We start from the raw sequence: 56363 nt of genomic DNA on the forward strand, positions 1-56363 counted from the left end.
TATCCATTTTCGGGATGATCGTGGTGAACTACAAGATCGCGATGATGGCGGACGGAAGCGGGCCCTCGTGGCTGGCCGTGTTCGCCGGTTTGTTCGAGGGGAGAGCCTCGGCGGTATTTGTCGTCCTGGCGGGGATCGGCATTTCCCTCATGACCCGCAGAGCCCGGCAGGGTGACGAGCCCGAGCTGGCGAAGCAGAAACTCGTCCTCCGCAAAAGGTCGGCGTACCTGCTTGCGCTCGGACTGTTTCTGCTGGCAGTGGGATGGACGGCGGATATTTTGCACTACTATGCCTTGTTTTTGTTTGCGGCTTCATTCCTCATCCGTTCATCTGACCGCTTCCTTGCGGCTGCGGCCGTTACCGCCGTATCGGCAGGTCAAATTGCACAGCTCGCGCTGGATTATGGGGCGGGCTGGGATGCTTCTTTTCATGCCTACACGGATTTTTGGACGCTCGGCGGCTTTATCCGGAATCTGTTTTTTAACGGGTTCCATCCCGCGCTTCCGTGGTTTGCTTTTTTTGTGACGGGGATGCTGATCGGCCGTCTGGATCTTACCGATCCGTCTGTGCGCATCAAGCGGGTGACCGTCTCTCTGATCGTGTTCGCTGTAAGCGAACTGATCTCACGGCTTGCGATAAAGCTGAGTTTTTCCGCGATTGGAGAAGAGGGGGCGCGCTATCTTTTTGAGACGAAGCCTATGCCGCCCAATTTACTCTATATGGTTTCCGCGACGAGCACGGCCGTGCTTGTTATCTTTGCGTGCATCCACGTGACGGAGAAAGTGCCCGGACAGCGTGGGCTCACCGCTCTTGTCCGAACAGGGCAAATGGCGCTGAGCCACTATGTTTTGCATGTCATTGCGGGCCTTGGTCTTCTGGAGGTGCTGGGGGTGCTGGAAAACGGCTCCCTGCCTTTCTCCGTCGCGTATTCTATCGGTTATTTTGCCGCTGCGGTCGGGGCGAGTCTTCTTTGGAGACGCAAATTTACCAGAGGGCCGCTGGAAGCCTTGATGAGAAAGCTGTAAGCGTAGAGCTGACCTTTTGTTAGACGAAGGGCGGAACCGAATGTATAATTGTGGAAAAAGGGTTCGGGGAGATGAGCAGGAATGAGTACGTATATCCAGCCTAATTTAGCGACTTGCGCGTTATTGACGATCGACACGCAGAACGATTTCAGCCTACCCGGCGCCCCCGCCGAGATTCCGGGTACGAGCGAGGTGCTGCCCGTTATGGGGCGCCTCCTCGAACAATGCCGGGCCCATGGCATCCCGGTTATCCACGTGATCCGGATTTACGAGCGGGACGGCTCCAATGCGGATCTGTGCCGCAAAGAAAGGATCGAGGCGGGAGCGGCTATCGCAGCGCCCGGGACAAGGGGCGCGGATCTCGCGGATGCGATAAAACCGCCCCATGCGGAGGAGCTGCGGTTCGAGGCGCTGCTCGGCGGAGAGATCCAGGCGATCGGTGAGCGGGAGTGGGTCCTATACAAACCCCGCTGGGGAGCTTTTTACAACACGAAATTGGAAAATTTCCTGAAAGAGCGGGGCATCGACACCCTTATTTTTACGGGCTGCAATTTCCCGAACTGTCCTAGGACGAGCATGTACGAGGCGAGCGAGCGCGACTTTAAAGCGATCATGGTGGAAGATGCCATATCCGGCGTGTACGAGAAGGGGAAGGAGGAAATCGGAAATATCGGAATTTCGATTTATGATTCGGCTTCTTTAATCAGGGAGATCGGCCAAACTTTGGCGCAAATTGCGAACCGTCCGTCGTCTGATCGGGCATCCTCTTCCGCTTCCTGAACAGGCTCGGCTTTCCATGAATTCCCGGTGCGTCCTTCCAGATCCGACGGGTCAGCTTTCTTGAGTACATAACGGTAAAAGGTGGCGAGCTTCAGGGCCATCTGCACGAATTTTGGAAGAAATAATTCTATTTATCATGGATGAATATGGATTTTTTTCATATTAAATCGGCATCACACAAGTATACGAACTCTTACTTACAAACGATGCTTCGCTTTCCAGATCAGGATGAAATGACAATTAAGCATCCGGCGAGTCGGCTAAATGTTCTTACATAGCTTTCAAGCCGCAAGGAGGTTTAGCAATGAAAATCGCGTTTATCGTGTTTGACGGAATCACGTTTCTGGACTTTATCGGATTCTACGATGTCGTCAACCGGCTCCGTCTGTTCGACAAGACGAAAGAAACGACATGGGATATTTGCGCGCTGGCGCCCGAGGTAAAAGACGAGCAGGGCTTAACGATCCGTGCCGGCAAAATAAAACCCGACCTGTCGGACTATGATCTGCTGTTTGTTCCGGGCGGTCTCGGGACGAGAAAGCTCAGGTTCCGAGCGGAGTTCGTGGATTGGCTGAGGCAGGGACTGGAAGCCAAACACGTGGTTTCGGTATGCACGGGTTCGCTTTTGCTCGGGGCGGCCGGGTTTCTGCAGAACCGGAAAGCAACCACGCATCCTAAAGCTTACGAGCTGCTGGAACCGTACTGTAAGGAAGTGGTCCGGGCCAGAATCGTCAAGGACGGCCATGTCGTCACGGGCGGAGGGGTATCGGCTTCCATTGATGTAGGTCTCTATGTGGTCGAAATGCTCGCCGGGCGGGAAGCTGCGGACCAAGTGAAGGAACAGATCGACTATCCGTACGAGCGAAGCGGGATGGTAGAGGTTTAAACGAGCGCTGTTTAAGGACCGATTTTGGACAGTAAAACTAACAAATTTGTTAAAAATAAACAGTTTTATTGTGCTACACTTAGTTCTGTACTGTTTTTAAGGAAGCGGTCACTCATTTCGGAAAACCAAGGGAGAAGGAGAGAAGATCATGAAAAAGAAGTACATGACACTATTGGGCGCATGCGGATTAGCTGCCGTGCTGGGGGCGACGAGTTACGCCGCCGGCGGAATAGAGAAAATCGAAGCTTATCTGAACCCGGATATTAAGATTACGCTTGACAATGAAGCCTGGACCGCGAAAGACGGGGAAGGGAAAGCGCTGGCCCCGGTCATTATCGACGGCACTTCCTACGTTCCGGCCAAAGCGGTCGTGGAGGCAATGGGTGGACAAGTCCAGTGGAACAACGATACGAAAACGATCGCGATCACATCCGTTCCCGCCAAAGAAACTCCTGTTACTCCACCGCAATCCGGCGAGACGGACAGAGACAAGCAGATCGCGCAAAAAATTGCCGAGATTAAAGAGAAACTGAAGCCGGGTCTGACCCGGGAAGAAGTAGCGGCCAAGCTCCAAGTAAAACTTGAAGATGCCACTGACAACGGAGATGTTGAAAATGGCAGCGATTCTTTTTCAAAAGTGGCTTATTTCAAAGAGGCCGGATACGAGCGTCCCGAAGGGACTCCGGACCACGTAATCGATTACGAAGGCTTGAACAACAAAAAAGTCGGAGCGAATTTGTTTATCGGCTGGAAAAACGATAAGCTGCACTTTTATTCCATCTCCTACGTGAACCCGGCCGACAAGAAGGTACATTTGTTTGTGGTGGGTCTGGATGGAACATCGGATGACAGTCCTGCCACCAACTGAACAAGGCAGGCTCCACAGCTGTGATAGACTATCGTTACGCCTTATAACACTGGATACTGGGAGCTAATGCAGTGTGAATAAGACGATAAAGGAAGTTCTCCGGCGAGAGGACTTCCTGTTGTATGTGTTACGGCAAGAAAAACTGACCGCCTGAGGCGGTAAAAATTCTAAAGAATTGATAAATTGTAGGGCCAAATCGTATCCTGATTTTTGAAACTGGTTTAGAATGGGATAGAATTCCATTAAGCCCTGCAAATAGGGTATACATAAGGTGAGAACATTGAAAAAAACCGTTATTTTTATCGTCGCGATTGTCGTCCTCTTGGCTACCTCCGCATCTGCATATGCGCATCCCGGAAGATTGGACAAAAACGGCGGCCACAATTGCTCGGCGAAGTCTAAACAAAAAGGTTTATGCAGCGGGTACCATTACCACAAAAAGAAATAGCAGACCCATTGCGGAAACAAGACCAAACTTCCTTTGATGAAGAGCAATTCCCCGTGAAGTAACCGACAAAAAGAAATTCTGCAAAACAAGCTGGCACCGCATGGGGTCGGCTTGTTTAGTTTCCGCTGTAAGGATGGAACTGAATACAAAGCATTCCTTCTTATTGCAGGTTGGGAAGCATTAATCGAGTCAGAGGCTGAAAAGTCCGGAAAGGAGATACGAATGGGTAACGGACAGGGTCTTGAGTATCAACGTAGCGATGCATTTTCTTCGCTGAATCAATATGTGCTCGGCGTGCAGGAAAAGATCTCAGCTTCTGCGGCCGCCGTCTATGTTCTGCATCGCGGAACCGTTGTTAACGAATGGTACTCGGGTACACACGGCTTCTCTCCCGGCAGCCGTCTCGTCGGGGCTGACTCCCAATTTAACGTCGCTTCGGTAAGAAAGACCTACCTGGGCTTCGCCGTCTCTCTGGCCATTTACGAGGGGCGGATCGGCAGTCTGGATGATCCGGTTTCAGCCTATATGGCCGATCCGGATGACGCCTTGCTGGCCGGCACGACGATCCGGCATCTGCTCACCCACACGCACGGTCTTGCTAGTCCGCAAAAGCGGATATTTCCTCCCGGAGCGGACTGGGCCTACAATAATGTGGGCGTCAATCTGCTGATCCGCATGATCGGAGAAGTGTTCGGAAAGCCTCTTGCACAGCTATTGAACGAAAAGGTGTTCCGTCCCGGCGGATTCACGGAGACGGGCTGGCGCAAACACAAAACGGACGGGCTCGTTTGGCTGAATGAAGCTTATTCCGGCGAAGAAGGCACAGACGTAAACATGTTTGTCAGCGCCAGAGAGCTTGCTTCCTGGGGGCAGCTTCATCTGTCCAAAGGCATATGGAACGGGATGCAGCTGGTCCCTCGTCAGGTATGGGAGCAGACCGCCGAAATCATCAGTCCGGAAGGGCTCGGGGAGTCTCTGCCGCGAAACGGATTTTTCTGGTTCGTGCAGGACCGGCCGCGATCCTTGACGGAATTGGGGCACGAGCTTCCTGCCGGTTCTTATCAATCTCTCGGAAGGACGGGCTGCGCCTGTCTTGTTATACCGGAGAAGGAAGCCGTCGCAGTCAGGATGTATAACCAGACTGGGCCGAATCCCGGCGGTTATAGCTATCTGGATGACATTCGAACGTTCGGCAACACCGTATATGCCTGCCTGAATGTTATCGACCTGCAGGCAGACCGGTCTCCGTAAATTTTAATCCGCTTCCGCCCAGTCCCCGGCATCCGTCCCGGCATACAGTATAGGAGCCTACTTAAGGAAGAGGAGTGAAAGCAGCATGGGATTTTTCTTCCCTCAAGGATCGTATACACAGCCGCAAGGAAGTCAGGCGACTCAAGACGGCGAGAGATCGTTCGGCACGACCGGGCCGTTCTTTCCGTCACCGGGAGTCGGACCGGGCCAAGGGCCGTTCTTCCCGTTTCCGGGCCAGCCGGGACCGGGCATGCCTCCGCCTCCGGGGCCTCCGGGATTCCCGGGAGGGGGCCCCGGCCAGCAGGGGCCGACGGCGCCCCCTCCACAGTTCGAGCCCCAGGTGACTCCCTTTGCGGTTGACCCGGGCGGCATCGTCGGCTGTCTGTTCCGCAATACGTTCATCTGGCTGAATGACGGCTCGCGGTTCTGGTACTTCCCGACTTTTGTCGGCCGTACTTCGGTGGCCGGCTTCCGGTGGACGGGGTTCAGATGGGTCTATTTCGGAATCGATCTGCGGCGGATCAGCTCGTACACTTGTTTCTAAAACTTAGCGGGCCCTCAGACGGTAGTACAATTAGGAAGGATATGCGAATTTTACCGATTCGGATATCCTCTTTTTTTATGACCCGGAAAGAGGAAGGCGAATGTGCACATCGAAGGTATATATGGAAGGGACATACAGAAGAACCGATGGAAAAGGAGAACATTCATGAATAAAAAGGCCCCGCTGTCCGCTATTCTGGCCGCTTACCCGGTCCGTGAACCGTCCGTACAGTTTATCCGGCACAACGAAAACATGACCTACCGGGTAACGGACGGCACCACGGGACGCTCTTACCTGCTCCGCATACATAAACCGGTTACGGACAAGCTGCACGGGCTGCAGCATTCCAAGGAAGGGCTGAATGCGGAAATGCAGTGGCTGGCGGATCTTGGCACCGCTGCGGGAATGCGGGTCCAGAAACCGGTCGCAAGCCATGCGGGCGAGTGGGTAACGTCTGTGAACCTTGATGCGGAATCCGGCGCCCAATCCGGCATCTTTTGTACCCTCCTCGAATGGATCGAAGGCCGGGATGTCGGGAATAGCGAGTCATTTTCGCGGGAGATGGTAAAAGGGCTCGGCCGGCAGCTTGGTATCATGCACCTATTTTCGCAAACATACGCCGGGGCTGCCGAATTGAGGAGACCCCGTTACGCGGGTGTGGAACAGAATGAGGAGATGCTTGCACGTATCCGGTCGGGGCTGTCCATGGACCTTTTCAGGGAAGAGGACCTCGAGATCGTCGGTCGGACGTTTACGCGCATAGCGGACAAGCTTGAACGGCACAGCCGGTCCGGAAATACTTGGGGACTGATTCACGCCGATATCAATAAAGGCAATCTGATCGTGACGGAGCAGGGCTTTTCGCTCATTGATTTCTGTCTGTTCGGGCACGGGTATTACGGATATGATCTGGCGGGCTGCGCGCTCACCATGAAAATGGAGTTGAGGGATTCCGTGCTGGAGGGCTACTCGCTTGTCCGGCCCGGCGCCGTTACGGAGCGGCTCGATCTGTTGGAGGGGTTTATGCTTCTGTCGATTTTCGGTTTTTATTCGTTTCACTTACATAATCCCGACAAGCATCCGTGGATGAAAGAGAGGATGCCTGCTTTTTGCAAAAATTACTGCGTTCCTTTTCTCGAGGACCGTAGCCTTTTTTATACTTTGTAGATGGAACGGAAATACGCATGCATCACGCCAAAATACACGGCCGAAGGCCGCAAGGAGGTTCACGACTATGACACATGGAGTGACGATTCATGAGCTGGAATCGATGGAGGCGGGCGTTCTGAACGATTTGACCGAGCTTCTGATCCGGGTAGTGGAGGATGGAGCTTCGATCGGATTTTTGCCGCCGTTAAGCTGGGAGGACGCGAACACTTACTGGAAAAAAGTAATAGAACCCGGCGTATTGGCCTGGAACGCCGTATGCGACGGCAAAATTGTCGGGACCGTCCAGCTTCACCTGGCGATGAAAAGAAACGCCGCGCACCGGGCGGAAGTCGTCAAGCTGATGGTTCATCCCGAATACCGCAGAAAGGGCGTCGCTCATATGCTGATGCAGGCTTTGGAGAAAACGGCGGCGGAGGAGGGCAGGTCGCTTCTGGTGCTGGATACCCGTGAAGGAGACGCGTCCAACAAGCTGTACAAGTCATTCGGGTATGTGGAGGCGGGCCGCATCCCGCATTTCGCCAAATCGTCCGACGGGAGCCTGCACACGACGATCTTTTATTACAAGCTGATCTAGGAGAGACCTTCATGACCCAACTTGAGGCTTCAATAACCAACAGCGGGGACGTTATCTACAGAAAAGCGGTTGTCCCGGATGCTCCCGGAATGGCCCGGCTGTCCGCTCAGCTTGGCTATCCCGCCGATGAAAACGGGCTTGCGGAGCGGCTCCAATACATCCTGACTCTGCCCGATCACGTCATACTCACGGCGGAATACGAAGGAGAGGTCATCGGCTGGATCCACGCCCATGCCCGCTGTTCGCTGGAGTCCGAGCCTTTCGCCGAAATCGCGGGACTAATCGTGGACCGGAAATTCAGGGGACAGGGAATCGGACGGACACTCGTAAAACGATGCGGGGAATGGACAAGCTCCGCCGCAATCGGCCGGCTGCGCGTCAGGATGAACGTAAACCGGCAGGACGCGGTTTCGTTCTATGAGCAGATGGGATTCGAGCCGGTCAAAACCCAGCGCGTTTTCGATAAAAGCATCCGCCCCCGGCTTAAATAGCCGGCGGTTGGAACCACAACCGGGGGGAAGAGGACCATGACTAAGCTGGAAGAAGCCATCCGGCTGAGAGAAGCGGGACGGCATGCGGAAGCACAGACTTTGCTGCTGGATCTTGTCCGGGAAGAGCCGCTCGTTCCATCCAATTGGTACCAGTGCGCCTGGATTCATGACGCCATGGGACTGGAAAAGGAAGCCGCGCCTTTTTATGCGAAGGCGCTGGAGCTTGGCCTCGCGGACGAAGAGAGACGGGGCGCCTGGCTCGGACTCGGCAGCACTTACCGGACGCTGGGCGAGTACGAATCGGCCCGAACGTGCTTTCGTCAGGCAATTCGGGAATACCCGGAAGCCCGGGAATTTCAGGTTTTTTACGCGATGACGCTGTATAACCTGGGAGAACACGCGCAGGCCATGGAGCTTATGCTCCGGCAGTTGGGCGAAACGAGCGGGGACGAAGGAATCGCTTCATATAAAAAAGCCATTCTTTTTTATGCCGACAAATTAGATCGGGTTTGGAAGTGAACCGCAGATTGAAATAGAAGAAGCATACAACGAAAAGGAGCTGGCAGCTTGACAAACAACGTCATCCATACCGTTCTTGTCGTCGTGCTGGCCGTCGTCTCTTTTTTTACCGGGGAAGTCGTAACGTTCATTATGCTCGGGTTCATTCTGATGAGCCTGATCACGATTACGGCCTATCTGCGCAAAATATACGAGACGCTGAACCGCATGGCTTCGGAGAAGGACCGGCCTCCCGGTCCTCCGGGGGAATAAAAGGCGCGCCTCTCCATCGGGCCGTTTTGCGGAATTATAGACGGCAGCGAAACAAATGCCGGAGATTTGCGTACGATCCTAGTACAGGTGCACGGCAGAAAGCAAACAACCCCTGCATCCCTGCGCGGACCTCAGCCCGTATGCGTCCGGATTTGATGTTGTGAAAAGGAGCGAAGGGGCCGGATGTTGACAGCTTTGACAATCGTTTTTGTACTCGTGCTTGTTACCGGACTGGTTCTCGCTATGGTGTTCCGTAAACTTGGTACCGGGGAGTCAACACTATGAATGACATCCATGACAAGTCTCCCGCAGGGAACGGAAGAGGATTCGGAGAGAAATGGATTTTTGAAGAAAACGGGGAGTAGAGGGAGGACGGCATGGCTTACATCATCCGGGAAGCGGAAGAGCGGGACTGCCTTGTGCTGAGCGGGCTTATGTCGCAGCTGAGCGGCCGGGAAGTCACCGTAGCGGATATGGCAAACCGTCTGGAATTCGTGGCGCGCAGCCCCTTCGATTCTTTGCACGTTTATGAGCAAAACGGGCGGGTGCGGGCAGCGCTCGGATTCAGAATCCGCGAGAATCTGGAAGAGGTGTCCCGTTATGGGGAAATTTCCGCGATTGTCGTCGACGAAGAGGAAAGAGGAAGAGGGATCGGCCGGATTCTCATAAATTACGCCGAACAGCTGGCCATTCGCCATGATTGCAAGGGAAGCTGGCTTGTTTCGGGCGTTAAACGGGCTGGAGCCCACTCCTTTTACAAGGAATCGGGTTATGAGGTAAACGGCTACCGATTTGTCAAACATTTGACCGGGCCGGAGTTCAAAAAGGAGTGAGTCCAATGCTTACAAAACCGCCGCTTGGAGAATATCCGGCGTACTACGAAACTTACGTTAAGCTGGTTCAGGAGGGCAATCTTGCCGAGATTCTGGTCGAACAGCTTCAATCCACGACCGAACTGGTGCAGTCCCTTACGGAAGAAACGGGAGATCACAGATACGCTCCGGGCAAGTGGAGCATCAAAGAAGTACTGGGCCATGTGGCCGATACGGAACGGATCATGGCCTATCGCATGCTCTGTATCGCGAGAGGGGACCGGACGCCGCTCCCGGGTTATGACGAGAATGAGTATGTGGCGGGGGCGTCTTTTGCGGCAAGCAGCCTGTCCGACATTCTCAAGGATTACTCCGCCGTCCGCTGCTCCACGCTGACCTTGCTGCGGGGCATAACGGAAGAGGCTTGGCTCCGGACCGGAACGGCCAATAACGGCCCCATATCCGCCAGAGCGCTCGCCGCGATCATAGCCGGGCACGAGCGGCATCATATCCGGATAGTTCAGGAGAGATACCTGCGGGCCAAGTAAGCTGATTTACGGCAAAGTTTTCTTGATCGCACGACCGAAAATACTTTCAGGCAAAGACCGGACGACTAAACCTAAGAGACAGCAGGTTTTCTCGTCTTTTTTATTCCGCAGGCCGAAGAGCAGAGGAGCTTAACGGGGGGCGAGATCCACTGCTTAAAGTACGGAAGCTTCTTCCAAGATGAAGCGGGACAGTTAAGGCTGATGCTGGAGGAAGAACAATTTATCGGGCAGAGTAGCCAGGAATTGAGAATTTGGGTCGATTTCTACGAAACGCGGCTGAGCGATGACATTATCGCGGCTTTTGTCGACCATATCGGTCGTCTTAACGGGCATATTTACAAGCTGACCCTCGTGGGCTGTTCCTTCGGCAGCAAGCTCAAATTAAAGAAAAGGCTGAACAGGCTCGATCCGCCTTTAAAACGCCCTGTCTCTTTTTTCAGCGATCCCGAGGTTGCGAAGACATGGCTGGTCCGGGAAGGATAATTTGTTAAACCGGGAAAGGAAGCGGTATACATGACGACAATCGGATTTATTAGGCACGGCAGCACACATTGGAACAAAGAAGGAAGAGCGCAGGGAAGCTCCGATATCCCGCTCGACGAAGATGGGCTGGCCGACGCGGAAAAGCTGGCGGAACGGATCAGGCCGGAGAAGTGGGACTATATATATTCGAGCCAATTGATCCGGGCAAAACAGACGGCGGACAAAATCGGCGGCCGGGCCGGAATTCCGGTGTGGAGCGACGAAAGAATCCGTGAAGCGGGAGGGGGAGAAATCGAAGGAACAACCGAACAGGAACGTATCGCGAAGTGGGGTGCGGGCTGGAGAGAGCTTGACTTGGGCATAGAAAAGCCGGAAAGCGTCATAGCCCGGGGCCGCTCTTTTCTGGACGAGGTTTTGGGCAGACACAAGGGCAAAAGGATTTTGATCGTCAGCCACGGCTCCTTTATCCGCACGATGCTCAAACATTTGCTACCCGATTCCGAGTACGACGGGCATTTAACGAATACGTCGGTTACGACTTTGGTTCTGGATGACCGGGACTGGACTTGCGGATTATACAACTGTACGAAGCATCTGGAATAAAAGAGGACGGCAGCAATGGATACGGAAAGGGTGGGGGCATGAATATTTTAGTCAAGCCGCTCGACAGCGAGGAGCTTAAGGTGATGTGGATGCAGGCTTTCCGCAAGCACGGGCTGCACCGGGAGGCCGCCTACTACGATCAGTGCCTTCATGAAAATGTGCTGGGCGCCCGTGTCACCCTGCTCGCTTTCGTGGAAGAGACGCTGGTCGGCTGCGGCCATTTGAAGGTGGAATCGGAGTATGCGTATTTCCGGGACCGGCGGATTCCCGAAATCAATGATTTGAATGTTTTTCCCGACTACCGCCGCAGCGGAATCGGAACCAAACTGCTGGAGCAGTTCGAGGCGCTGGCAAGCGAAGATTTTCACCGGATCGGGCTGGGGGTCGGACTTTACAAAGACTACGGGGCGGCGCAGAGGATTTACTGCAGGAGAGGGTACGTCCCGGACGGCAACGGCCTCATGTCGGGCAACCGGGAGGCGGCCGCCGGAGAGATGGTCCGCGTGGACGATGACCTCCTCCTGTATCTGGTCAAGGACCTGCGGCTGGATTCGTTCTATAATCTGCACGCCGGCAAGGCGGAGATCCAGCCTTTTATGAATCACTGACATTATTTCAGGAAAACGGGAAAGGTGGAATCTGGGATGGAACAGAGAAAACTTGGAAGCGGCGGACTGACAGTGTCCGCAATCGGTTTGGGATGTATGGGCATGTCGGATTTTTACAGCGGACGGGACGAAGCCGAATCCGTTCGAACGATTCACCGCGCTCTCGAACTTGGAGTGACGTTTCTGGATACGGCCGACATGTACGGGGTAGGCCGAAACGAGGAACTGCTCGGACAAGCCCTGAAGGGCCGCCGCAGCGAGGCGGTCATCGCCACCAAATTCGGCAATATGCGCAGTCCGGACGGGGCTTTCCTCGGCGTGAGCGGCCGCCCGGAATATGTCCGGGAAGCCTGCGACGCGAGCCTGCGCCGGCTCGGCACCGACTACATCGACCTCTACTATCAGCACCGGGTAGACCCCGATACCCCGATAGAAGAGACGGTCGGCGCCATGGCCGAGCTGGTCCGCGCCGGCAAGGTCCGCTACATCGGCCTGTCCGAGGCCGCTCCCGCAACGATCCGCCGCGCTCACGCGGTTCATCCCGTCACGGCGCTGCAGACGGAATACTCGCTGTGGAGCCGGGACGTGGAGGACGAGATCCTGCCGGTCGTCCGCGAGCTCGGCATCGGATTCGTCCCGTACAGTCCTCTCGGAAGAGGGTTTCTCACGGGACAAATCCGGACGTTTGAAGATTTGGCGGAGGACGATTACCGCCGCAACTCGCCCCGTTTTCAGGGCGATAACTTCCAGAGAAATCTCGATCTCGTGAAGCGGATCGAGGAAATCGCCCGCGAGAAGGGCTGCCGGCCTTCCCAGTTGGCGCTGGCCTGGCTGCTGGCGCAGGGCGAAGACATTGTCCCGATTCCCGGCACGAAGCGCGCCGTGTATCTGGAGGAGAACGTTCAGGCCCTCGCCGTCGGCCTGAACGCGGAAGAAGCCGCCCGCATCGACGAGGCGGCGCCTAAGGGAGCGGCTTCCGGCGCCAGATACCCGGAAGCGAGCATGAAGAGCGTCAATCTCTAGGTGATTGACGCGAAGCCTTGGCGCTGCGGGCCACTGCCCCCGCCGCCAGCGGCCCGCCCCGGCGCCAAACGGGGCCGCCTTCCAATCCGCCGGAATCCGGCGGATTATTTGCCGTGCCCGCCCGGCTCCCTGCCGCTCACGGCTGCCTGCGGCGGTAACGGACGGGCGAGCAGCCTGTCATCTGCTTGAAGGTTCTGCCGAAATGAGTCAAGCTGTCAAAACCGACGCGTTCGCAGATTTCGAGCACCTTCCAGCTTGTTTCCTTGAGCAGTGTGCACGCTTTTTTGATCCGGACGGTGTTGATATATTCGATTGCGGTATAGCCGGTCACTTCTTTAAAGGTACGACTGAGATGGGAAGGGCTGATTTCGAACGTTTGCGACAGATCTTCCAGCGTAAGCCGCTCGTAAAAGCGGCTGTTTATGTACTCCACGAGGGCGTAAATCTTTTTGTGGGTGGGCGCTGCGCCGCTCCCTGCCTGCTCCCGCTCCGCGTCGCGCACCTTGCGGTTCATAAACAGCAGCAGCTCCATCAGCAGCACTTTCTGATACTGCTCGAACCCGATCTGCTTGCGGACGCCTTCGTGGAGCATTTTATGAAAAAGCTCCTCCGTAAAGGTCTGCTCATATCCGGAAAGGTTAACGGCATGGAAGTCCGCGGAGAAAAAGGACAGAAGTTCCCCGCCGTCATTCAGACGGAAAAAATCATGCAAAAACTCCTCTTTGAACAGCAGCGTAACGCGCTCGAAAATAGCCTCGCCCGCGTTGACTAACTGATGCGGCACATTGGCGTTGATGAACAGGAGTACGCCGCCTACGACCTGGTACGTTTTGTCCCCGATAAAATAATACAATTGACCGGATACGAGATACATAATTTCGAAAGCATCGTGGGTGTGGCGCGACGGCATACTCGTGTAAGCGAGCTCCTTGCGGCTGATATGCAGAGAATCGCAGTCGTAACAGACGTTTTTCAAGATGAACTCCTCCTCGCTCCGTGGGTGTCCTATTCAGTTTAGCGCGTGCCCCGGCTTCTTTTTAACCCTTTCGGCCCAAATCACATAAAAAACAAAAAAATGAACAAAAAAAGAACAGCAAAATAAGGCGGGTTTTTCTCCTTACTAGAGGATATGTACAGAAAACAAACCGATATTCCCTTAAAATGAAAGAGTAAACTTTCTACATAACTGTTCAGGAGGTAAAAAATGGCTAAAAAGATGCTCGGGATGCTTCTGACTTCGGCTCTGCTGTGCGGCAGTCTGGGGGGCGGTACGGGACATGCGCAGTCAGGCCGTGCTTTGCCGGCGGAGAAGAAAGAAGTCAAAAACGTGATTTTGTTTATTACGGACGGCATGAGCTTGTCGGACGTGAATTTGACGAGATGGGTCCAGGGCGGCAAGCCTTTGGAAATGGACGCTTATTTCAAGGGGCTCGTCCGGACGTACGCGTCGGATTCGCTGACGACGGACTCGGCTGCGGGCGCGTCGGCTTATGCCACCGGTCATAAAGTGAAGAGCGAGACGGTATCGATCTCGCCGGATAAGGTCACGATGCCGTTCATCGACAAGCCCCGCGAACAGGAAGCGGCCAAGCCTCTGCCGACACTCCTGGAAGCGGCCCGCCTGAAGGGCAAGGGCACGGGACTTGTGTTCACGTGCGAGCTTACGGACGCTACGCCGGCGGTTTTCGCCAGCCATGCGGAAAGCCGCGACAACGCTCATTCCATCGCGGAGCAGATGGTATACAGCGGCGTCGATCTCGTGCTGGGAGGCGGATCGGGTTATCTCGTGCCGGGCGATAAAGAAATCAACCGCAAGGACGGGGAAGATCTCACCAAAGTGCTGAAAGCAAACGGGTACGAATATGCGACGAGCCGTATTGATCTGCTCAGTTCGCAGACGAACAAGATCTGGGGCCTTTTTAACGAGGGGGCGCTCGACGCCGATCTTGACCTGGACCCGCAGAAGCAGCCTACCCTGGCGGAAATGACGACGATCGCGGCCAATAAGCTTTCTTCGAACGAAAACGGCTTTTTCCTGATGGTAGAAGCGAGCCAAATCGACTGGTTCGGACACGACAACGACCCGGTCGGCATCGTTACCGAAACACAGGCTTTTGACCGTGCCCTGAAAGCGGCGATTGATTTTGCCAAAAAAGACGGAAACACCGCCGTTATTTCGGTATCCGATCATGCCACGGGCGGAGTCAATATGACCAACTATGACACGATGAAGGATCTTCAGCCTGTCTTTACGAAGGCCAAACATACGAGCTACGGGCTGGAAGGCAGAATTAACGAGTCCAACTACAAGAAGATGCTCGAGGAGGAATACGGGCTTTCCGATCTGACGAAGGAAGAAGAGGAAGCCGTCAAGAAAGGGTTGAAAGACAATCTCTCCCCGGTTATCGGGGGCATACTGGGCCAGCGGGCGGGCGTTTCGTTCTCCACGGGAGATCATACCTCGGAAGAGGTCGGACTGTTCGCCTATCACCCGAACGATTTTTTCCCTACGGATTATGCCGGAAGCGGCGTGGTCGAGAACACGGACGTCGGAAAATACCTTCAACTGATCTTGGGACTGGACCTGCCCGCGCTGGAAAACAAGCTGTTCCTTCCGGCAAGTGACCTGGAGGCCAAGGGAGCCAAAGTGACCGTAGACAGATCCGATAAGGAAAACCCGGTCGTCGCGGTGACGAAAGGAACGAAGACGATTAAGCTCCCGGTGGACAAAAACATTGCCTTGACCGGCGGCAAGACGATAAAGCTGAGTACGCCTACCCTGCTGATAAAAAATAAAGTGTGGGTGTCGCGCAACGCGGCGGCTTTGATTGAATAACTGCTTGGATCAAAAATTCTTTTCCGGCCGATCTTTTATGGAAATCCGCACCCGCTGCGGATTTTTCTTTTGCCGTTATTTGCGGGGCGGACAGGCTAGGAAGGAAAATATACCCTGATGGGACCGTTAAATGGTAAAGTAGAAAGACAGGGAGCAAAGCAGCGGGGGATCGTCACGGAACGGGAGGGGCAGACGCGGGATGAACTTGGGGCGCATCAGACGGGATATGAAAAGTTATTTGGAGGAGCACCGGAATCCGGTAAACCGGACGCTGCATTATTTCGCGTTCCTGGCTGCATTTCTGGCCTGGGTCTTTCTGTGGGTCGACATCCGGCTCACCTTGGCGCTTGCCGTCTTTCATTATGCGTTAGCTTGGACCGGGCACTTTTATTTCGAAGGCAACAAGCCGGCGTCTTTCCGCTATCCGCTGGTCGGTTTTTACACGGGGTTTCTCTGGTTTTTTCTGAGGACGGCGGAGATGGCGACCCGGACCGATCTTGTCGGCAAGTGGGTGAGCAAGCCCGAATGAGAACGGACGCAGCTTCCTTCGACTGTCCGCACGGCAGCTCCACGATACGAGATCTTGCGGCTGGTATGCGGCGAACGCTTATGACGGGAGCCGCCTGACCGGCTCGGGCAGAGTTGTTTCGGACGGCGTAATGAACGCGTTTATACGCGGCCTCGTCGTTTATGAAAGGAGGGGAATCCCCGTGGTGAATAAAACGAAAGAAGTCCGGATAGTTCCTTATGATCCGGCGTGGAAAACCGCTTTCGAGAGCATACGAGCCGAACTCGACCGGCATATCGGCGACCTCGTTCTCGCCATTGAACATGTCGGGAGTACATCGGTGGAAGGCTTGGGAGCCAAACCGGTCATTGACATTGATGTCGTCATGGACAGCTATGAAGTGTTTCCCGCCATTGCGGAGCGTCTCGGGAAAGCGGGCTTCCGGCATGAGGGCAATCTGGGCGTAGAGGGCCGGGAAGCGTTCAAACGGACGTACGAGGACGGCTTTATGGCTTATCATCTCTACGTTTGTCCCAAGGACGGGCGCGGCTATCTGGAGCATATCGCTTTTCGCGATTATTTGCGTGCTCATCCTGCGGCACGGGAGCGGTATCAGCGGCTTAAGGAAGATTTGGCGGCCGAATTCCGCTATGATAGAGATACATACTGTGAGAAGAAAACCGGTTTTGTCCGGGATATTTTAAACAAGACTCTCTACAAGGAATAGAGCAGCAGGGGCAACAGCAGCATCCGAGGAACCGGCAGAGGGAGACCAGGGAGGCTGGGCGGTACGATGGAGACATTCGGCAGAGGTTGCCTGTATATTATTTTGGGTATAGTGGTTCTTATGGTTTTCGCTTTGCTTGTCGGAGGGACGGTTACGATTCCGTGGATCATCGCGATTCCGCTGGTCGTGCTGGCTTTCTGGGCCGCGTCGAAAAAAAATAAATAACCGGGGTGACCGAAATGAGTGCGAATCAGACTTATCTGGAAAGTGTGCGCAAACAATTTCTCTACTACAAAACACTCGGGGAGAAAGCGATGGACCAGCTGGAGCCGGAGCAGTTGTTTACGGCTTACAACGAAGACACGAACAGCATTGCGACGATAGTGGCTCATCTGGGCGGGAATATGCTTTCCCGCTGGACCGATTTTCTTACGACGGACGGGGAAAAAGACTGGCGCGACCGCGACGCCGAATTCGGGCACAGCCTTTCGGACAAAGAGCAGCTTCTGGACAAGTGGAACGAAGGCTGGAACTGTTTATTCCACGCGCTGGATTCCTTGAGTCCGGGTCAATTGGAGCAGATTATTTATATCCGCAACGAAGGCCATACCGTGATCGAAGCCATTAACCGGCAGCTGGCCCACTATCCTTACCACGTCGGGCAGATCGTCTATGCGGCCAAGCTGCTCAAAAAAGAAGAATGGAACAGCTTGTCCATTCCGAGAAACAAATCCGCGCAATACAACAGCGAAAAATTCGCCAAACAGAAATCGGTCCAAAATTTTACCGATGAAGAAATGAAAAGATTGTCCGCCAACACGGACAGCATGCAATAAAACGGCTCCGGCAACCGGAGCGGCATCACGACGGACACAGACTGGAGACAAATCAAGGCCATGTACACGATGACAAAAGTAAACGCCGCCATAAGGCCGCATCTGACAAAACTGTTTGAAGAGGTCCCCCGGGTGGACGTCTGTATAGACAGCGTGCTGGAAGGCCAGGCCGGCGGAGAGATCCGGATCTGCGTCGATTCCTTGACGAATCCTTCGAGCGCGCAGATCAATCAGGGGAGCTTCGCCTATTTCGCCGGTGATTCCGCGGGCCCTTCCGCCGAGCGATGGCTGGAGGAGCTTCCCGCGCACTGCTATATCATGCCTTCATCCCCAGGCTGGGTGGAGCGGGCACGGAGCATCCACGGCGGCAAGCTGACCCGCGGCGAGCGGTACATGTTTTCCCCGGAGTCGCTGAGGCCCGGCCCTTTGAAGGAGCTGGCGGAGCATCCCGATTACATAGTGGAAAAGATCACGCCGGAGCTGGCGCGGGACATGTTCGGCGACCCTCTCCAGCACTATCACTTCGTGAATTACGACACGGCGGAACAATTTATAGAGACCGGGTTCGGCTACTGCATCCGCGCGGAAGGCGAAGTCGCGGCCGCCTGCACGACCGCGATGGTATGCCGTACGGGCGTGGAAATCGGCATTATGACACACCCGGACTACCGAAAGTTCGGCCTGGCGACCCGGGTTGCGGCCGCGTTTCTGCTGCACTGCCTGGAGCACAATCTGTATCCGAGCTGGGATGCGGCAAATTTGAAATCCAAGGGGCTTGCGGAGAAATTGGGGCTGATCTATGCCGGATCTTATGAGGTTTTCTCCCTGCAGGATTAGGCGGATGATACTGCCGCCGTTGTCCCCGCGGAAGAAGGAGCAATAATGGTACACCTGTCTGCGTGGAAATCGGCCGCGTTTCTGACGGCTCTGTCGGCACTTACGCTGCTGGTCTATTCCGTTTTCCGGAACAAGACGTATTACGATTTTTTGACTTGGAATTTGTTTCTGGCCTGGGTTCCGTTCGTGTTCTCGTTTATCGCTTATGAGACCGGACGCCGGGTACAAACCGGGATGAGAGCCGCTATCATCGTCGTTCTGGGGGGAGGCTGGCTGCTGTTCTATCCGAACGCCCCCTATATCGTGACGGACCTGGTTCACTTAACCGCGATGAAGGGGCTCTACGCCTCCGCTCAAGGCACGGTTGCGTTCAGGTACTGGTACGATCTGCTCGTACTCGTACTTTTTGCGTGGAACGGTCTGCTGCTCTGCGTATATTCCCTCTATCAGGTTCATTCGCTTATCCGGCTTGCCGCAGGTCCCCTGCTTGCCTGGGGCTTTGTGGCGGCGGCGGCGCTGCTCGGCGGATACGGCGTACTGCTGGGCAGAGTATACCGGCTGAACAGTTGGGACGTGCTGACGGATGTAAGCCTCATTAAACAAATCGCCATAGAGAGCCTTCATGCGCCGGCGATCGTTTTCTCCCTGCTGTTCGGTCTTATGATCGGGATTGTTTACGTGTCGTTTTATTTTGTTGTCCATCAGGCGGGCCGGGCGGCTGAGCGTGCATAAGAAGCTCCCATAGGCAGCTTGTTCAGGCGGATAGGAGAATGTCATGCTATTTTCGAAAAAAGATCCGGCCGATCCGAGGACGGACTTTGAACGGGACCTGCTGCGTCAGACCAGGCGTCTGACTCCGGGAGAACCGCCGCCGCCCTGGCGTCTGCAGACGGTTATTGCGGCTGCGGGAGTAACGGCCGGCGGCTGGGACGGGGACGGCCGGATAGTCCTGATCGGCAGCGGCTACAGCGTCACGGACGCCTTTACCGGGCAGCGGCTTGTCAGGGAACGCGACGAGGCGAAGACCGAACGGCATCTCGCCGGCGGCGGGTTAACATTCACCGTGCCCGAGACGGGGGAAGAGATCGGCGTCTTCGGGCTGGACGGCGGAGACGGCATTCAGATGAACGCCGATGGCTGGAGGCTGGAGGTCATTTACCCGTGGTGGCCGAGAGCTTCCGTGATCCTGGAGAATGTTTTCTCCGGAGGGTACCGGTATTTGGCCGGAGCTGTTATGCTGGAGATTCCACGGCTCGACGGCTGGCTGAAGGGCGGGTTTTCACCGTCCGGGGAAGCGTTTATGGTGCTCGGAGCGGGGGGAGCGGCCGTTTTTGCCAAGCGTTAATCGCAGGTTTGCGAAAGAATAAAGAACGGACGGCAATCAGATTTATCGGAGAGGAAGAGAGAAATCATGACCAAAAGAAAGAATATCTCATCCGGTTCGCCGTGGGAGCCTGTTGTCGGGTACAGCAGAGCGGTAAGGGTCGGCAACATCGTTGAAGTAGCGGGAACGACCGCCATGAAAGACGGAGCCGTTGTAGGCGTAGGAGACGCGTACGCCCAGACGAAATGCGCACTGGGCATTATCGAAGAGGCGCTTAACCGGGCGGGAGCCAAACTGGCCGATGTCGTAAGGACGCGCATGTTCGTAACGGATATCGGCCGGTGGGAAGAGATCGGCAAAGCCCACGGGGAATTTTTCAAGGATATTCGTCCGGCATCCACGATGGTGGAAGTACGGGCCTTAATCGATCCCGAACTGCTGGTGGAGATCGAAGTCCAGGCCATTGTGAAGGAAACTTCTTCCGGCTTCGGAGATTGACCGCCTAAGGGCCCCCTCCTTTGTGAGAGGGGGCCTTTTTTAGTTGCGGAGGGGATAGAACCTTATGGTATAATCAGGAAAATAACGCTGTGCGGCAAAAGGGATGAACAGGCGTGAACGCTTTTCTCAAATTGAACGGAATCAGCGCGGGATATGCGTGCATCTGTCTCGTATTCGGTCAATGTCTGCTTTACGGAATGAGCGTCGTCAAGCCTCTGGGCTTGTCCCACTCGGCTTCGTTGAAGATTGTGGTCGGGGGTGCGTTCTTTTTAGCCGGTTTGCTCACTTTGCTGTGTATGCGGATGACCAAGAAATGGATGAAAGGGCGGATGCTTGCCTTTTGGGCGGTGGTTCTGTGGTTTCCTTACTGGATTTTGTTCAGTGGCGTTACGGCGGCTTTGTTTCCGGGTGAGGATCAAGCCTACATGATTTACGTGATGACGCTAATACTAACGCCCTTTTACCCGATTTACGCGGCTACAACGATCGGAATCAGCGCCTTGTGGCATGAATCGGCCGAAAAGAAGCCGACCCGGCGCAAAGCCGGAAACGACGTCCCGCAAGGCTGAAACTGTCGGCACGGATGGCTGCTTCGTGCGGGTTTTGCAACGGACCGGGCGACCGGCCGTCTATGACCCTGAAATTCGGCCGGACAGCCCTTACACCCGTTTGGCCAGAGACATTCTCTTTGCTTAAGACCCCGGTTTTACTTGCCGAGGGCGCAAGTCCACGATTAATGGGAGGCATTCACTTATGATCCGAATTTGTACCGAAGAAGATATCCGTGATATTTACGACATTATTAACGACGCGGCGGCCGCCTACAAAGGAATTATACCGGCCGACCGGTTTCACGAGCCTTACATGACGATGGAGGAAGTGCAGAGCGAAATCGGCAGCGGGGTCGTGTTCTGGGGGTATGAGGACGGCGGGCGTCTGATCGGGGTGATGGGCATCCAGGATAAAGGCGACGTTTCCCTGATCCGGCACGCCTATGTGAGGACAGACCAGCGCAAGGGAGGCATCGGCAGCCGGCTGCTGGCATATTTGACGAACCTGACGGATAAACCGTTCCTGATCGGTACGTGGGCGGACGCTTCCTGGGCGATTGCCTTTTATCTCAAAAACGGCTTCTCTCTCGTCCCCGAGGAAGAGAAGGAGCGGCTGCTGCGCACATATTGGACCATACCGGACCGGCAGATCGAAACGTCCGTTGTGCTCGGCGACCGCAGGCGCGAAGCGGTTTAGGGGAAGACGAAGGGCTTGAATCCCTTGTGGTCGTGAGCATTCCGGGCCCGAGGATGAATCACCTTAAGGAGTGAACATCATGGAAATAGTAGAACTTACCCTTCACGCTTCGAATCTATCCGAATTACAACAATTTTACGGGGAGCGGCTGCGGCTGCCGTTGACCGGAGAGTCCGGCGGCTCCTTTTCCTTCCGTGCCGGGAACACGAACGTGACGTTCGTCCGTACGGCCCGGGATGACGATAGCTTCTATCACTTCGCCTTCAACATCCCGGAGAACAAGATCGAAGAAGCGGCCGGCTGGCTCCGGGACAGAGTGGAACTTCTCGGCGAGAAGGGGCACCCTGTCGTTCATTTCGAAAGCTGGAACGCCCATGCCGTTTATTTCAAAGACCCGGCCGGCAATATTGTCGAGCTGATTGCGCGGCATAATCTTGAGAATGCGTCGCAGAGACCGTTCGGCGAAGAAGATTTTCTGTGCGTCAGCGAAATCGGAATGCCGGTAGACGATGTGTCCGCCGCTTTGCGGGATTTAAAACGGCAGGCAGGGCTGGATGCCTGGAAGATTCCGAGCGATACGTTCGCGCCGGTCGGCGACGAGAACGGCCTTTTTATCGTGGTGAAAAAAGGCCGGGTCTGGTTCGCGGGCGAAAGAAGCTCGCATCCCTATCCGCTGGCCGTCAGGACAGACGGATGCCGGGTGCGGCTCGGCGAGGAAGAAGGAATTTCATTCGGAGAGCCCGGAGAGTGCGTGCCGGATAAGCCGTAAACGGGGAGCGGCAGTTGGCGCATGACCGTTATGCGGCCTACGGGTTGCAAACGGCAGGAGGCCCTTCCGCGCTTTGGCCGCAGCTCCGTTCACCGTACGCCGCTCCTGGCCCGGCTTCGGAAAATTGACATCACGGGAGAGAACAGCGTGCTTAACAAAAGTGTCTATTACGGTCGGTTCGGTCCTCCGGCTGAAGTACTGGAGATCCGCCGCACCCCTGTCGTCCCGCCGGGGCCGGGCGAGATCCGGGTGCGGATGCTGGCCCGGCCCATCAATCCGTCGGACCTGATCCCCGTGCGCGGGGCTTATGCCCACCGGATCGCCCTCCCTGCGGTGCCCGGCTACGAAGGCGTGGGCATCGTCGAGGAGACGGGCCCTTCCGTGCCGCCGGGACTGCTCGGCAGACGGGTTCTCCCGCTGCGCGGCGAAGGGACCTGGCAGGAATCGGTCCTCGCGCCCGCCGGGTTGGCGATCCCGGTTCCGCCGGACATTCCCGACGAGACGGCCGCCCAGCTCTACATCAACCCGGTGACCGCCTGGGCGGTTTGCGGGACGCTTCGCCTGAAGTACGGCGATACGCTCGTCGTCAATGCCGGCGGCTCGGCGATCGGCCGGGTGTTCGCGCAGCTGGCGGCGGTTTTCAACTATGAGCTCATTGCGGTTACCCGCAGCGCGGCTCATACGGAGGAGCTGCTGCGCCTCGGCGCGGCTCACGTCATCGACACCGCCGGAACGCCGCTTCGCGAGGCGGTGCTGTCCAAGACGGGCGGCCGGGGAGCGACCGCGGCCGTGGACAGCATAGGCGGCCCGGACGGAGCGGCTCTCGCCGGCTGCGTGCGGGCCGGCGGCACCGTATACAGCATCGGGCTGCTGTCGGGGGTGCCTGCGGACTGGGCGGCGATGTCCCGGCTGCACCGGGTGAACGCCCGGCCGTTCTGGCTCCGGCACTGGATCCGCCATGCTTCCGCGGCGGATTGGATCGGGACGTTCGAGGAGATTATAGAGCTTGTCCGGGACGGAAGGCTGAGCCTGATGAAGATCGCCGCCGGCTTCGGACTGGACGAGGTGCACGCCGCCGTGGCCGCGTTCGAATCCGGCGTGCCGGGGAAGATCTTGCTGACCGGGAAGGCGAGCGAGGAACCGTAAGAATCGGCTCACGATTCGAGGAGACTTCCTGGCTCCGATGTCCGGCTTTTTCTCCAGGGATACGTACAGTAAATTGCGCGTGACTTAAAGACTAAAGACGTCTCTCGTTAAAGCTGCGAGAGGCGTCTTTTTTAAAGCCCGGTTTATTCAAATACGTACTTCATCGGGATCGCGATTTCACTGTATGATCTAAGGAGGCTCCATTTCCCGTTGTTTTTGGCGAACGTCTCTACATTCATACAGACTTTATCGTAAAGAATGTGGTCCGAAGAATGACTGACCCAGAATATAGCCATGACTTTATCTTCATCTACGGGTGTGACCTGGACAATGTTGAAATGCCATTTGGGATTCCGGTCTTTGTAATAATCATACGAATTTTTCCAGGATTCGCATGCATCGTCCAGCGTTCCCAAGGTAACCCGATTATTGGGATACGCGTAACCAATGACGAGATCCTTAGAGAACATGGCCGACAATTCGTCAATGGAGCACGAATTCCAGGTCGTTAAATAACGGTCGAAAAATTCGTTGAACTCTTTCAGCAAGGCTTTCATTTTTCCACTTCCTTTTCAGATTAATGATAAAGACGCAACGGTTTATTCAGTAAACCGAATACCCCTGTCAGCAAGAGACCGGCTCCGCAGATGACAGCCAGTTGGACGACATCCATGCTCTCGGATAAAAAGCCGCCTAGAAGAGCGCCCAAAGGCCAGGTCGCATTGCTGAGCGAACCGTACATTCCGAATACTCGGCCCTGAAATTCGGAAGGAACGATCTGCCGCATGAGAATCGTCATTAAAGTAGCGCCGCCCCCTGCCAGAATACCGCTGACCACCAAAAAAGGCAGAGCTGTATAAATGTCGGCCATAACGGAGGCGATCATATAGGTGGAGCCGGAAACGACGAAGGCTCCGCAAATGAGCAGGCCCCGGCGGTCGATTTTGGGGACCAGGAGCAAGAGTCCGGAAGCAACCGTTAATCCGATCGGCCACGCTATCTCCAGCAGACTGTATTCGAATCCCGTTACTTTCCATATTTTTAACGAAATGATATAAATCAGTACCGTATGGGCGGCTCCAAACAGGCTTAACGACGTTCCGAAAAGCGAGACTCCCAGCACTACGGGCTGTTTAAGAATCCACTTGACGCCATCGGTTAAATCGATGGTGAACGTCTTGCGCTTATCGGCCGGCAGGTAAGGATTGGAGAATTTGACCAGTATGACGGTCAGGGCCGAAACGAAATAGGAAATGCTGTCGATGAGCAAAGCCCACGGCCCTCCGGCCGTAGTCACTACTAACCCGGCCATAGCAGGCCCGGCGATTTGCGCGGTAGTCATAGTGAGCTGAAGCAGACTAGTCGCGCCGGCAATGTGTTCCGGGCCTACCATGTTCAGTACGGAAGAGTGGAACGCTGTCGAGTTGAACGTGCTTGCCGCACTCAGCACGAAGGTGATCGAAATGATCAGCGGGATATTCACTTCATAGAACGTCAGCAGGATCATGAGCAGGAAAACTAAAATTCCCCGGATGATGTCCGTTAAGATCATCAAATTGCGCCGGTTAGTCCGATCGGCATAAGTACCCGCAATCGGGCCGATCAGTATGGTCCCCAGCATCTGCGCCACGAAAACCGAAGACATGGCAAGTCCCGAGCCCGACTTCGTATACACGATGTAGCCCAGAGCGATCGTAAAAAAACCGTCGCCGAGTCTCGAGATCAGAAAACCGGACCATACGGAAAAAAAGGTTCGGTTTTTTAGCACTTCAAAATTTTTTTTGGTTATCGCCACCGGATTCATTCCCCTTAAAAAAATATCAATCGTTTATTCCCAGCATTCCTTTTAGCCCGTTAAACTTAGCTGCATCCGTACTCGCTGAAATAAAGCCGGGAATCTGATGAATAAACTTATGCGTGAAGGTCGGCAGGGTAGAAATAAGCCGGACCCATGGAATAACGTCGGACTGAACGGGAGGGAGCTTGGCTAAGCTTAAAGCCGCATTCCTATTTTGTCGGACATAAGGATCTCTGAACTCTGTGTACCGGTCCATGGCCTGCGACCAGGGCAATCTATCCGTCAGAAAATCGTCTATACATGCAGCGAGGACTTCGGAGCAGGCCATAGCTTGTTCGATCCCGGCTCCGGCGCACGGATGAACGGCGGCCCCGGCGTCGCCGACCAGTACCCAGCCTTTCCCGTACGACTGTCTCAAATAAGATTCAAGCCGGTCGGTTCCTCGGGCTCTGCCGATCATCCGGGCGCCGGAAAATCTGGACGAAAGAGAAGACAACTGTGAAATCTTGTGCCGGAGTCTGTTGTCCGGGGAGCGGGCCCAAGTTTTATAGTGCTCTTGAAGGGGCATGACGACCAGGCAATGCAGATCTTCATCGCAAGGATTGACTAAGACGATATCGTGATCGGACCAGTAAAATTCGAAAGTCGGCATAGGGGTGGGGGTTACGTTTTTATAGTAGGCATAAAAGATACAGCGGGGCGATTCCGCCACATCGTACTTGGCTGCTCCGGCAAGATTCGCCACATCCGAGTCGCGCCCATCCGCTCCCACGATTACTTTGCCGTACAGGTTTTTGATCGTGCTCTCTTCTTTGACGGTAATTCCGCAAACTTCTTCCCCTTCGTACAATAGACCCGTTAATCTGCAATTCGGCATAAACGTGATCTGAGGATGGTTGACCGTTTCGTCGAGTAGAATTTGGTCATGCTTGATCCGCCTTAATCCGCAAACCGAGGGAGTCACGACCATGGGAGCTTCAAAGCTGCATTCTTCGAATCCTACACGGAATCTCGTCATCTCGGGTGCGCCTGCTTTTTTGATGGCGTCTTCCACATTCAACTGGGCATATAACTCCCACCCGCCAAACACATGGGTCGAGAAATTATCGCTCGGAAACACGGTCTTATCGATCATGCAGACGGAATACCCTTTTTGGGCAAGAAAAATAGCGAGTGACGCTCCTCCGCACCTGGCGCCAACGATAATCGCATCGAATGGTTTCAATAGAATCCCCGCTTCAGATTTTATAGGGCGAAAATAAGCAGAAGTTTTACAAGACTGCGGTCCTGAACCAAGAATGGTTTTCTTTCTTCCATAGTTCTACCGCGATCCGAAAATCCGCTTGTTTTCCGCTCTTATCGAGAACATGCAGGTGATAACAAATCACGCCTTCATGGACGGACTTCATTTCAACGTGCTGGATATCCGCATGGATTTCCCGGTCTGTCTGCTGCTCCGGTTCGGATTCGGCCCCATCGCATCTTTTTATAGCTGCGGCGGTTCGCCGGAACTCTTTTGCCAGTTCTTTCTTGGCTGCGTCCAAACTCTTCATTCCCAATTGCTCGTAAGAGGGAACGGCTCTTCCTTCTTGTTCGGTGAACATCCGGTAGATTTGCCATTGCCCTTGTTCGTTTTTCCGCCAAACATGCAGGACGAAGGAGCGGTCCCAGAAATACGGCCCGGCCTGGCAGATTTCAAAGGCGACCAGGGCTTCTTCGGGCGAGCGCAGCAAAATTTTGTGCCAGGGGATTAGCATGGCGGCTCCGCCGTATTTTTTGTAATGCTGGGCTATGAACACAAAAGAGTCGAGCTGATCCCTCCGGGTGCTCTTGACGCTTTTGCCGTTCACGGCGATATTGCCCCAACGATTCACAAAATCCTTATGATGATACCGTTCTAACTCATCCATGCAGTACTCCCCGCCGAACATGCGGTCAATCGCCTCTCTGAACTGAAATAAAGCCGCCCGGACTTCTTCGACGATTTTAAAATCGGTATTCCTGCCATTAGGGACCATAGTCTGACTCCTATTATCAGTTTTGCTGAATAAATTCGATCGATTTTTCGGTGATAATAAAACATGTGGTCGGTTTCACAATATTTATGCGATGAATTTCACCTGGACCGGCCGTCAAAAAATCGCCTGCGGTTAATAAGGTATCGTCCACCATCATTTCCCCCTCCAGAATGTAAGTGAATTCTCTTCCGGGATGATCGTGCAGGGGGATAGCCGTTCCTGATTCCATCATGGCGACGAAAACTTCCGTTTCATTCAACCATAAGCTTTTAATTCGGGAGCCTTGCATGGAAGAGTCCGTCCAAGGAATTGTATTCGAGAGGATAAGCTCTTCTTTTTTTTTATTCATAACTTGCTCACCTCCTTTAGCTTCTCTTACAGCATAACAAACGGAAATCTTTTCTAATCGTCATCTGTTACACACAAGTCGGGTTATATTGAGAAGGTGCAGAGACTCATTAAGCAGAGTAATAATGGGAAAATAATGAAATAATCGACTTAGAGAAATACAGACACTCCTATTTCGATGATGACCGGTCCATCGCGAATAAGAGTGCCCTGTATAGCTCTTCAAATGAATGAAGGAGGAATGACAAGATGAACGTGCTCGTTCGAACGAAAGAAATGATGAAGCTTTTGAGCAATCAAGTGATGGAAATTCCATCTGCCAAAAGCGAGGTAGAGTTCCGTTTACTAGACGGACGCACGGAATTTTTTGAGTTAAGCAGCACGGGGCCGATTGAATTTAAGTTCGAGACCCCGGTCAGCCATGACAATGGAGAGACGACCATTGACCTGGAAATTTTGAAGTTCGAAGTGGAAGCTACGAGCAAAGTTTTATGGCCCGGCCAGCAAGTTAAAATGTCCGGAGGAAGAAACATCCGCCATGAAGCGCTTCCTATCCGGGGAAGAGTTGTCGTTCCGGAAGGCAAGGACCTGATGGATGGCGTAGAGAGCATTCAGGACGTTTATATTCAAATCGAAACGCCATCCGGCACTTTTCATAACACCGAAGCCATTCAAATGACAGGATCGGTTACAGGGATTCCTCCGGTCGATGTTACGTTCCGTTCCAGCACGGTAACCAAAATTTACGACGAGAACATGGAGCGCCAAATGGATGTATACGGCTGCGCCAGCACAACCCCCTATTAATTCAGGAATTCATAGACGAAGGAAAGTTCACCTGTCAAGGTGGCTTTCCTTTTCTTTTTTGGGTAGGATAGAGGGGACTGTGTTTCGGAGAAGGAGAGTAACAACATGGGTAAAAAACGAAGGATTCTGATCCGGTTCACGCCTCCGCAAGTTTTGGCCCTCGGAATCCTGGCTATCATTTTAATAGGATCGGTGCTGCTTTCGCTGCCTGCCGCCTCCTCTACCGGTGAGCCGATCTCTTACTTGGACGCTTTTTTTATGTCGACTTCGGCCGCATGTGTGACGGGGCTTTCCGTGCTGAACGCCGGGGTGCATTTTTCGCTGTTCGGCCAGATCGTCATCCTTATGCTGGTCCAGGTGGGCGGGCTCGGATTTATGACGATGGCGACCTTGATCGCGCTCGTGCTTCGCAAGCGGATCACCCTCAAGGAGCGGCTTCTTTTGCAGGAAGCGATGAATCAAGGGTCCGTGGAGGGCATCGTGCGGCTGATCCGCAAGGTGCTGACCTATGCGCTTGCCATCGAGTTGGCGGGAGCGGTTCTATTGACGGTACGGTGGGCTTTCGACATGCCGTTTGGACAAGCGGTTTACTTTGGCGTTTTTCATAGTATTTCCACCTTCAACAACGCCGGCTTCGATTTGTTCAGCAGTCTGCCCGGAGCCCAGGGAAGCCTCATGGCGTATGTAAACGATCCTTACGTGAATATTGTAGTTATCGGGCTTATGATTCTGGGGGGGATCGGATTTATCGTCATAGCGGACTTGCTTGACTTCAAGCGGACCCGGCAGCTGACGCTCCACTCCAAAGTTGTGCTTACGGCAACGGGCCTGCTCATTCTGCTCGGTTCCGTCGTTGTCTTTATCTTCGAGTACACGAACCCGCTGACGATGCAGCCGCTTAGTCTTTCGGGCAAAATCTTCGCCGCTTTCTTCCAGTCGGCAACGACCCGGTCGACGGGCATGAATACGATCGATATCGAATCGTTCCGCCAGGCAACCCAGTTCTTTGTGATTATCCTTATGTTTATCGGGGCGGCGCCGGGATCGGCGGGCGGAGGAATCAAAATCACGACGTTCGCGATTCTCTTAGGCGCCGTCATTACGATGGTCCGGGGCAAGGAGGATATCGTGTTTTTCCGCAAAAGACTCCCGGAGGAACGCATTTATAAAGCGACGACGCTGACGCTGATGTCCCTCATTCTGGTCGTGGCGGGTACGATGATTCTCTCGGTTCTGCAGGACGGTCCTTTTATCAAAATACTGTTCGAGGTCACGTCCGCTTTCGGAACGGCCGGCATTTCCCTCGGGCTGACGCCGGAGCTTACTTCCCCGAGCAAGGTGCTGATGGCGATTCTGATGTTTGCCGGCCGGCTGGGTCCGCTGACACTTGCCTACGCGCTGACACCGAAGGGGACGAAAGAGCTGTACCGCTACCCGGAAGGAAAAATTACAATCGGGTAAAGGAGCCGCTTCTTCGCCGGGAACCCGGGAACAGAAAAAAGAGTTTGACAGTTTTTCGGCGGCGTTTTATAATTCCTAGTATTCCCATTGGAAAAAATAATATTTTGTTGACCAGACCACTGGAGACACTATTTCGCTTAACGCGGATAGTGTCTTTTTTAGTTGACGGGCACCTGCCCTAGCGAAGGAATCCCGGTTCTCTCAGGGGATGAATGGTGCCGGGGATGCAAGCGGAGCAGCAGGAGAAGGAGGAACGGACAATGTTCAAAGACGGGTTCAAAGTCTTCGATATTCACGGACACCTGCCTTACGCGCAGCAGTTTGTCAAACACGATGAAGTGATCGACGGCGCGCAGGCCAAGCGGGGAGAGCGGATGCGGCTCGCTTGGGATTTTCCGTCAGGACCGGACACCGGTCCGGATGCGGGGCGGCCGGTTATCGACCGCTGGGCCGATGAGCTCGACAAGTACGGAATCGGGGGATTGAATTTTCTTACCGCCAGGGGAAACGACGATCTAAAGGAGCAAATTTCCAAGTATCCCGGCAAATTTACGGGCTTCGCCCATCATTCCATCGAAGCGCCGGATGCGGTGGAAGAGCTGCAGCGGGCCGTAGACGAACTGGGGCTCCGGGGTTACAAATTGTTCGGCCCGCTTATCCAAACGTCGCTGGACGATCCGTCGCTCCGACCGGTTTGGAGCTTCCTGGCGGAGCGCAAGCTGCCCGTGCTGATCCACTTCGGGCTTCTGGGGCATACGGGCGGAATCGTGCAGCACCGGAACATCAACCCTTTGGCCGTTTTTAACGTGGCCCGGGAGTTTACGGACATCCCGATCCTCATTCCGCACTTCGGAGCGGGCTACTACCAGGAGCTGCTGCACCTGTGCTGGGGATGCCCGAACGTGATCGTCGACACGTCCGGCTCCAACCAGTGGATGCGGTGGACGCCCTACGACCTGACGCTGGAAACCCTGTTCCGCAAAACCGTGGAGCTGATCGGTCCCGAACGCGTCGTTTACGGATCGGATTCCAGCGGCTTCCCCCGCGGGTACGTCTACCGCTACTTGCAGGATCAGGTCCGCGTATGCAGGGAACTGCGCTTCAATGAAACGGACATACAGAGCATTTTCGGCAATAACGCGAGAAGGCTGCTCTGTCTGCCGGAAGCGGCCGCAAGCGTTCAAGAACATAAAGGGGTTGAAGTCCTATGAGCAGCAAATTGGAAAAAGAATACGGGAATACAGAGAAGCGCCAAAAAGGCAAGCCGCAGCCCGCGCTTTTCCGTCTTACGGCGTTAACGCTGGCCGCCGCGCTGAGCGCGGGTTTGATGGCCGGCTGCTCGGGAAGCAGGTCCGCTTCCGGGGACGGCGCCAAAGACGCATCCGGCCAGCAATCCGGGGACGCGGGCAAGGACGAGAAAGTCACGATCGAGTACTGGCAGTACCAGTATCCGGTCAAGGTGGATCTCATTAATTCGCTTATTAAAGAATTCGAGAAGACGCATCCGGACATTACCGTCAAACAAACCAATTTTCCTTACGACCAGTATAACGAAAAGGTGGCGACGCTGATTCCGGCCGGCAAAGGACCGGATGTAATCAATCTGTACTACGGTTGGCTCCCGAAATACACGGCATCGGGTTATTTGCAGCCCTTGCCGAAGGAATCGTTCCCGGATTCGAAGATCAAGGAAGAATTTTTCCCGTTCGTTGAAGCGGCGAATATCGGCGGAAGCTACTATGCGATTCCGACGGCCGTCCGGACGCTGGGGTTATACTACAACAAGGATTTGTTTGCAAAAGCGGGGCTGGACCCGGCGAAGCCTCCCGCGACATGGGAGGAACTGGTGGATTATTCGAAGAAATTGACGGAGAAGGACGCCAAAGGCGAATTTGTCGTCGAAGGCCTGGCCTGGCAGCCGAATTCCCAGCTGCACCATTGGTACCGGGATGCGCTTGTGTATCAGGCCGGCGGCAAGGATCTCAGCGAAGACCGGAAGCGCGTCCTATGGAACGAGACTCCTGCGGGACTTCAGGCGTTCAAGTATCTGCTTGATTTTGCCACCGTACATAAGGTTGGAACGAAAGATTTTTACAACGATGATATTACGGCGTTCAAAGGCGGCCATGCGGCGATGAATATCGACGGCTCGTTCCAGCTCGGCGGACTCAAGAAGGATGCGCCGAATCTGAATTTCGCCGTCGCCCCGCTGCCCGCGTACAAAGGAAAAGCCACGCAAGCTTCATTCTGGGCCAACGGAATCACCAAGAACGCCAAAGGGAAAAAGCTCGAGGCGGCAACCGAATTCCTCAAGTTTTTGACGAGCAAGGAGGTGCAGGAGCAGTGGGTGGAAAAAGTCGGCGAGCTGCCGGCATCCAAGGCCGTCGCCCTTCAGGATAAGTACGCCAAAGACGAGAAAATCGGCCCGTTCATCCGCCAGCTCGGCGATGCCAATGCCCATTTCTTCGTGGATGAAAAGCTGGAGCGGGACTATTTCGTGCAGGCCGCGGACAGTGTCGTGCTGAATAAAGTTCCCGCGGAGAAGGCTTTCGAGGAACTGGTAGCCAAAACCCAGAAGCTTTACGACGACTATTGGGCGAAGCAGGCTAAAAAATGAAGCGGCAGCGGCTCTTTTTCGTCTACGCTTGCCTGCTCGTTCCGCTGCTGTTTTTCATCGGCGTCCGGATCGTTCCCATCGTGTATTCCTTTCTGGTCGGCTTTCGCGAATGGGACCTGCTGTCGGAGGAGAAGCCGTTCGTCGGTTTCTCCAATTACTTGGCTTTGTACCACGACCCGGTATTCCTGATTTCGCTCCGAAATACGGCCGTTTACGTCCTGATCGGGGTGCCCGGGCAGCTTGCGGCCGGACTTGCCGTTGCCCTGCTTCTCCGGCGGATTATCCGGTTCAAAGCTTTTTTCCGGACGGTCTACTTCCTGCCCTACGTCACCAGCGTCGTAGCCGTGAGCTGGGTGTTTCGCTGGATTTTTATGAAGAACGGCATCGTCAACGGCCTTTTGCTCCAATTGGGTCTGCCGTCCCAACTGTTCCTGGGTTCGCCGGACCAGGCTATTTTTATCGTCACCGCCGCTATGATCTGGCAGAACCTCGGCTTTCAAATGCTGATTTTCCTCACGGGACTGGAAAATATCCCGAAAGAATACGAGGAAGCGGCCGCCATCGACGGAGCGGGTGCGTGGCAGCGGTTCGTGCATGTGACGCTGCCCCTGCTGAACCCGGTCCTGCTGTTTTCCGTCATTATTGCAAGCATCTCGTATCTGCAGTCTTTCACCCAGATTTTAAACATGACGTCCGGGGGCGGGCCGCTTAACTCTACGAAATCCGTCGTGGTGTATATTTACGAGCTCGCGTTCAAGCAGTTCAATGTGGGGCAGGCGACCGCGGCTACCGTCGTCTTGTTCCTCCTTATTCTTCTCTTGTCGCTGCTGCAGCTCAAAACGTTGAACCGAAAAGTCGAGTATTAAAAGGAGAACGGCCATGAGCAAATTTGATTGGGCCGCGGAGCATGCCGGACTCCGGAGGCGGGGCAGCGAAAAAGCAGTCAAGCGTACAGCCCGGTATCGTATCCGTGCGTTCGCCTTTTCCGCTTATTTTCTTCTGGGTGCGGGCGCGATTGCGATGCTGTTTCCTTTCCTTTGGATGATCGCGACCACGTTAAAAACGCCGCAGGATGTGTTTTCACTGAGCTTGATCCCGCCGGAGGCAACCTTGGGCAACGTCCGGACGCTTTTTGCGGAGACGCTGTATGCGACCTGGATCGTCAATAGTCTGATCGTTGCAATCATTACGACGGTATCCGTCTGCTTTTTCGATACGGTGGTCGGATACATTCTGGCGAAATTTACGTTTCCGGGCAAAACCGTCATTTTCGTCGGCATACTAAGCACGCTGATGGTTCCGACCGAAATGCTCATCATCCCCTGGTATCTGCTTGCCGCCAAGCTGGAGCTGGTCGACACTTACCTGGGTGTTCTTTTCCCGGGCCTCATCTCCGCGTTCGGCATCTTTCTCATGAAGCAGTTCATGGAATCCGTTCCGCGCGATCTGCTCGATGCGGCCCGTATCGACGGGATGGGGGAGTGGGGCATTCTGCTCCGCGTGGTCGTTCCGCTGGTCAAGCCGGCGCTGGCCACGCTGTGCATTTTAACCTTTCTGGGCAGCTGGAACGCGTTTATCTGGCCGCTGATCGTCACGCAGACGCCGGAGCATCTGACGATTCCCGTCGGGCTTGCGTTCTTCTCCAGCGAATCGGGTGACAGCGGAAGCTGGACGCTCATCATGGCGGGCGCCGCTATCTCTATCCTGCCTCTGCTTGCGGTGTTTCTGCTGTTTCAGAAGCAGATTATCCGCGGCATCGCCATGACCGGCTTTAAATAAGAGCATGGCAAGAGGGCGGAAACGACGGGAGTAGCATGTTAGGCAGTCGGGAAACCTATCGTCGGAACCTTTTCCGCGAGGATAGCGACGACGATGACGAGGAGGAATGCGCAGTGAACAGGCAGACCGAGAGCGGCAAGCAAGCGGACACGCCGGCAAAGGCCGGACCCGGAGCCGAGGGCTTAACGGATACGCGGGGCGGCGAGATCCGTCAGTCCGCTTTTGAAGATGTAACGACAGGCGGCAAGTCCGCCGACGATACGATTCCGCTCAAAATATTCGAGGATGTCAGCGCCCACGAGCGGATCGGGCTGCGGGCCGACGATTCGGCGGCCGACGGCGAACTGGATCTGGACCCGTCGGGCGCGATCCAGTCCAAGGAAAGACAGAACGTCTGGAGCTGACCGGTCCGGACACAGGAGATCCCCTTTCTATTGCACGGCTTCCGGCAAGGATGACTTGCCCGAAGCGCCGCAAACGAAAGGGTTTTTTTCGGTTGATTGATGAAACCGTTCTTACCCGTACCGCGTAAGGATGATTTGACGGAAAGGTTTCGTGGTAACCTAACCCTAACTACCTTTTTACTTAGGAGGATTCATTTTCTTATGAGCCCGGATGCGGAACGAACGAATTGGTTGGAGTTAATCAAGAAAGGGAATATGTCTTCGGCTACGGCGGCCCTGGGCAATACGATTATTGCCATCGTAAAAGGTGTCGCCGCTTCGCTTACGGGCAGCGGTGCCATGTTTGCATCCACCATGCACTCCATTGCGGATGCCGTCAACCAGATGTTCGTGTTTACCGGAAGCGTACTTGCGGAGAAAAAAGCGACCCGCCGATTTCCGACGGGTTTCGGCCGCGTCATCAATATCTTCTGCATGATCGCGGTTCTCGTCGTCACCTTTATGGCCTACGAAACGATAAGAGAAGGGCTGCACCTGCTGCAGCATCCGGCCGAATCACACGGATTCTGGCTGAATCTTTCGGTTCTGATCCTGTCGATCGTGATTGACGGCTATGTGCTGTACAAGGCGATGAAGGAGGTCATCAAAGAGTCCAGAGCGGAAGCGTCCGGTTTTGGAATCGTCAAGGCTTCCTTCAAGCATGTGAAACGTGCGGCCCCTCCGACGCGGCTCGTCTTCTACGAAGATCTGGTTGCGACCACGGGCGCTCTGCTGGCTCTTATTGCGGTAGTGGTTACTTCGCTTACGAATTTCAGCGCCCTTGACGGATTGATGACTATCCTGATCGGTTTGCTTATGATATTCGTCGCGTTCCGCGTCGGCTACGACAATATGGTCGGCCTGATCGGCGTTTCCGCGCCTCCCGACGTGGAAGACAAGGTGTCCGGCATTATTTTTTCCGAAACGCTGGTGACGGACATTTATCAGCTGCGCGTTCTTCAGGAAGGCCGGTACTATCATGTGGAAGGCTTGATCGAACTGAAACCGGGTCTGACGCTTGCCGAAGCGGACGATATCAAATTCCGTGTGCGCGACAAGCTGCTGGGAGACCCCGATATCGCGGACGTCACGCTGGGGATTCTCGAAGATAACGGCGTGAAGGACTGGGTGCCTGCCGCCAACCGGTAACGCCTTCCAACCGCTAAACCGTTTATGCCGTGAAAAAAGAACGCAAAAACCCGCCGGATGATTCCGGCAGGTTTTTTGGCGTTTATTCTTCCGAATCGTCGTCCAGGACAACATTGAGTAAAGTCGTTTCGTTTGCGGCGATGATCAGCGTGCGCGCGGCCGGCTGCTTATCTTCAAGAGTGAAGCGGGCGGAGTAGAAGCCGGGGGCCAGGTTGGTGACCGTATAGACGCCGCGGCTGCTTGTCGTCACACTTCTCAGGAAGAGTCCCGCAGGATCGAAGATCTGGACGAACACGTCGGATAAGAGCCGCTCGTTTCGGTCCGTCACGGTGCCCGTCAAGGTGCCGAATAACGGATTCAGGGCAACGGTTACCGGGGAAGCCGGGGTTCCGGCCGTCAGGGAAACCGCGGCGGATTTCGAGCCGAAGAGCTCGCTGGACACCGTAATCGTGTAGCTTCCGGGGCGCAGGCTGTTCAGCAGGATCACCCCTGTTCCGTCGGTAAGCGTCCGCTCGACCGGCGTCAAGTTCTCGTTCACGATCTGGACCGAAGCGCCCGGAACCGGATTGCCGGTCGATTCGTCCGTCACGAGGCCCGTAACGGTCAGGGCGGGAGTTCCCGGAGTGAGGACGATATTCGGCGTGAAGCCGGGAACAATCGTTACAGCCTGCTGACTGTACGACAGGCCGGGCTTCTGCACGACGACCGTGTAGTCCCCGGCGGCTATCCCGTCAGCCGTGAATTGCCCGGACGGGTCCGTCGGAACCGTCACGACAGGCGTGTTCCGGTCGTCGTATACGTCCGCCACCGGAGGAGGCGGAAACACGGGGACGGTTGGCGGAGTCACGACTGTCCCGTTCAAATCGTTCGACGTCGGGGACAGCTGGGCATCCACGACCGTATTTTGCCCCGGTGGGGCGCTAAAGGCATCCGTCTGCTGACCGAAGCCGGAAAGGCTGAACACGGCCGTGTAATTGCCCCCCGGGAGGCCGCTCAGCGTATAACGGCCGGCCGCATCGGTCGTCGTATCCGTCAGGACGGTGCCGTACGTGTTAAGCTGCCGGACCTCGACGAGCACACCCGCAAGCGGCCGGGCCCCGGCGGCGCTGGTCACCGTGCCGGACAGAGAAGCGGGCAGCGGGCTCAAGGCGAAGCTGTAGTCGGTATTCCGGCCTGGAGCTACGGGAGCTCCGCCGTTTTGCGAACTGAAACCGGCCGCTTCGGCGGTCACTTTATAATCTCCGGAACTGAGATTATTGAAGAGATAGAAGCCGCTGCCGTCGGTTTGAACCGTGTTGACTGGCACCCCGGCCGCATCTTCGATCCGAATGTTCGCTCCCGCTAGAGGGGCCGAAGTTGTGCGGTCGATGACGAAGCCGCTGACGCTGCCGGGTAACGGATCCAGCGGGACGGTGACGGCAGTCGTTTGCCCCGCCCGGAGCGTAACACCGAGGGAGGTGCTGCCGAAACCGTCGCTGGTAACGGTCAGGGTGTAGACTCCTGCGGTTACGTTCTCGATCGCAAAGTTCCCGCTTAAATCGGTAACCGATTGATCTACGGTCTGACCGGCCGCGTTCTGAAGCGTGACAATGCTTCCGGGTACCGGAGCGGATCCGTTCCGGTTGATGACATTGCCGGTCAGGAGCGCATTTTGCGGGATCAATACGAGCGTGACCGTGCCTGTCGTACCGGCCGCAACGGTAACGAGCTCGGAAGCGGAAGCGAAGCCGGAGGCGGATGCCGTAAGGACGTATCTGCCGGGAGCAAGCGCGGGCGTTGTGAAACGTCCGTCCGCATCGGCCAGGTAAGCGAACAGGAGCAGTCCCGCTTCGTTGTACATTTTGATCTGGGTTTCCGAGCCGGTCAGGATTGTGCCCGAACGGTCCGTGACGGTCCCCGTTACAATGCCGCTCAGTGGCCGGAGAGCGAGACTGGCGGCGGTCTCCTGATCGCTGATCACGATGGCGCCGGAGGTTCCTGCCGCAAACCCTTCCGCTTCGGCCACTACCGTATAAGTGCCTGGAGCCAGCCCGCTTACAAAGAAGTTGCCGAATAGGGAAGTGGTGGCGGTCGCAATCAGTACATTGCTAATGTCCGCGCTGCGGATCAGGACAGTGGCGGAAGGCAGGGGATTCCCGTCCGAAACGTTCGTTATTTGCCCGCTGACGGCGCCGGGATTGGGAACGAGACGGATATCGACTCCCGCCAAATCTTTACCCGGAAGCGTCGCGACACCGATAATAACGGTCGAGAAGCCGGGCGCCGTTACCACCAGAAAATGGTTGCCTGCGGGAATATTATCGACTACATATACGCCGTTTTCGTCGGAATGACCCGTTCCCAGCAAGGTTTCATTGCCGTCCAAGACTCGGATAACGGCCGTGCTTACCGGGATGCCCGCGGTATCCGTGACACGGCCCGAAAGGACTGACAACAGCGGGGAGAGAGTAAGCGACACGCTCGATTCCTGGCCGGCCTCCACGAAAGCTCCCGCTTTCGCTACGGCGTAGCCCGGCGGCGTTGCCGTCACGATATAGGCGCCCGGCACGAGCGAATCGAACCGGAAGGTTCCGTTCCCCGTATTTACCAGTTCTTCGTTGATCAGGAGGTTGTTCCTGTCGTAAATCTGGATGACGGTTCCGTCCACGAGGGGGGAGATCACGCCGCTTACCGAACCGGGAAGCGGAAGGAGGCTGAGGGCGGTCGTCGCCGTTTGACCGGCACTTACGATTGCCCCGACGCTGCCCTGCTGGAAGCCCGTTTGGGAAGCCGTGACGATGTACGCGTCGGGAGCGAGGCCTTCCGCCCGGAAATATCCGCTGCTGTCGGTAAGCACGGTAGTGATCAGGGTCCCCGTATAATTGCTGATGCGGATGGAGGCGCCGGAAATCCCCGTGCCCGAGTCGGCCGCGGCCACCGTCCCGCTGATTTGTCCGGGGGTCGGAATGAGACTTGCGCTGACGGTTGTTGTCTGCCCGGCCGTTATCAGGAAGCTGACGAGGTCCGTCTGAAAGTCGGTAGAGGACAATATCGCCGTATAGCTGCCCGGTGCCAGGTTCGGCGCCGTAAATGCGCCGAACTGGTCCGTAAACAAACTCTGGATCACCAGTCCGTTCGTATCTACGATGCGCACCGCGACGGGAATGTCCGCAAGGACCAGTCCGTTGGAGGCGTTGAGCACAATTCCCGACAGAATCCCCGGCAAAGGCTCCAGGTTATAGGAGACGGTTGTCGTCTGGTCGGGAGTAATGCTGAACCCTTTAATCTGCGTCTGCAGCCCGTCGGCAAAAACGGCAGCCGTATAAGTTCCCGGCGCAAGCTCCTCCAATACGAAGGTGCCGTCGGAGGAAGTAATCGTCCGTCCGATTACGCTGTTGTCCGTCTGGCGCACCACGAGGACCGCCCCCTGTACGGGCGCCGCTCCGGCTGTAACGGTTCCCCTTAGAGTACCGGGCTGATGAGGCAGGGCGAAATCGACTTCCACAGTTTCCCCGGGCTCGATGAAGGCGCCGATCAGCTGGCGCTGGTAACCCGGTGTTTCGGCTCGGACCATATAGGAACCGGGGGCTAGCCCGTGGATATCAAAGCGCCCGTTCTGATCGGCATTCAGCGTGGCGACGACAAAACTGTTCATAAAAGTGCGTACGACCGCATTTTCCAGAGGATTCCCGTTCAAGTCCGTCACAAGGCCCGTAATAGAACCCGCTAACTGGCTCAGCGCGATATTCAGCACGCTTTGGGTGCCGGGAGCAATCGAAACGCCGGTCGTCTGGCTGGCATACGCCGCTTCACTGAACGTGACCGTATAATTGACCGGCTGCAAACTGTTGACGACATAGGTTCCGGCTGCATCGGTAACCGCGGTTGCCGTTGTGATCCCTTCAACCGTCACGACACGGATGACGGCGCCGCTCAGCGGCTGACCTGTGGAAGCGTCCGTTACCTGGCCGGTAAGCGTGCCCGGAGCGGGATTTAAGCCGATATTGACGGTCGCCGTCTGTCCCGCAACAACCGATGAACCGGCTATTTCCGTCGTGAACCCAGCTTCGCTGGCGCGGATACGGTAATTACCCGTTGCCAGACTGTTTATCGTATACGAACCGTCATTGGCGCTGACGGCGGAAGCGATTTGCTGCCCCCGTTCGTTCAAGGCCTCCACGAGAGCTTCGGGGAGCGGAATACCCGTTCCGTTGACGGTTATAACGCCGCTTACGGTTCCGGGCAGAGCCGCGAGACTAAACGACGCGGACACGCTTTGGGCCGGCTGGAGCTGCAGCGTGCGGACCTGGGACTGGAAGCCGTCCGCAGCCGCGATCACCGTATACGTTCCCGCGGGAACCGAGAGCTGGTATTGTCCCGCCGCATCGGCGGTCGTTTCGGCGATGATCGCGCCGAACGGGGATTTGACGCGGACGACGGCTCCGGGAAGAACGTTTCCCGCCTGATCGGCGACAGTGCCGCTGAGTGAAGCGGGCTGCGGCCGCAGGGTAATGTCCAGCGGAGTTACGATCCCGGCACTAATCGTAACCGGTACGGTTTGGGACACGAAACTGTCAAAAGAAACCGTGAGATTGTACGTTCCCGGCACCAGATTCGAGAATCCGTACGCCCCGGCGGTTCCGCTTGTTTGGATGACCGGTACCTGAGTTAGGGTGTTTGTAAGCTGCACGGCGGCGCCGGCAAGAGGCAGTCCGGTCATCCCGTTGAAGATGGTGCCCGTTACGCCGCCTGCCGTTATGACGGCAATAGAAGCCGTTGCCGGTCCGGCTGTAATGACCTGTCCGGTCAGACTGTCGAATCCGGTTCCCGTGGCCGTATTCAGGACGCGGCTGCCGCCTCCGGCCGTCAGGAAAGCACCCTGCACGGTAAAGGTCAGTGTCACGGTCTGGCCGGGCGCAAGATTCCCCGCGTTCCAGCTGATGGATCTGCCGAGCAGATTAACCGTCGAAAGACCCTGGGTTACGCCGGAGACGGTCAGCGAGGACACCGTATCGAGTCCGAACACATCCGCGACCAGCACGGCGTTGGCCTGGCTTTTTCCCTGGTTCGATATCGAGAGGGTTCCCGTATAGGAGGCCACCTGTCCGGCCAGGACGCTTGCTCCCGGGGTAGAGGTCAAGGCTTTGGCCAGGACGAGTCTGGCCTGCGCGTTAAATCCTTGGGGCGCAACAGGGTCGCTGAAGCCGGAGGTAAACGTGCTGCCTTCCGGAATCAGGAAATCTTTGTTGAAGTTGTTGTTGTTAGCGGAGCTGAAAAAAATAAATTGCAGGTCCGTCTGATTTGTGATCCCGAGCGTTCCGAACAGGACGGCAGCCGGAATGAAAAAATCAAGGAAATAATCCTCATTCCCGCCAAAAGTGGAACCGTCTCCGGTGGGTTTAACCCGCGCAATGTCAAAGTTAATGATGGGACGCGTATAATTCGGCGTTCCTTTTCCGTCAATGCCTTCGGCAGGATCGTTGAACGTGTTCGGCACTTTTATTTTGTTTTCAATGAGATCTAGGCTCGCATTCTGGCCGTTGACGGCAAGCACCCATTCGTAGGTAGACGGGCTGCCGTCCGTGTTAATAAGAACCCCCCAGGCAAAATTGTCGAACCCGGTTTTAGCCCGGGGATCTCCGTTCAGTCTCAGCCGGAAATAGACAAAATTCGTATCGTACGAAACGTAGGCGGCCGGGAACTGGGCATTTCCGACGATGTCCGTGCTGGCCGGATTCACATCCCCAGCCGGATCTCCAACGGGAACGCCGTTTATAGTGACAGGAAAAAACTGACTGTCGCTGGGAAAAGACAAGAGGAGCCTCCTCCTTCTGATTTTTGGATATTTGCCCTTTATCTTATGTGCGCCTGTGTGTTTGTGCTGTGGGGAAAGCCTCCTTTTTTTATAAAACAGGCGGATCGGCCTTCACCTTCCGAACAGTCATTTGCGGCACTAGACGCATATAATGGGGTAATCCTAAATGTTCCATGTTCGAAATCTCTCTTGAAGGAGAAACGGCTGTGAACCTGAACATGCTGATTGTACTCGTTCTGTTTGTACTGCTTGTGACGATTTTGTTTCTTTTCTGAAAACGGATCACCGGAAAACGGCTTCTGCTGAGGAAGCCGTTTTTCCGTTTTGTTTTTCCAATGCCTTCCTTTCATACCTGTGTCCTTTACGGACATGCTAAAGAGAGTCATGCAATCAACTGCTCTGGTTAAGTGAGGAGGCTAAGCCGTGGAAGGTATTGGAGTCATTGTGCTGCGGTCGCTCGGTTCGATCGCCATGCTTTTTGCCATCACCCGTATTTTGGGCAAAAAGCAAATTTCCCAGCTTTCTTTTTTTGAATATGTAACGGGCATCACCCTGGGAGAATTGGCGGGCTTTTTGTCAACCGATATTGAAGCCCATTACTTGCACGGGGTTGTCGCGCTTGGGATTTGGTTTGTGGTTCCTTTTCTCCTTGAACTCACGACGCTGAAAAGTAAATGGCTCCGCCATTTTTTTGAAGGAAAAGGAACAGTCGTCATCCGTAACGGACGTGTTCTGGAAAAACATTTGAAGAAGGAGCGGTACACGGCCGACGAACTGATGGAACAGCTTCGCACCAAGAGTATTTTTCAGGTGGCGGACGTCGAATTCGCCATGCTGGAAGCGAGCGGGGATCTCAGCGTCCTGCTCAAAAAAGAGAAGCAGCCGCTTACGCCCGCCGACCTGGGGCTGAAAATGGGCCCTGACAAGCTTCCCCACACCGTCATTGTGGACGGGGTTGTCGACGACAACGAGCTGGCGGCCTCCTCGCTTACAAGGGAATGGCTGAATAAACAATTGGCTAAAATAAACGCGACCTCGGACAATGTTTTTCTCGCTCAGATAGGCGATCAGAATAAGCTTTACGTCGATTTGTACGACGATTCAAAAGGAATCAGCCTGGAGAAGCCCCAGGTGGAACTGATCTCCACACTCCGCCAGTGTACGGCTGATCTCGATTCGTTTGCGAATTCCGCTACCGATCTCAACGCCCGGATCAAGTACGAGCAGACGGCCTCGGCCCTGCGGGATGTGCTGAAGCAGTTGTCCGGCGGCGGGAAACGTACAAACGGAACGGAATAAGAAGAGGGGGACAGGCAAGTGGCCAACCAGAAGAAGAAAAACGCGACATTAACCCAGCAGCAGTACCAGGCTATCGCGAAAAAAAACGAACCGAAAAGACCGGTCGTCGCCAACTGTATCCGCGCCTTCGTTGTGGGCGGTTTTATATGCATTATCGGGCAGGCGCTCATGATGCTGTTTGAAAAAGTGTTCGGTTTCAGCAAGGAAGCGGCTTCGAACCCTACGGTGGCAGTCCTGATTCTCATTTCCGTCATCCTGACCTGCCTCGGCGTGTACGACAAAATCGCCCAGTGGGCCGGGGCGGGAACGGCTGTGCCGGTAACGGGCTTTGCCAACTCGATGTGTTCGGCTGCCATTGAGCACCGCAGCGAGGGACTGATTCTCGGGACCGCCAGCAATATGTTTAAACTGGCCGGCTCCGTTATCGTGTTCGGCGTAGTGGCCGCATTCTTCGTCGGCATTTTCACTCTGATCTTTGGAGGCGGGGGACATTGATTATCCGAAAAGGCCAATCCTGGGTGTTCCGGAAGCCTCCGGTTCTGATATCCACCGCCACGGTGGTCGGGCCGGATGAGGGCGAGGGGCCTCTCGCCCTCGATTTCGATCTCATTCACCAGGACAATACCTTAATGCAGAAGAGCTGGGAAAAAGCCGAGAAGGCGCTCATGGAAGATGCGGCCAATCTCGCGATCAAGAAAGCCGGTCTCCAGAAAGATCAGATTCAGTTCTACGTCGGCGGCGACCTCATGAACCAGATTATTTCCAGCAGCTTTGCCGCCCGGACGCTGGCCATTCCTTATCTGGGCGTCTTCGGGGCTTGCTCCACCTCGATGGAAAGCCTGGCCGTGTCCTCGTTGATCGTCGCTTCGGGAGGAGGAGACTATGTCCTGAGCGGCACGTGCAGCCACAACTGTACGGTGGAGAAGCAGTTCCGTTATCCGACGGAATACGGCTCCCAGAAGCCCCCCACGGCCCAGTATACGGTAACCGGCGCCGGAGCTTCCGTCGTGGCCGTGAAAGGCACGGGGCCCGTCGTCACGTCCGCCACGATCGGCAAGGTGATCGACATGGGGATTACGGACCCGTTCAACATGGGCGCCGCGATGGCCCCGGCGGCAGCCGATACGATCACCGCTCATTTCCGGGATATGAAGCGGTCCCCCGACTATTACGATCTTATCGTAACGGGCGATCTCGCCACCGTAGGCTTTCAGATCGTAAACGAGCTGCTGAAGGAGCAGCGGATCGCCATGAACAGCACTACGTTCAGCGATTGCGGCCTCATGATCTACGACATCGAGAAGCAGGGCGTGCAAGCGGGAGGCAGCGGCTGCGGCTGCTCCGCCGTCGTCACATATGGCCACCTGCTGAAAAGAATGGAGCGGGGCGACATCCGCCGCCTGCTGGTCGTCGCCACGGGCGCCCTGCTGTCCCCGCTGTCGTATCAGCAGGGGGAATCCATTCCCTGCATTGCGCATGCCGTTGCGATAGAAAGACAGGAGGGTCTCTAATCATGCAGTTTTTATGGGCATTTCTCGTCGGCGGAGCCATCTGCGTCATCGGTCAGCTGCTCCTGGACCTGGGCAAACTGACACCGGCTCATACGATGACGACGCTCGTCGTGGCCGGAGCGATCCTTGACGGCTTCGGGCTGTACGAGCCTCTCGTCCGTTTTGCGGGAGCCGGCGCCAGCGTTCCGATCACTAGCTTCGGCAACGCGCTGGTGCACGGCGCCATCAAGGAAATCCAGTCTAGCGGCTGGATCGGCATCGTAACGGGGATTTTCAAAGTCACGAGCGCCGGTATTTCGGCGGCGATCATCTTCTCGTTTCTCGCCGCTTTGTTCGTCCGTCCCAAAGGCTGAAGCGCAGCCGCAGATCGACACTCCGTTTTCTCGGGAAACGGGGTGTTTTTTCGTTGTTCGGATTTGCGGCCCCTCTGTCATTCATTTGTCATCCATCCGTAATCCTGCCGTCATTACACAGTCATCCTCCCGTAACAAAAACCGAGGAAGTTTGCTCCTTTTAGCTTCTTTACCACCAACTGTCGGTTTTTTAATAAATTTAGAAGGGGTTTTGTTGTACTCGCTTTCTACTTTCCTGTAATATAAAAAATAGGACTTCAAACCCTTTTTATCCGAAGGAGGATTCGTACCGAATGGCTGCCGTGTCCCAACCTCATATGAGCGAGATTTCCAGAATCAGATCCAATTTGGATTCATGTATATTAGGCAAAAGCGAAGAAATCATGCTGCTGTTAACCGCACTCCTTGCCGGCGGTCACGTACTTCTCGAAGATGTGCCCGGGACGGGGAAGACGGTTCTCGTCAAATCCCTCGCCCGCTCCATACAAGGCCAATTCCGCCGGATTCAGTGCAATCCGGACCTGCTGCCGACGGATATTACCGGCGTTTCGATCTATCATCCGAAGAATGAAGCTTTCTTTTTCCGCCCCGGTCCCGTTATGGCCAACATTCTGCTTGTCGATGAAATCAACCGTGCCACCACCAAAACCCAATCGGCTCTCCTGGAAGCGATGGAAGAGCATCACGTGACGGTAGACGGCGAGATGTACCCGCTTCCGCGCCCGTTTATGCTTCTTGCGACTCAGAATCCGATCGACTTCGAAGGCACGTATCTGCTCCCGGAAGCCCAGCTTGACCGGTTTATGATCAAATTCAGCCTGGGGTACCCGGACAGCGCAACGGAGCTTCAAATGATCGCGTCGCAAAGCAAGGAGCACCCCATGGAACAGCTTCACGAAGTTGTCGGTGCGGAACAGATTCTCAGCATGCAGGAAGAGGTGCGGTCGGTCTACCTCGACGAAGGCATCGCCAAATATCTGGTGGACATCACCCGCAGCACCCGGGAACATCCGGCCGTCGAGCTGGGAGCCAGTCCGCGCGCAACTCTGGCCCTCGTGCAGGCTTCGAAAGCTTACGCGTACTTGAACGGCCGCGACTACGTCCTCCCGGACGATGTCAAATATTTGGCCCCTTACGTACTCGGTCATAGGATTATTCTTTCTTCGGAAGCACGAATGGAAGGAGAAACCTCCCGTTCCGTTTTCGCTTCGATACTGGCGCATACGAAAGTGCCCGTCAGGCTGGAGAAAGCGAAATGAAGCTTTTCAAACCTACCGCGGCTCAGAAGGGAAGACAGGCTACCCTGATTTTATCCTTCCTGTTCTTTGCCAGCTTGATGTTTCTGCTGTTTCAGGGCGGTAAGCTCGCTTCCACGCTGTTTGCCGTTGTATGCCTGCTCTCCGCTTATCTGGTTCTAGGCAAATGGAGCGGCATCCGTCAGACGCAGGCGGTGCGTGAAATATCGGCGGCGGACGGAACCGGTAAGGTCCAGGCGGGGCAGTCCCTGCAAATCAAGCTTAAAATCCAGGTTCCCGGCGTTTGGCCGATCCCGTACCTGCTCATCCAAGACGAATTGGTGCGAAGCAGCGGGGAGAAGACCGTGATGAAGGGCTCCGTGGTCCTGAACTGGATGCGCAAAGGAGAATTCGTTTACAAAACGCCGCCCTTGCGCCGGGGCCATTACTCTCTGGAACGCGCGGAGTTCGCGACGGAAGACGTCTTCGGGCTCTACGAGCACAAAGGGAGCGTTCACCTGCCGTACGGCTTTGTCGTGATGCCCCAAATGATCGAGATCCGCCACTGGGCGCAGTTTTCCCAGTCCCCGCGAGGGGCAAGGCATCACTCCGTAACCGCCAGGATGCAGCGGGAAACGACGCAGATCAACGGCGTGAGGGAGTACATTCACGGGGACAGACTCTCACGTGTCCACTGGAACGCCACGGCGCGTACGGGAACGTGGAAGTCGAAGGAATTCGAGCGCGAAACGCTCCCGAAGATGGTGCTCGTGCTCGACCGGAGCAAGCACAATTACGGCAGTCCCGCCGAATTCGAACTGGCGGTTTCCATCGCCGCTTCCCTGCTGCATTTCGGCACCCAGAGGAATATCGCGGTAGGGCTCGTCTCCTCCGGCCGGGAATCCCTGATGGCCGTACCCAAGACGGGCGCCCGGCATGAGGACGTCCTGATGGATCACCTGGTGGAGGTGGAGCCGGATGGCTTCCGTCCGCTGCAGCAGGTGGTCAACAACGCGGACGGCATGTTCTCGCCGGGAGCTTTGGTTGTGTATATCACGCCGGCGAAGAACCCCGATCTCCTGTCGCTGCTCCATTGGACCGACAAACAGCGCATGCTCGCCTGCCACCTGTGCGTCTGCGGCGCCAAGGGAGGCTCCCCGGACGTGTGGGTCCGCCGCCTGCACAGCCTCGGCTTTATGGGCTACGGCGTGCACGCGTTGACGGAGCTTCCGGCAGTGCTGGGAGGAGGGACGAAGATCTATGCGTAGCATCTGGAACGTTTTCCGGTTTATGGCCGGCGAAGACGGAACGAAGAAGTGGATGTCGCTCTTCGTCCTGCTGTTTCTTTTTCAGTTCACCGGATGGATTTCCCGCGAGGACGGATTGTGGCTGCCCGAAACACTGAAAGCCGTAAACTGGACGCTGATTACGGTCTGCGCGACGTTCTTCATCCCGCGGATTCATCATCTGATCAGAGAACTTCTGCAGATCGTCCTGGTACTGGTCGTTCACGCGGTTGTGCTTCAATACCGGTTTGTCCCCATGTCTCAGATGGACGGTCCGATGGAGTGGTTTCAGGCCAATGTTTCGCAATTATTCCCTTATTTATGGTTCGGTTTAGCCGCCTGGTGGGTGTTCCTGATGGCTATGTGGGCATCCCGGTCCAAACTGTGGATTTCTTTTATCGTCATTTTGGCCATTTTGTTTTTCGGCGTCCGCGATTCGTTCAGCACCCTGCAGTTATGGCCGCAAGTTGCGGCGGTCATTTTCAGCGGATTGTGCATGCTCGTCGTGCGCCATTTATCCCAGCTCAAGCACAAAGCGCCCGAAAGCTGGAAGCGGCTTTCGGACAATCCCGGCCCTCTGATCGTGCCGGTCGTGCTGATTATCGCCCTGACGCTCACCCTGGGTGCGCTCGTACCGGCGGTCGATCCAGTTCTCACCGATCCGTATACGGCCTGGCGGCAGTATAACGGCGAGGCGGTGACCTTCCTGCCGAGCAGCGACGATTCCGGACGGACGATGGTGCAGGACCCGAACGATCCGCTGCTGAAATCGTCGGGCTACAGCCGCAACGACGCGCAGCTCGGCGGACAGTTCCAGTACGATTACACGCCGGTTTTCACCGTTGACACGACAAGCCGCACGTATTACCGCGGGGAAACCCGGGCATTGTACACCGGCAGCGGCTGGGAAGCGAGTCCGGCGGACAGACGGGCACGCCAGAGCTCCGTAGAATCAAGCGGCAAGCTTCCCGCGGATACCGGCATCGACACGTCCAAGCTGAAGACCGAAGAAGTGAAGCAGACGGTCAAAATGCGCAGCAGTGAAGTATACCCGGTGCTGTTCGGGGCTTATCCGATGTCGAAGGTCGACATTCAGGAGGAAAGTCCTGACGGAACACGCTCCGATCCGGCGCAGCTGGGGTCTCTCCGGTGGTCCGCGCGCCAGGCGGAGCTGCGGTTTAACGCGAAATCGAACTACCCGAAGCAGTACGAGCTCGTGTCCAACATCCCGCTGCTCGATTTAAGCGGGCTCAAGAAAGTCGATATGAGCAGGCTGAACCGGTCCGAATGGAACGATTATCTCCAGCTTCCCGACCGGCTGCCCGAGAGGGTGACTGAGCTTGCCAAAGAAGTGACGAAGGAAGCACCGACCGCCTACGAGAAAGTGCATGAGCTGGAGCTTTACTTGTCCAGCAAGTATCCGTATACGAACACCCCCGACGTATCCAAGGGGAAAAGCAAAGATTTCGTCGACCGCTTCCTGTTCGAAATCCAGGAAGGCTACTGCGACTACTATTCGTCGGCGATGGTCGTGATGACCCGGTCGCTCGGCATTCCGGCCCGCTGGGTCAAAGGCTACGCATCGGGTACTTCCGATAACAGCCGTCCCGCCGGTATCGGAAATCTGCGCGGCGGCATGTCCGATCCGGACGCCGAGGGCACCTACACCGTCCGCAATTCAGACGCCCACTCCTGGGTGGAGGTTTATTTCGAGGGCTACGGCTGGCTGCCGTTCGAGCCGACCGCCGGATTTTCCCTGCCGCAGTCGTATGCGCCCGAAACGTCGGCCGCTACCGAGATGCCGACTCCGGCACCGGCCGAGGCGAAGCCGGCCCAGTCCCAAGCCGGCCCGGCCCCTTGGGTCCGTTACGTGCTGTATACGCTCAGCGGCCTCGTTCTGCTTACGGCTGTCGTCGTATCGGCGATCCGGCTCAGCAGCGGCAAGAAACTGCTGCCGCCGTTCGGACGCGACCCCAAAGCGGTTAATTACGCGCAGGGGGTTATCCAAGAGGTCAACCGGTTACTGCGGTACGGAAGACGCAAAGGCTACGAACGGTTCGAGCATGAAACGTTCCGGGAAGCCGCTTCCCGCTGGATGACCCAGAGCTACTGGCTGTCGGGCGAACTTTCGCCGGTTCTCGCGATGTTCGAGAAGGCCAAGTACAGCCGGTCCTCCGTAACCGAGCAGGATCTTGAGGCCGTTCAGGGCCATGTGAAACGACTGCGCGAGCAGATGAAATAAGACCGGCACATAACGATGGGCCGGATTCATAAAGTAAGCTGCAGGCTGTTTTCCGTTAACCGGAGAACGGTCTTTCTTTTTTCCGGCAGAGAGAATCCGGTACAAGCTTCGGCGGGTGAATGGAACGGGCGGCCGCAAGGGAATGCTGAGAATACGGGAATTTCCCGTCCGGGCACGGCCTGAAACGCTTCCTTTTTCTTTTTGCAAGGAATTGGACATGTATGGTATAGTTCCTATAGATTCGAAAGAGGTTGGGGTGACGCTGTTGTTTAAAAAACTGGTGCCGAAACAATTCGTGCAGACGATTTACGATATCAATCTGGAGGAGCTTTGGCAGAGCGGAATCCGCGGAATCATCACGGATCTCGACAACACGCTTGTCGGTGCCAAGGTGGCCGATGCGACACCGGAGCTGGTGAATTGGCTCGGGCATGTGAAGCAGCTCGGTTTCAAGGTCGTCATCGTATCGAACAACCAGGAAACAAGGGTATCCGCATTTGCCCTGCCGCTGTCTATCCCGTTCATTCACGCCGCGCGCAAACCGACGAACACGGCCTTTCGCAAAGCATTGGCACTGATGGATACAACTGCAGAGCAGACGGTTGTGATCGGTGATCAGATGCTGACAGACGTGCTGGGAGGGAACCGGCTCGGTTTATATACCATTCTTGTTGCGCCTATCTCCATCCATGATGAAGGTTTCTTTACACGAATCAACCGGCGCATCGAGAAGCTGGCCAACAATTACATCTCGAAGAATAAATAAAGCTTTCCTTCACGGGAAAGCTTCACTTTGCTTGCGGGGGAACAACGCTTAACGGAAACTCCCGCCGTTCATTTTAAGGAGGATTCATGACTCAGGAAGAAGTTATCCATTGCGGAGGCTGCGGTGTCAAGCTTCAGCTCGAAGATCCTCATGCGCTCGGGTACATCCCCGCGCAGGCTCTCGAGAAAGAACCGGTTATTTGCCAGCGCTGTTTCCGCATCAAGAACTATAATGAAGCATCGAGCGTTACGCTCAACCAGGACGATTTTCTGAAACTGCTTGGGCACGTGGGGCACAAAGAAGCGCTCGTCATCAATATCGTCGATATTTTCGACTTCGAAGGCAGCTTGATCAGCGGTCTGGCCCGTTTCGTAGGAGGCAACCCGATCGTTCTGGTCGTCAACAAAATCGACCTGCTCCCGAAAGTGACCAATTGGAACCGGATCGTGAACTGGGTCCGCAAACAAGCTAAGGAACAAGGCCTGAAGGTTGTGGAAGTCGTGCTTTGCAGCGCCAAGAAGAACATGGGTTTCGACCGGGTTCTTCAGGCAGTAGACGAACACCGGAACGGCAAAGACGTCTACGTCGTCGGAGCGACCAACGTGGGCAAGTCCACGCTCATCAACCGCCTTATTTCCGATTACAGCGATCTGGATTCGGAGCTAACCACCTCCCAATATCCGGGCACGACGCTCGATATGGTTGAGATTCCGCTCGATGACGGACATTTTATTATCGATACGCCGGGAATCGTGTACAAGCACCGGCTGACGGAGCTTGTCTCCAAGAAAGACCTGGGTAAGCTGATGCCGGGCAAGCCGCTTAAACCGATGGTGTATCAATTGAACGAAGGACAATCGCTGTTTTTCGGCTCGCTGGCCCGGTTCGATTTTGTCCGCGGCGAGCGCCAGTCGTTTACGATCTACTCTTCGGGGGCCATTCCCATTCATCGCACGAAACTGGAGAAAGCGGACGAGCTGTACGCAAACCACAAAGGGACTTTGCTTACCCCGCCTGTGGTGAAAGATCTGGAAGAGCTTCCGCCTCTCGTTAAACAGACGATTCACATTTCGAAAGGCAAAAAGCTCGATGTGCTGATCTCCGGCCTCGGCTGGATCAAAATTAACAGCGAAGCGGGCGCGGAACTGGCCGTTCATGTACCGAAAGGCGTTAAAATCGTCCAGCGCGATTCGCTTATTTAAAACGGACGGGTCCTGGTACGCCAGGCGTTTGCGTTTTGGCAGACAGGCAGATCCGGCACATAAAGAATGCACGGGGGAGAGACCGACCATGGGTAACAAGCCGTCTTTGGACAGCGGCACGATTCTGTACGGAGTATTCGGAGATCCGGTGCGGCACTCCCGCTCTCCGATTATGATGAACCGGGCCTTCGGCGAAACGGGGATCAACGGAGCGTATGCCGCGTTTCACGTGCTGCCGGGGCAGCTTGCGGAGGCCGTAGCCGGTATCCGAGCGCTCGGTTTCGGCGGAGTCAACGTGACGATCCCGCATAAAGTCAACGTGATGAAGTATCTCGATGAGATCGACGCGGATGCGCAGGCCCTCGGCGCCGTGAACACCGTCGTCAACCGCGGCGGTAAACTGATCGGCTACAACACGGACGGAATCGGGTATGTCCGTTCGCTTAAAGAAGAAACGGGCATGGATCTCCGCGGCAAAAAAGTGCTGCTGATCGGGGCGGGCGGAGCGGCCCGCGGGATTTCCTATGCCCTGGCGAAGGAGGGCCCGTCGTTTATCGCCATCGCCAACCGGACGGCGGAGAAAGCTCAGGAGCTCGCCTCTACCGTCCGCGCCGAAACAAGCGCTATCGGCATGGGGCTCCACGAATTAGGAAACATTATCAGTGACGCCGATCTGATCATCAACTCGACTTCATCGGGTATGTACCCGAATATCGAAGAGATGCCTTTGGATCTGGACGGTCACCGGCTCCGGGAAGGCGCGGTTGTCAGCGATCTCGTTTACAACCCGCTGGAAACCCGTTTTTTGAAAGAAGCTAAAGCTAGAGGGGCCGTCACTCACGGCGGACTCGGCATGTTTATTTACCAGGGGGCTTACGCGTTCGAATACTGGACCGGCGTCCCTGCGCCTGCAGCGGCGATGCGGCAGGCCGTAGAGCAATCATTTATCGGGAATTGAGGGAATCAGAAGTTATGCTAACAGGAAAACAAAAAAGACATCTGCGCTCACTGGCGCACCATTTGACCCCGGTCTTTCAAGTAGGCAAAGGGGGAGTGAACGAGCATTTGATTCAGCATATCGTGGAAGCGATCGAGGTTCGGGAATTGATGAAAATCTCGGTACTCAACAACTATGAGGCGGACTGCAAGGAAGTTGCCAGAGAACTGGCGGAAGGCGCGGGCGCCGAGCTGGTTCAAGTCATCGGTCGTACGATCGTCCTCTATAAAGAATCGCGCGATAACAAACAGATCGAGCTGCCGAAGTCCTAGACCGGATGGGATGCAATCGGTAAAATACCGGACCGGCTGGCGGCTTTTATAAGGATTTGCGAACGGCAGCAGCCTTATGGCAGCACCGGACCTGTGGAAAATAACGGCGGACCGCCGGAGGAGGTGGCGACATGCGGATAGGAATCATGGGCGGGACCTTCGATCCTGTGCATACCGGCCATCTGGTTGCGGGAGAATGCGCCCGTGCCGCCTGCGGGCTTGACGAGGTGTGGTTTATGCCCGCCAACGTGCCGCCGCATAAACCGAACGCCCCCAAGGCTTCGGCTGAGCAGCGCTGGGAGATGGTGTGCCGCGCCGTGTCGGACAATCCCGCTTTCCGTCCGTTCGATCACGAACTCCGCAAAGGCGGGGTTTCGTACTCCGTCGATACGATCCGGGAGCTGAGAGCCCGGTACCCGGAGCACGAATTTCACTACATTATCGGAGCCGACATGGTCGAGTATCTCCCCAAATGGCGTGAAATCGGAGAGATCATGAAGATGATCGGCTTCATCGGTCTCCAAAGGCCCGGCTTCGAGCTGCAACCGGATGCGCTTCCGGCGTTCATCCGGCAGGGCGTCCGTCTGGCTCCGATGCCGCTGCTGGACATTTCCTCCACGGATATCCGGACCCGGAGGCGGGAAGGCCGTACCGTCCGCTATCTCGTCACGGCTCCCGTACACGATTATATCGAAGGGATGGGCTTGTATGAATCGTGAAGAGATGATGAAGACTGTAAAAGAGGAAATGCCCGAAAAACGGTGGAGGCATACTCTAGGTGTCATGGAAACCGCCGTAATCCTGGCCCGGCGGTTTGGCGCGGATGAGGAGAAAGCGGACCGGGCCGCGATTTTGCACGATGTGTGCAAATACTGGCCCGTAGAGAAGCAGGCCGATGCGATTCGCGAAAGCGGGTTTCAGACTGACGTCCTGTCTTTCGATAAAGAGATGTGGCATGCTCATGCCGGGGCTTGGATCGCTTCCGCCCGGTTCGGCGTGAAGGACGAGGATGTGCTGAATGCGATCCGCTATCATACTTCGGGCAGGGAAAATATGTCCACTCTGGAGAAGGTCGTCTGTCTGGCCGACTATATGGAACCCGGAAGGGATTTTCCCGGCGTGGACAAGATCCGCGAGCTCGCGGAAACGAGTCTGGAACGGGCCCTGCTGGCCGGATTCGACTCTACGCTTTCGTTCCTTCTGCAGAAGGGCAGACGCATTTACCCGCTCACCGTGCTGACGCGCAACCGTTTAATCCTCGAATTAGACGTGTAATACTGGGTGATAAGAGCATTTGATTAACGGAATTAACGAACCAAATGATAACGAACGGAATTTAATATAGGGTGTACATGCTGGTTAACGTGAACGATTTTGTGATACCGTCCAGCAAGAAGGAGGATGATGGGATGACAGTAAATCCGGAACAGTTGATGAATCTGGTTGTGGATGCGGCAGAAGACAAGAAAGCCATTAACGTGGTGGCTCTGGACCTTCAGGAAATTTCCCTGGTGGCCGATTATTTCGTGATTTGCAACGGTAATTCGGAAACGCAGGTGCAGGCTATAGCCACGGAAATCCGCAAAAAAGCGGATCAGCACGGCGTCACCGTCCGCGGCCTGGAAGGCTACGACACCGCACGCTGGGTGCTTGTGGATCTGGGAGACGTCGTTGTCCATGTGTTCCACCGGGACGACCGGGAATACTACAACATCGAGCGTCTCTGGTCCGACGCAAGGGTTGTGGAACGCGTATGAGTCTGGAAGCGGGAACTCTCGTAACGCTTGATGTAACGAGAGAAGTATCGCCGTACGGTTATTTCGTAACCGACGGGGACCGGGAAGTGCTGCTCCCGTATGCGGAAACGAACCGGAAACTGAAAGCCGGCCAGCAGGCCGAAGTTTTCATTTATTACGATTCGGAAGACCGGATGGCCGCCACGATGAACCGGCCGATGCTGCTTCTCGGAGAACTGGCGCTGCTTGAGGTCGTGGACCTGCATCCGCGCTTCGGGGCCTTTCTGGAAATGGGCATCGGCCGTAATCTTCTGCTGCCTTTCAAGGAAATGCCGGAGCTTCACGAACTTCGTCCTCAAGTGGGGGACAAAGTATTCGTGACGATGGATCATGACCGCCAGGGAAGATTGGTTGCACGCCTTGCCGGGGAAGATATTCTCTCGGAAAAATGTTTTCCGGCCCCGCAGGCGTGGAGAAACCAGTGGCTGGACGCGCGCGTGTACAAACCTCTGCAAATGGGCACGTTCGTCGTCTGCGACGGTGGCGTCGTCGGCTTCGGCGTCATCGGACTGATCCCCTCGACGGAGCGCTCTGGCCTTCTCAGAGTCGGCGAGGAAGTCAGCGTCCGGGTCACGTACATCCGTGAAGACGGACGCGTGAATCTGTCGATGCGGCAGCCGAAGGAAAAAGGACGGGACGAAGACGCCGAGCGGGTTCTGGCGGTTCTCCGCGAACGTCCGGGCGGCGCCATGCCTTACTCGGACCAGACCGAGGCGGATTTGATCAAATCCAAGTTCGGCATCAGCAAGTCCGCCTTCAAACGCGCGCTTGGCAAGCTGATGAAGGACGGCCTGGTGTACCAGGAGGAAAACTGGACGTATCTCAAGCAAGAGGAGAACTGACATGTCGTATCGTGATTTTGCTTATACGTACGACCGGCTGATGGAAGACATGCCCTACGAGGCATGGATTGCCTACGCCCGGCAGGCTTGGGAGGCTTACGGCCTCCGTCCGGAAACCGTTGTCGATCTCGGCTGCGGCACGGGAAACATTGCCGTGCCGCTCGCGAAGCTCGGCTGCAAAGTCGTCGGAATCGACTTGTCCGACGATATGCTGGCCGTTGCCCGGCATAAAGCCGAAGAAGAGGCCGCGGGAGGAGCGAAACCGGACATCCTGTGGCTGCAGCAGGACATGCGCGACTGGGAGCTGCCGGAGCCGGCGGATACCGTCATCTCCTTCTGCGACTGCTTCAATTATCTCCTCGAGGAAGAGGAGATAATTGAAGCTCTGGAGCAAGCGTACCGGGGGCTGCGGGGCGGCGGCGTTCTGCTGTTCGATGTCCACAGCCCGGCCCAGTTCGAAGAATACGCTTCCCTGCAGCCTTTCGTCTTCGACGAAGAGGATGTGGCGTACCTGTGGACCTGCGAGCTCGACGAGGAACGCACGGAAATCGAGCACGCGCTGACGATTTTCGTCCGTGAGGACGCTTCGTCCGCACGCGGCGGGGAGCCGCTTTTCCGGCGCATCGAAGAGACCCACAGACAGCGTGCGTACGATCCGCGCTGGCTGAAGGAGAGGCTGGAGGCGGCGGGCTTCGCGGACATCCGGATTTCCGCCGATTTTGACTGGGATGCGG

General features: G+C 55.7%; 62 protein-coding genes (2 of these 62 cut by a window edge). 55 read left to right on the forward strand and 7 right to left on the reverse strand.

Going from position 1 to position 56363, the window contains the following annotated elements:
* The 18 genes from ACI48J_RS07590 to ACI48J_RS07675 form a co-directional block, all read left to right on the forward strand.
* Positions 1-1025: the 3' portion of a DUF418 domain-containing protein gene (locus ACI48J_RS07590; RefSeq protein ID WP_405082339.1), read on the forward strand. It extends 52 nt beyond the left edge of the window; only the last 1025 of its 1077 coding nucleotides appear in the window; its start codon lies off the left edge, out of view; it ends in the stop codon at positions 1023-1025.
* Between the two features lie 81 nt (positions 1026-1106).
* On the forward strand, positions 1107-1805 hold the full coding sequence (locus tag ACI48J_RS07595; RefSeq protein WP_405082340.1) for a cysteine hydrolase family protein: 699 nt from the start codon (positions 1107-1109) through the stop codon (positions 1803-1805).
* Positions 1806-2109: 304 nt separating this feature from the next.
* Complete coding sequence (locus ACI48J_RS07600; RefSeq protein WP_405082341.1) at positions 2110-2691, forward strand: DJ-1/PfpI family protein; 582 nt, start codon at positions 2110-2112, stop codon at positions 2689-2691.
* 148 nt (positions 2692-2839) lie between these two features.
* Complete coding sequence (locus tag ACI48J_RS07605) at positions 2840-3559, forward strand: stalk domain-containing protein (RefSeq protein ID WP_405082342.1); 720 nt, start codon at positions 2840-2842, stop codon at positions 3557-3559.
* Between the two features lie 271 nt (positions 3560-3830).
* Positions 3831-4007 carry a YHYH domain-containing protein gene (locus ACI48J_RS07610; RefSeq protein ID WP_326051454.1) on the forward strand — a complete coding sequence of 59 codons (177 nt, stop codon included), beginning with the start codon at positions 3831-3833 and terminating at the stop codon, positions 4005-4007.
* 222 nt (positions 4008-4229) lie between these two features.
* Positions 4230-5258: a serine hydrolase domain-containing protein gene (locus ACI48J_RS07615; protein WP_405082343.1), complete on the forward strand. Its 1029-nt coding sequence runs from the start codon at positions 4230-4232 to the stop codon at positions 5256-5258.
* A gap of 85 nt (positions 5259-5343) precedes the next feature.
* Positions 5344-5802 carry a transporter gene (locus ACI48J_RS07620; RefSeq protein WP_405082344.1) on the forward strand — a complete coding sequence of 153 codons (459 nt, stop codon included), beginning with the start codon at positions 5344-5346 and terminating at the stop codon, positions 5800-5802.
* Positions 5803-5967: 165 nt separating this feature from the next.
* Positions 5968-6969 carry a phosphotransferase enzyme family protein gene (locus ACI48J_RS07625; RefSeq protein ID WP_405082345.1) on the forward strand — a complete coding sequence of 334 codons (1002 nt, stop codon included), beginning with the start codon at positions 5968-5970 and terminating at the stop codon, positions 6967-6969.
* Between the two features lie 67 nt (positions 6970-7036).
* Entirely contained in the window at positions 7037-7546 is a 510-nt protein-coding gene (locus ACI48J_RS07630) for a GNAT family N-acetyltransferase (RefSeq protein ID WP_326051449.1), read from the forward strand.
* 11 nt (positions 7547-7557) lie between these two features.
* Positions 7558-8037 carry a GNAT family N-acetyltransferase gene (locus ACI48J_RS07635; RefSeq protein ID WP_405082346.1) on the forward strand — a complete coding sequence of 160 codons (480 nt, stop codon included), beginning with the start codon at positions 7558-7560 and terminating at the stop codon, positions 8035-8037.
* A gap of 36 nt (positions 8038-8073) precedes the next feature.
* Positions 8074-8556: a tetratricopeptide repeat protein gene (locus ACI48J_RS07640; protein WP_317952767.1), complete on the forward strand. Its 483-nt coding sequence runs from the start codon at positions 8074-8076 to the stop codon at positions 8554-8556.
* A gap of 48 nt (positions 8557-8604) precedes the next feature.
* A complete protein-coding gene (locus tag ACI48J_RS07645; RefSeq protein WP_405082347.1) occupies positions 8605-8808 on the forward strand; it encodes a hypothetical protein in 204 nt (67 codons plus the stop codon).
* Positions 8809-9185: 377 nt separating this feature from the next.
* Complete coding sequence (locus ACI48J_RS07650) at positions 9186-9641, forward strand: GNAT family N-acetyltransferase (RefSeq protein WP_405082348.1); 456 nt, start codon at positions 9186-9188, stop codon at positions 9639-9641.
* Positions 9642-9646: 5 nt separating this feature from the next.
* On the forward strand, positions 9647-10168 hold the full coding sequence (locus ACI48J_RS07655) for a DinB family protein (protein ID WP_405082349.1): 522 nt from the start codon (positions 9647-9649) through the stop codon (positions 10166-10168).
* 201 nt (positions 10169-10369) lie between these two features.
* Positions 10370-10651, forward strand: coding sequence for a hypothetical protein (locus ACI48J_RS07660; RefSeq protein ID WP_405082350.1), 282 nt, complete (start codon positions 10370-10372; stop codon positions 10649-10651).
* A 30-nt stretch (positions 10652-10681) separates the two neighbouring features.
* A complete protein-coding gene (locus tag ACI48J_RS07665) occupies positions 10682-11254 on the forward strand; it encodes a histidine phosphatase family protein (RefSeq protein WP_326051440.1) in 573 nt (190 codons plus the stop codon).
* 38 nt (positions 11255-11292) lie between these two features.
* Complete coding sequence (locus tag ACI48J_RS07670) at positions 11293-11862, forward strand: GNAT family N-acetyltransferase (protein WP_405082351.1); 570 nt, start codon at positions 11293-11295, stop codon at positions 11860-11862.
* 36 nt (positions 11863-11898) lie between these two features.
* Positions 11899-12885, forward strand: a complete 987-nt coding sequence (locus tag ACI48J_RS07675; RefSeq protein WP_405082352.1) for an aldo/keto reductase — start codon at positions 11899-11901, stop codon at positions 12883-12885.
* 136 nt (positions 12886-13021) lie between these two features.
* On the opposite strand, the gene ACI48J_RS07680 is transcribed toward ACI48J_RS07675, so the two are convergent.
* On the reverse strand, positions 13022-13861 hold the full coding sequence (locus tag ACI48J_RS07680) for a helix-turn-helix domain-containing protein (protein ID WP_405082353.1): 840 nt from the start codon (positions 13859-13861) through the stop codon (positions 13022-13024).
* A 228-nt stretch (positions 13862-14089) separates the two neighbouring features.
* Here ACI48J_RS07680 and ACI48J_RS07685 point away from each other — a divergent pair, with 228 nt between their 5' ends.
* The 13 genes from ACI48J_RS07685 (at position 14090) to ACI48J_RS07745 (ending at position 23614) form a co-directional block, all read left to right on the forward strand.
* A complete protein-coding gene (locus tag ACI48J_RS07685; protein WP_405082354.1) occupies positions 14090-15721 on the forward strand; it encodes an alkaline phosphatase in 1632 nt (543 codons plus the stop codon).
* A gap of 199 nt (positions 15722-15920) precedes the next feature.
* Positions 15921-16250 (forward strand): DUF962 domain-containing protein, encoded by a 330-nt coding sequence (locus ACI48J_RS07690; protein ID WP_405082355.1) that lies wholly within the window; start codon positions 15921-15923, stop codon positions 16248-16250.
* A gap of 181 nt (positions 16251-16431) precedes the next feature.
* A complete protein-coding gene (locus ACI48J_RS07695) occupies positions 16432-16956 on the forward strand; it encodes a GrpB family protein (RefSeq protein ID WP_405082356.1) in 525 nt (174 codons plus the stop codon).
* A gap of 66 nt (positions 16957-17022) precedes the next feature.
* Complete coding sequence (locus tag ACI48J_RS07700; protein WP_326051429.1) at positions 17023-17181, forward strand: hypothetical protein; 159 nt, start codon at positions 17023-17025, stop codon at positions 17179-17181.
* A gap of 14 nt (positions 17182-17195) precedes the next feature.
* Positions 17196-17792 (forward strand): DUF1572 family protein, encoded by a 597-nt coding sequence (locus ACI48J_RS07705; RefSeq protein ID WP_405082357.1) that lies wholly within the window; start codon positions 17196-17198, stop codon positions 17790-17792.
* 60 nt (positions 17793-17852) lie between these two features.
* The gene (locus tag ACI48J_RS07710; protein WP_405082358.1) at positions 17853-18629 is read left to right on the forward strand and encodes a GNAT family N-acetyltransferase; all 777 of its coding nucleotides are present in this window, start codon (positions 17853-17855) and stop codon (positions 18627-18629) included.
* Positions 18630-18674: 45 nt separating this feature from the next.
* The gene (locus tag ACI48J_RS07715) at positions 18675-19361 is read left to right on the forward strand and encodes a DUF1361 domain-containing protein (RefSeq protein ID WP_405082359.1); all 687 of its coding nucleotides are present in this window, start codon (positions 18675-18677) and stop codon (positions 19359-19361) included.
* 43 nt (positions 19362-19404) lie between these two features.
* Positions 19405-19974, forward strand: coding sequence for a hypothetical protein (locus ACI48J_RS07720; protein ID WP_405082360.1), 570 nt, complete (start codon positions 19405-19407; stop codon positions 19972-19974).
* Positions 19975-20040: 66 nt separating this feature from the next.
* Positions 20041-20451, forward strand: a complete 411-nt coding sequence (locus ACI48J_RS07725; protein ID WP_326051422.1) for a RidA family protein — start codon at positions 20041-20043, stop codon at positions 20449-20451.
* A gap of 113 nt (positions 20452-20564) precedes the next feature.
* Positions 20565-21020, forward strand: coding sequence for a hypothetical protein (locus ACI48J_RS07730; RefSeq protein ID WP_405082361.1), 456 nt, complete (start codon positions 20565-20567; stop codon positions 21018-21020).
* Positions 21021-21204: 184 nt separating this feature from the next.
* Complete coding sequence (locus ACI48J_RS07735; RefSeq protein WP_326051417.1) at positions 21205-21699, forward strand: GNAT family N-acetyltransferase; 495 nt, start codon at positions 21205-21207, stop codon at positions 21697-21699.
* A 79-nt stretch (positions 21700-21778) separates the two neighbouring features.
* Positions 21779-22468 (forward strand): VOC family protein, encoded by a 690-nt coding sequence (locus ACI48J_RS07740; RefSeq protein WP_405082362.1) that lies wholly within the window; start codon positions 21779-21781, stop codon positions 22466-22468.
* Positions 22469-22615: 147 nt separating this feature from the next.
* Positions 22616-23614 (forward strand): zinc-dependent alcohol dehydrogenase family protein, encoded by a 999-nt coding sequence (locus ACI48J_RS07745; RefSeq protein ID WP_405082363.1) that lies wholly within the window; start codon positions 22616-22618, stop codon positions 23612-23614.
* Positions 23615-23757: 143 nt separating this feature from the next.
* On the opposite strand, the gene ACI48J_RS07750 is transcribed toward ACI48J_RS07745, so the two are convergent.
* Genes ACI48J_RS07750 through ACI48J_RS07770 form a run of 5 tightly spaced genes read right to left on the reverse strand, consistent with a single transcriptional unit; the run spans position 23758 to position 27779 of the window.
* Positions 23758-24171 (reverse strand): hypothetical protein, encoded by a 414-nt coding sequence (locus ACI48J_RS07750; protein ID WP_405082364.1) that lies wholly within the window; start codon positions 24169-24171, stop codon positions 23758-23760.
* A gap of 20 nt (positions 24172-24191) precedes the next feature.
* Positions 24192-25409, reverse strand: a complete 1218-nt coding sequence (locus ACI48J_RS07755; protein WP_405082365.1) for an MFS transporter — start codon at positions 25407-25409, stop codon at positions 24192-24194.
* Between the two features lie 25 nt (positions 25410-25434).
* On the reverse strand, positions 25435-26637 hold the full coding sequence (locus ACI48J_RS07760; protein ID WP_405082366.1) for an NAD(P)/FAD-dependent oxidoreductase: 1203 nt from the start codon (positions 26635-26637) through the stop codon (positions 25435-25437).
* A 46-nt stretch (positions 26638-26683) separates the two neighbouring features.
* Positions 26684-27430: a hypothetical protein gene (locus ACI48J_RS07765; protein ID WP_405082367.1), complete on the reverse strand. Its 747-nt coding sequence runs from the start codon at positions 27428-27430 to the stop codon at positions 26684-26686.
* 16 nt (positions 27431-27446) lie between these two features.
* Complete coding sequence (locus tag ACI48J_RS07770) at positions 27447-27779, reverse strand: cupin domain-containing protein (RefSeq protein ID WP_405082368.1); 333 nt, start codon at positions 27777-27779, stop codon at positions 27447-27449.
* 248 nt (positions 27780-28027) lie between these two features.
* Between ACI48J_RS07770 and ACI48J_RS07775 the strand changes: the two genes are divergently transcribed.
* From ACI48J_RS07775 to ACI48J_RS07810, 8 genes are all read left to right on the forward strand, one after another.
* Positions 28028-28585, forward strand: a complete 558-nt coding sequence (locus ACI48J_RS07775) for a hypothetical protein (protein ID WP_405082369.1) — start codon at positions 28028-28030, stop codon at positions 28583-28585.
* Between the two features lie 105 nt (positions 28586-28690).
* Entirely contained in the window at positions 28691-30046 is a 1356-nt protein-coding gene (locus ACI48J_RS07780) for a TrkH family potassium uptake protein (protein WP_405082370.1), read from the forward strand.
* Positions 30047-30306: 260 nt separating this feature from the next.
* On the forward strand, positions 30307-31257 hold the full coding sequence (locus tag ACI48J_RS07785) for an amidohydrolase family protein (protein ID WP_405082371.1): 951 nt from the start codon (positions 30307-30309) through the stop codon (positions 31255-31257).
* Complete coding sequence (locus ACI48J_RS07790) at positions 31254-32663, forward strand: extracellular solute-binding protein (protein ID WP_405082372.1); 1410 nt, start codon at positions 31254-31256, stop codon at positions 32661-32663. Before ACI48J_RS07785 ends, ACI48J_RS07790 begins: the two co-directional genes overlap by 4 nt.
* Complete coding sequence (locus ACI48J_RS07795) at positions 32660-33529, forward strand: carbohydrate ABC transporter permease (RefSeq protein WP_405082373.1); 870 nt, start codon at positions 32660-32662, stop codon at positions 33527-33529. The genes ACI48J_RS07790 and ACI48J_RS07795 overlap by 4 nt, the downstream gene beginning before the upstream one ends.
* Before the next feature lie 13 nt (positions 33530-33542).
* Positions 33543-34442 carry a carbohydrate ABC transporter permease gene (locus tag ACI48J_RS07800; RefSeq protein ID WP_405082374.1) on the forward strand — a complete coding sequence of 300 codons (900 nt, stop codon included), beginning with the start codon at positions 33543-33545 and terminating at the stop codon, positions 34440-34442.
* 113 nt (positions 34443-34555) lie between these two features.
* Positions 34556-34846, forward strand: a complete 291-nt coding sequence (locus ACI48J_RS07805) for a hypothetical protein (protein ID WP_405082375.1) — start codon at positions 34556-34558, stop codon at positions 34844-34846.
* A 201-nt stretch (positions 34847-35047) separates the two neighbouring features.
* A complete protein-coding gene (locus tag ACI48J_RS07810; protein WP_326051558.1) occupies positions 35048-36034 on the forward strand; it encodes a cation diffusion facilitator family transporter in 987 nt (328 codons plus the stop codon).
* A gap of 82 nt (positions 36035-36116) precedes the next feature.
* Here ACI48J_RS07810 and ACI48J_RS07815 read toward each other — a convergent pair whose 3' ends face one another.
* Positions 36117-41828, reverse strand: coding sequence for a carboxypeptidase regulatory-like domain-containing protein (locus ACI48J_RS07815; protein WP_405082376.1), 5712 nt, complete (start codon positions 41826-41828; stop codon positions 36117-36119).
* Between the two features lie 423 nt (positions 41829-42251).
* On the opposite strand from ACI48J_RS07815, the gene ACI48J_RS07820 reads away from it, so the two are divergent.
* The 16 genes from ACI48J_RS07820 to ACI48J_RS07895 form a co-directional block, all read left to right on the forward strand.
* Positions 42252-43127 carry a DUF421 domain-containing protein gene (locus ACI48J_RS07820; protein WP_326051559.1) on the forward strand — a complete coding sequence of 292 codons (876 nt, stop codon included), beginning with the start codon at positions 42252-42254 and terminating at the stop codon, positions 43125-43127.
* Positions 43128-43145: 18 nt separating this feature from the next.
* Entirely contained in the window at positions 43146-43622 is a 477-nt protein-coding gene (spoVAC, locus tag ACI48J_RS07825; protein WP_326051560.1) for a stage V sporulation protein AC, read from the forward strand.
* A complete protein-coding gene (gene spoVAD, locus ACI48J_RS07830) occupies positions 43622-44638 on the forward strand; it encodes a stage V sporulation protein AD (RefSeq protein WP_405083193.1) in 1017 nt (338 codons plus the stop codon). Before spoVAC ends, spoVAD begins: the two co-directional genes overlap by 1 nt.
* 2 nt (positions 44639-44640) lie before the next feature.
* Entirely contained in the window at positions 44641-44991 is a 351-nt protein-coding gene (gene spoVAE / locus ACI48J_RS07835; protein WP_009675388.1) for a stage V sporulation protein AE, read from the forward strand.
* A 293-nt stretch (positions 44992-45284) separates the two neighbouring features.
* Complete coding sequence (locus ACI48J_RS07840) at positions 45285-46250, forward strand: MoxR family ATPase (RefSeq protein ID WP_009675380.1); 966 nt, start codon at positions 45285-45287, stop codon at positions 46248-46250.
* Positions 46247-47494, forward strand: a complete 1248-nt coding sequence (locus tag ACI48J_RS07845) for a DUF58 domain-containing protein (RefSeq protein ID WP_405082377.1) — start codon at positions 46247-46249, stop codon at positions 47492-47494. The genes ACI48J_RS07840 and ACI48J_RS07845 overlap by 4 nt, the downstream gene beginning before the upstream one ends.
* A complete protein-coding gene (locus ACI48J_RS07850; RefSeq protein WP_405082378.1) occupies positions 47487-49754 on the forward strand; it encodes a DUF3488 and DUF4129 domain-containing transglutaminase family protein in 2268 nt (755 codons plus the stop codon). Before ACI48J_RS07845 ends, ACI48J_RS07850 begins: the two co-directional genes overlap by 8 nt.
* A 265-nt stretch (positions 49755-50019) precedes the next feature.
* Positions 50020-50520, forward strand: a complete 501-nt coding sequence (locus tag ACI48J_RS07855) for a YqeG family HAD IIIA-type phosphatase (RefSeq protein WP_103994247.1) — start codon at positions 50020-50022, stop codon at positions 50518-50520.
* 86 nt (positions 50521-50606) lie between these two features.
* The gene (yqeH, locus tag ACI48J_RS07860; protein ID WP_405082379.1) at positions 50607-51722 is read left to right on the forward strand and encodes a ribosome biogenesis GTPase YqeH; all 1116 of its coding nucleotides are present in this window, start codon (positions 50607-50609) and stop codon (positions 51720-51722) included.
* Positions 51723-51810: 88 nt separating this feature from the next.
* The gene (gene aroE, locus ACI48J_RS07865) at positions 51811-52680 is read left to right on the forward strand and encodes a shikimate dehydrogenase (RefSeq protein ID WP_405082380.1); all 870 of its coding nucleotides are present in this window, start codon (positions 51811-51813) and stop codon (positions 52678-52680) included.
* Positions 52681-52694: 14 nt separating this feature from the next.
* Positions 52695-52991: a ribosome assembly RNA-binding protein YhbY gene (yhbY, locus tag ACI48J_RS07870; protein ID WP_016423489.1), complete on the forward strand. Its 297-nt coding sequence runs from the start codon at positions 52695-52697 to the stop codon at positions 52989-52991.
* Between the two features lie 131 nt (positions 52992-53122).
* Positions 53123-53710, forward strand: a complete 588-nt coding sequence (nadD, locus tag ACI48J_RS07875; protein ID WP_326051566.1) for a nicotinate-nucleotide adenylyltransferase — start codon at positions 53123-53125, stop codon at positions 53708-53710.
* On the forward strand, positions 53700-54266 hold the full coding sequence (yqeK, locus tag ACI48J_RS07880) for a bis(5'-nucleosyl)-tetraphosphatase (symmetrical) YqeK (RefSeq protein WP_326051567.1): 567 nt from the start codon (positions 53700-53702) through the stop codon (positions 54264-54266). Before nadD ends, yqeK begins: the two co-directional genes overlap by 11 nt.
* A 134-nt stretch (positions 54267-54400) precedes the next feature.
* Entirely contained in the window at positions 54401-54748 is a 348-nt protein-coding gene (gene rsfS, locus ACI48J_RS07885; protein ID WP_009675407.1) for a ribosome silencing factor, read from the forward strand.
* The gene (locus ACI48J_RS07890; RefSeq protein ID WP_405082381.1) at positions 54745-55629 is read left to right on the forward strand and encodes a S1 RNA-binding domain-containing protein; all 885 of its coding nucleotides are present in this window, start codon (positions 54745-54747) and stop codon (positions 55627-55629) included. The genes rsfS and ACI48J_RS07890 overlap by 4 nt, the downstream gene beginning before the upstream one ends.
* A gap of 1 nt (position 55630) precedes the next feature.
* Positions 55631-56363 carry the 5' portion of a class I SAM-dependent DNA methyltransferase gene (locus ACI48J_RS07895; RefSeq protein ID WP_405082382.1) on the forward strand. The gene runs 56 nt beyond the window's last position, so 733 of the gene's 789 nt are visible here — the first part of the coding sequence; the start codon lies at positions 55631-55633; the stop codon falls past the right edge of the window.

Source organism: Paenibacillus chitinolyticus, assembly GCF_045038035.1.
Taxonomy (GTDB): domain Bacteria; phylum Bacillota; class Bacilli; order Paenibacillales; family NBRC-103111; genus Paenibacillus_F; species Paenibacillus_F chitinolyticus_A.

Excerpts from the sequence above, each read along its gene's own strand:
- ACI48J_RS07840 (WP_009675380.1), top strand. The coding sequence starts at position 45,285 with ATGGCTGCCGTGTCCCAACCTCATATGAGCGAGATTTCCAGAATCAGA.
- ACI48J_RS07620 (WP_405082344.1), top strand. The coding sequence starts at position 5,344 with ATGGGATTTTTCTTCCCTCAAGGATCGTATACACAGCCGCAAGGAAGT.
- ACI48J_RS07785 (WP_405082371.1), top strand. The coding sequence starts at position 30,307 with ATGTTCAAAGACGGGTTCAAAGTCTTCGATATTCACGGACACCTGCCT.
- ACI48J_RS07600 (WP_405082341.1), top strand. The coding sequence starts at position 2,110 with ATGAAAATCGCGTTTATCGTGTTTGACGGAATCACGTTTCTGGACTTT.
- rsfS (WP_009675407.1), top strand. The coding sequence starts at position 54,401 with ATGACAGTAAATCCGGAACAGTTGATGAATCTGGTTGTGGATGCGGCA.
- ACI48J_RS07700 (WP_326051429.1), top strand. The coding sequence starts at position 17,023 with ATGGAGACATTCGGCAGAGGTTGCCTGTATATTATTTTGGGTATAGTG.
- ACI48J_RS07605 (WP_405082342.1), top strand. The coding sequence starts at position 2,840 with ATGAAAAAGAAGTACATGACACTATTGGGCGCATGCGGATTAGCTGCC.
- ACI48J_RS07795 (WP_405082373.1), top strand. The coding sequence starts at position 32,660 with ATGAAGCGGCAGCGGCTCTTTTTCGTCTACGCTTGCCTGCTCGTTCCG.
- ACI48J_RS07780 (WP_405082370.1), top strand. The coding sequence starts at position 28,691 with ATGGGTAAAAAACGAAGGATTCTGATCCGGTTCACGCCTCCGCAAGTT.
- ACI48J_RS07595 (WP_405082340.1), top strand. The coding sequence starts at position 1,107 with ATGAGTACGTATATCCAGCCTAATTTAGCGACTTGCGCGTTATTGACG.
- ACI48J_RS07750 (WP_405082364.1), bottom strand. The coding sequence starts at position 24,171 with ATGAAAGCCTTGCTGAAAGAGTTCAACGAATTTTTCGACCGTTATTTA.
- yhbY (WP_016423489.1), top strand. The coding sequence starts at position 52,695 with ATGCTAACAGGAAAACAAAAAAGACATCTGCGCTCACTGGCGCACCAT.
- ACI48J_RS07735 (WP_326051417.1), top strand. The coding sequence starts at position 21,205 with ATGATCCGAATTTGTACCGAAGAAGATATCCGTGATATTTACGACATT.
- ACI48J_RS07765 (WP_405082367.1), bottom strand. The coding sequence starts at position 27,430 with ATGGTCCCTAATGGCAGGAATACCGATTTTAAAATCGTCGAAGAAGTC.
- ACI48J_RS07665 (WP_326051440.1), top strand. The coding sequence starts at position 10,682 with ATGACGACAATCGGATTTATTAGGCACGGCAGCACACATTGGAACAAA.
- ACI48J_RS07715 (WP_405082359.1), top strand. The coding sequence starts at position 18,675 with ATGGTACACCTGTCTGCGTGGAAATCGGCCGCGTTTCTGACGGCTCTG.
- ACI48J_RS07615 (WP_405082343.1), top strand. The coding sequence starts at position 4,230 with ATGGGTAACGGACAGGGTCTTGAGTATCAACGTAGCGATGCATTTTCT.
- ACI48J_RS07635 (WP_405082346.1), top strand. The coding sequence starts at position 7,558 with ATGACCCAACTTGAGGCTTCAATAACCAACAGCGGGGACGTTATCTAC.
- ACI48J_RS07670 (WP_405082351.1), top strand. The coding sequence starts at position 11,293 with ATGAATATTTTAGTCAAGCCGCTCGACAGCGAGGAGCTTAAGGTGATG.
- ACI48J_RS07850 (WP_405082378.1), top strand. The coding sequence starts at position 47,487 with ATGCGTAGCATCTGGAACGTTTTCCGGTTTATGGCCGGCGAAGACGGA.
- ACI48J_RS07660 (WP_405082350.1), top strand. The coding sequence starts at position 10,370 with ATGCTGGAGGAAGAACAATTTATCGGGCAGAGTAGCCAGGAATTGAGA.
- aroE (WP_405082380.1), top strand. The coding sequence starts at position 51,811 with ATGGGTAACAAGCCGTCTTTGGACAGCGGCACGATTCTGTACGGAGTA.
- ACI48J_RS07740 (WP_405082362.1), top strand. The coding sequence starts at position 21,779 with ATGGAAATAGTAGAACTTACCCTTCACGCTTCGAATCTATCCGAATTA.
- ACI48J_RS07675 (WP_405082352.1), top strand. The coding sequence starts at position 11,899 with ATGGAACAGAGAAAACTTGGAAGCGGCGGACTGACAGTGTCCGCAATC.
- ACI48J_RS07890 (WP_405082381.1), top strand. The coding sequence starts at position 54,745 with ATGAGTCTGGAAGCGGGAACTCTCGTAACGCTTGATGTAACGAGAGAA.
- nadD (WP_326051566.1), top strand. The coding sequence starts at position 53,123 with ATGCGGATAGGAATCATGGGCGGGACCTTCGATCCTGTGCATACCGGC.
- ACI48J_RS07640 (WP_317952767.1), top strand. The coding sequence starts at position 8,074 with ATGACTAAGCTGGAAGAAGCCATCCGGCTGAGAGAAGCGGGACGGCAT.
- yqeK (WP_326051567.1), top strand. The coding sequence starts at position 53,700 with ATGAATCGTGAAGAGATGATGAAGACTGTAAAAGAGGAAATGCCCGAA.
- ACI48J_RS07705 (WP_405082357.1), top strand. The coding sequence starts at position 17,196 with ATGAGTGCGAATCAGACTTATCTGGAAAGTGTGCGCAAACAATTTCTC.
- ACI48J_RS07770 (WP_405082368.1), bottom strand. The coding sequence starts at position 27,779 with ATGAATAAAAAAAAAGAAGAGCTTATCCTCTCGAATACAATTCCTTGG.
- ACI48J_RS07800 (WP_405082374.1), top strand. The coding sequence starts at position 33,543 with ATGAGCAAATTTGATTGGGCCGCGGAGCATGCCGGACTCCGGAGGCGG.
- ACI48J_RS07655 (WP_405082349.1), top strand. The coding sequence starts at position 9,647 with ATGCTTACAAAACCGCCGCTTGGAGAATATCCGGCGTACTACGAAACT.
- ACI48J_RS07710 (WP_405082358.1), top strand. The coding sequence starts at position 17,853 with ATGTACACGATGACAAAAGTAAACGCCGCCATAAGGCCGCATCTGACA.
- ACI48J_RS07720 (WP_405082360.1), top strand. The coding sequence starts at position 19,405 with ATGCTATTTTCGAAAAAAGATCCGGCCGATCCGAGGACGGACTTTGAA.
- ACI48J_RS07845 (WP_405082377.1), top strand. The coding sequence starts at position 46,247 with ATGAAGCTTTTCAAACCTACCGCGGCTCAGAAGGGAAGACAGGCTACC.
- ACI48J_RS07690 (WP_405082355.1), top strand. The coding sequence starts at position 15,921 with ATGAACTTGGGGCGCATCAGACGGGATATGAAAAGTTATTTGGAGGAG.
- yqeH (WP_405082379.1), top strand. The coding sequence starts at position 50,607 with ATGACTCAGGAAGAAGTTATCCATTGCGGAGGCTGCGGTGTCAAGCTT.
- spoVAE (WP_009675388.1), top strand. The coding sequence starts at position 44,641 with ATGCAGTTTTTATGGGCATTTCTCGTCGGCGGAGCCATCTGCGTCATC.
- ACI48J_RS07650 (WP_405082348.1), top strand. The coding sequence starts at position 9,186 with ATGGCTTACATCATCCGGGAAGCGGAAGAGCGGGACTGCCTTGTGCTG.
- ACI48J_RS07685 (WP_405082354.1), top strand. The coding sequence starts at position 14,090 with ATGGCTAAAAAGATGCTCGGGATGCTTCTGACTTCGGCTCTGCTGTGC.
- ACI48J_RS07790 (WP_405082372.1), top strand. The coding sequence starts at position 31,254 with ATGAGCAGCAAATTGGAAAAAGAATACGGGAATACAGAGAAGCGCCAA.
- ACI48J_RS07775 (WP_405082369.1), top strand. The coding sequence starts at position 28,028 with ATGAACGTGCTCGTTCGAACGAAAGAAATGATGAAGCTTTTGAGCAAT.
- ACI48J_RS07810 (WP_326051558.1), top strand. The coding sequence starts at position 35,048 with ATGAGCCCGGATGCGGAACGAACGAATTGGTTGGAGTTAATCAAGAAA.
- ACI48J_RS07725 (WP_326051422.1), top strand. The coding sequence starts at position 20,041 with ATGACCAAAAGAAAGAATATCTCATCCGGTTCGCCGTGGGAGCCTGTT.
- ACI48J_RS07630 (WP_326051449.1), top strand. The coding sequence starts at position 7,037 with ATGACACATGGAGTGACGATTCATGAGCTGGAATCGATGGAGGCGGGC.
- ACI48J_RS07625 (WP_405082345.1), top strand. The coding sequence starts at position 5,968 with ATGAATAAAAAGGCCCCGCTGTCCGCTATTCTGGCCGCTTACCCGGTC.